Annotated in this window: 58 protein-coding genes (2 of these 58 cut by a window edge); 32 read left to right on the top strand and 26 right to left on the bottom strand. The window is 64.0% G+C overall.

Annotated elements, in window-relative coordinates; all coding sequences use genetic code 11:
* Together B4393_RS07585 and B4393_RS07580 are read left to right on the top strand one after the other, a co-directional pair.
* A protein-coding gene (locus tag B4393_RS07585; RefSeq protein ID WP_078333610.1) for a S9 family peptidase crosses the window boundary here: on the top strand, positions 1-1,483 show its 3' portion. Its footprint begins 386 nt before the window's first position; only the last 1,483 of its 1,869 coding nucleotides appear in the window; its start codon lies off the left edge, out of view; the stop codon is at positions 1,481-1,483.
* Positions 1,480-2,145, top strand: coding sequence for a DUF3159 domain-containing protein (locus B4393_RS07580; protein WP_078333609.1), 666 nt, complete (start codon positions 1,480-1,482; stop codon positions 2,143-2,145). Before B4393_RS07585 ends, B4393_RS07580 begins: the two co-directional genes overlap by 4 nt.
* Here the strand turns inward: B4393_RS07580 and B4393_RS07575 are convergent.
* The 3 genes from B4393_RS07575 to B4393_RS07565 form a co-directional block, all read right to left on the bottom strand.
* On the bottom strand, positions 2,066-2,725 hold the full coding sequence (locus B4393_RS07575) for a restriction endonuclease (RefSeq protein ID WP_078333608.1): 660 nt from the start codon (positions 2,723-2,725) through the stop codon (positions 2,066-2,068). The two genes, B4393_RS07580 and B4393_RS07575, sit on opposite strands and share 80 nt — an antisense overlap.
* Before the next feature lie 73 nt (positions 2,726-2,798).
* The gene (gene nei2 / locus B4393_RS07570; RefSeq protein WP_078333607.1) at positions 2,799-3,563 is read right to left on the bottom strand and encodes an endonuclease VIII Nei2; all 765 of its coding nucleotides are present in this window, start codon (positions 3,561-3,563) and stop codon (positions 2,799-2,801) included.
* A gap of 81 nt (positions 3,564-3,644) precedes the next feature.
* Entirely contained in the window at positions 3,645-4,652 is a 1,008-nt protein-coding gene (locus tag B4393_RS07565) for a bile acid:sodium symporter family protein (RefSeq protein ID WP_078333606.1), read from the bottom strand.
* Positions 4,653-4,723: 71 nt separating this feature from the next.
* On the opposite strand from B4393_RS07565, the gene B4393_RS07560 reads away from it, so the two are divergent.
* Positions 4,724-5,578 (top strand): LysR substrate-binding domain-containing protein, encoded by an 855-nt coding sequence (locus B4393_RS07560; protein WP_070937824.1) that lies wholly within the window; start codon positions 4,724-4,726, stop codon positions 5,576-5,578.
* A 24-nt stretch (positions 5,579-5,602) separates the two neighbouring features.
* Here the strand turns inward: B4393_RS07560 and B4393_RS07555 are convergent, their stop codons facing one another.
* Entirely contained in the window at positions 5,603-5,965 is a 363-nt protein-coding gene (locus B4393_RS07555) for a DoxX family protein (protein WP_078333605.1), read from the bottom strand.
* A 177-nt stretch (positions 5,966-6,142) separates the two neighbouring features.
* Between B4393_RS07555 and B4393_RS07550 the strand changes: the two genes are divergently transcribed.
* The 4 genes from B4393_RS07550 to B4393_RS07535 are packed head-to-tail and all read left to right on the top strand — an operon-like array spanning position 6,143 to position 9,042.
* On the top strand, positions 6,143-7,015 hold the full coding sequence (locus B4393_RS07550; RefSeq protein ID WP_078333604.1) for a sigma-70 family RNA polymerase sigma factor: 873 nt from the start codon (positions 6,143-6,145) through the stop codon (positions 7,013-7,015).
* Positions 7,016-7,032: 17 nt separating this feature from the next.
* Positions 7,033-7,524, top strand: coding sequence for a Dps family protein (locus B4393_RS07545; protein ID WP_078333603.1), 492 nt, complete (start codon positions 7,033-7,035; stop codon positions 7,522-7,524).
* A 22-nt stretch (positions 7,525-7,546) separates the two neighbouring features.
* Positions 7,547-8,197: a DsbA family protein gene (locus B4393_RS07540; protein ID WP_078333602.1), complete on the top strand. Its 651-nt coding sequence runs from the start codon at positions 7,547-7,549 to the stop codon at positions 8,195-8,197.
* Between the two features lie 32 nt (positions 8,198-8,229).
* Positions 8,230-9,042 carry an HpcH/HpaI aldolase/citrate lyase family protein gene (locus B4393_RS07535; protein WP_078333601.1) on the top strand — a complete coding sequence of 271 codons (813 nt, stop codon included), beginning with the start codon at positions 8,230-8,232 and terminating at the stop codon, positions 9,040-9,042.
* Here the strand turns inward: B4393_RS07535 and B4393_RS07530 are convergent.
* Positions 9,032-10,282: a M20 family metallopeptidase gene (locus tag B4393_RS07530; protein ID WP_078333600.1), complete on the bottom strand. Its 1,251-nt coding sequence runs from the start codon at positions 10,280-10,282 to the stop codon at positions 9,032-9,034. The two genes, B4393_RS07535 and B4393_RS07530, sit on opposite strands and share 11 nt — an antisense overlap.
* Positions 10,283-10,392: 110 nt before the next feature.
* On the opposite strand from B4393_RS07530, the gene B4393_RS07520 reads away from it, so the two are divergent.
* Both B4393_RS07520 and B4393_RS07515 read left to right on the top strand, forming a co-directional pair.
* Positions 10,393-11,553 carry an NAD(P)/FAD-dependent oxidoreductase gene (locus B4393_RS07520; protein ID WP_078333599.1) on the top strand — a complete coding sequence of 387 codons (1,161 nt, stop codon included), beginning with the start codon at positions 10,393-10,395 and terminating at the stop codon, positions 11,551-11,553.
* Positions 11,554-11,608: 55 nt separating this feature from the next.
* A complete protein-coding gene (locus B4393_RS07515; protein WP_070937815.1) occupies positions 11,609-12,442 on the top strand; it encodes a glycoside hydrolase family 16 protein in 834 nt (277 codons plus the stop codon).
* Positions 12,443-12,452: 10 nt separating this feature from the next.
* Here the strand turns inward: B4393_RS07515 and B4393_RS07510 are convergent, their stop codons facing one another.
* From B4393_RS07510 to B4393_RS07495, 4 genes are all read right to left on the bottom strand, one after another.
* Complete coding sequence (locus B4393_RS07510; RefSeq protein WP_078333957.1) at positions 12,453-13,487, bottom strand: TQO small subunit DoxD; 1,035 nt, start codon at positions 13,485-13,487, stop codon at positions 12,453-12,455.
* A gap of 119 nt (positions 13,488-13,606) precedes the next feature.
* The gene (locus B4393_RS07505; protein WP_078333598.1) at positions 13,607-13,987 is read right to left on the bottom strand and encodes a hypothetical protein; all 381 of its coding nucleotides are present in this window, start codon (positions 13,985-13,987) and stop codon (positions 13,607-13,609) included.
* 31 nt (positions 13,988-14,018) lie between these two features.
* Complete coding sequence (locus B4393_RS07500) at positions 14,019-15,182, bottom strand: NAD(P)/FAD-dependent oxidoreductase (protein ID WP_078333956.1); 1,164 nt, start codon at positions 15,180-15,182, stop codon at positions 14,019-14,021.
* A gap of 58 nt (positions 15,183-15,240) precedes the next feature.
* A complete protein-coding gene (locus B4393_RS07495; RefSeq protein WP_078333597.1) occupies positions 15,241-15,861 on the bottom strand; it encodes a mycothiol-dependent nitroreductase Rv2466c family protein in 621 nt (206 codons plus the stop codon).
* 271 nt (positions 15,862-16,132) lie between these two features.
* Between B4393_RS07495 and B4393_RS07490 the strand changes: the two genes are divergently transcribed.
* From B4393_RS07490 to B4393_RS07480, 3 genes are read left to right on the top strand one after another with little or no spacing between them, the layout of a single operon-like run.
* Positions 16,133-16,564 carry an MmpS family transport accessory protein gene (locus B4393_RS07490; protein ID WP_078333955.1) on the top strand — a complete coding sequence of 144 codons (432 nt, stop codon included), beginning with the start codon at positions 16,133-16,135 and terminating at the stop codon, positions 16,562-16,564.
* A 29-nt stretch (positions 16,565-16,593) separates the two neighbouring features.
* Entirely contained in the window at positions 16,594-19,428 is a 2,835-nt protein-coding gene (locus B4393_RS07485; RefSeq protein WP_165758445.1) for an MMPL/RND family transporter, read from the top strand.
* Positions 19,429-19,432: 4 nt separating this feature from the next.
* On the top strand, positions 19,433-19,702 hold the full coding sequence (locus B4393_RS07480) for a metal-sensitive transcriptional regulator (RefSeq protein ID WP_070937811.1): 270 nt from the start codon (positions 19,433-19,435) through the stop codon (positions 19,700-19,702).
* A 15-nt stretch (positions 19,703-19,717) separates the two neighbouring features.
* Here the strand turns inward: B4393_RS07480 and B4393_RS07475 are convergent, their stop codons facing one another.
* Both B4393_RS07475 and B4393_RS07470 read right to left on the bottom strand, forming a co-directional pair.
* Entirely contained in the window at positions 19,718-20,149 is a 432-nt protein-coding gene (locus B4393_RS07475; protein ID WP_078333595.1) for a pyridoxamine 5'-phosphate oxidase family protein, read from the bottom strand.
* 44 nt (positions 20,150-20,193) lie between these two features.
* Positions 20,194-20,736: a TetR/AcrR family transcriptional regulator gene (locus B4393_RS07470; protein ID WP_078333594.1), complete on the bottom strand. Its 543-nt coding sequence runs from the start codon at positions 20,734-20,736 to the stop codon at positions 20,194-20,196.
* A gap of 153 nt (positions 20,737-20,889) precedes the next feature.
* Here B4393_RS07470 and B4393_RS07465 point away from each other — a divergent pair, with 153 nt between their 5' ends.
* Together B4393_RS07465 and B4393_RS07460 are read left to right on the top strand one after the other, a co-directional pair.
* On the top strand, positions 20,890-21,657 hold the full coding sequence (locus B4393_RS07465; protein ID WP_078333593.1) for an SDR family oxidoreductase: 768 nt from the start codon (positions 20,890-20,892) through the stop codon (positions 21,655-21,657).
* Positions 21,658-21,714: 57 nt separating this feature from the next.
* Positions 21,715-22,647 (top strand): patatin-like phospholipase family protein, encoded by a 933-nt coding sequence (locus B4393_RS07460; RefSeq protein WP_078333592.1) that lies wholly within the window; start codon positions 21,715-21,717, stop codon positions 22,645-22,647.
* Between the two features lie 48 nt (positions 22,648-22,695).
* Here B4393_RS07460 and B4393_RS07455 read toward each other — a convergent pair whose 3' ends face one another.
* On the bottom strand, positions 22,696-23,814 hold the full coding sequence (locus tag B4393_RS07455) for an NADH:flavin oxidoreductase/NADH oxidase (protein WP_078333954.1): 1,119 nt from the start codon (positions 23,812-23,814) through the stop codon (positions 22,696-22,698).
* A gap of 134 nt (positions 23,815-23,948) precedes the next feature.
* Between B4393_RS07455 and B4393_RS07450 the strand changes: the two genes are divergently transcribed.
* The 7 genes from B4393_RS07450 (at position 23,949) to B4393_RS07420 (ending at position 33,905) form a co-directional block, all read left to right on the top strand.
* On the top strand, positions 23,949-24,956 hold the full coding sequence (locus B4393_RS07450; protein WP_078333591.1) for an amidohydrolase family protein: 1,008 nt from the start codon (positions 23,949-23,951) through the stop codon (positions 24,954-24,956).
* Positions 24,953-26,125, top strand: coding sequence for an FAD binding domain-containing protein (locus B4393_RS28040; protein ID WP_078333590.1), 1,173 nt, complete (start codon positions 24,953-24,955; stop codon positions 26,123-26,125). The genes B4393_RS07450 and B4393_RS28040 overlap by 4 nt, the downstream gene beginning before the upstream one ends.
* Positions 26,122-28,347: a xanthine dehydrogenase family protein molybdopterin-binding subunit gene (locus tag B4393_RS07440; protein WP_078333589.1), complete on the top strand. Its 2,226-nt coding sequence runs from the start codon at positions 26,122-26,124 to the stop codon at positions 28,345-28,347. Before B4393_RS28040 ends, B4393_RS07440 begins: the two co-directional genes overlap by 4 nt.
* Positions 28,347-28,883: a (2Fe-2S)-binding protein gene (locus B4393_RS07435; RefSeq protein ID WP_078333588.1), complete on the top strand. Its 537-nt coding sequence runs from the start codon at positions 28,347-28,349 to the stop codon at positions 28,881-28,883. Before B4393_RS07440 ends, B4393_RS07435 begins: the two co-directional genes overlap by 1 nt.
* Complete coding sequence (locus B4393_RS07430) at positions 28,880-29,866, top strand: FAD binding domain-containing protein (RefSeq protein WP_078333587.1); 987 nt, start codon at positions 28,880-28,882, stop codon at positions 29,864-29,866. The genes B4393_RS07435 and B4393_RS07430 overlap by 4 nt, the downstream gene beginning before the upstream one ends.
* Positions 29,863-30,900 carry an XdhC family protein gene (locus B4393_RS07425; protein WP_165758443.1) on the top strand — a complete coding sequence of 346 codons (1,038 nt, stop codon included), beginning with the start codon at positions 29,863-29,865 and terminating at the stop codon, positions 30,898-30,900. The genes B4393_RS07430 and B4393_RS07425 overlap by 4 nt, the downstream gene beginning before the upstream one ends.
* Positions 30,901-31,109: 209 nt before the next feature.
* Positions 31,110-33,905 carry a helix-turn-helix transcriptional regulator gene (locus tag B4393_RS07420; protein ID WP_078333585.1) on the top strand — a complete coding sequence of 932 codons (2,796 nt, stop codon included), beginning with the start codon at positions 31,110-31,112 and terminating at the stop codon, positions 33,903-33,905.
* On the opposite strand, the gene B4393_RS07415 is transcribed toward B4393_RS07420, so the two are convergent.
* On the bottom strand, positions 33,895-34,338 hold the full coding sequence (locus B4393_RS07415) for a cupin domain-containing protein (RefSeq protein WP_078333584.1): 444 nt from the start codon (positions 34,336-34,338) through the stop codon (positions 33,895-33,897). The two genes, B4393_RS07420 and B4393_RS07415, sit on opposite strands and share 11 nt — an antisense overlap.
* A 26-nt stretch (positions 34,339-34,364) precedes the next feature.
* Complete coding sequence (locus B4393_RS07410) at positions 34,365-35,555, bottom strand: FAD binding domain-containing protein (protein WP_078333583.1); 1,191 nt, start codon at positions 35,553-35,555, stop codon at positions 34,365-34,367.
* A gap of 186 nt (positions 35,556-35,741) precedes the next feature.
* Here B4393_RS07410 and B4393_RS07405 point away from each other — a divergent pair, with 186 nt between their 5' ends.
* The 3 genes from B4393_RS07405 to B4393_RS07395 all read left to right on the top strand — a co-directional run bounded on the left by B4393_RS07405 (position 35,742) and on the right by B4393_RS07395 (position 40,804).
* Positions 35,742-37,370: a glutamate synthase-related protein gene (locus B4393_RS07405; protein WP_078333582.1), complete on the top strand. Its 1,629-nt coding sequence runs from the start codon at positions 35,742-35,744 to the stop codon at positions 37,368-37,370.
* Positions 37,367-39,310, top strand: a complete 1,944-nt coding sequence (locus B4393_RS07400) for a thiamine pyrophosphate-dependent enzyme (RefSeq protein WP_078333581.1) — start codon at positions 37,367-37,369, stop codon at positions 39,308-39,310. The genes B4393_RS07405 and B4393_RS07400 overlap by 4 nt, the downstream gene beginning before the upstream one ends.
* 156 nt (positions 39,311-39,466) lie before the next feature.
* Positions 39,467-40,804 carry an HNH endonuclease signature motif containing protein gene (locus B4393_RS07395; RefSeq protein ID WP_078333580.1) on the top strand — a complete coding sequence of 446 codons (1,338 nt, stop codon included), beginning with the start codon at positions 39,467-39,469 and terminating at the stop codon, positions 40,802-40,804.
* A gap of 11 nt (positions 40,805-40,815) precedes the next feature.
* Here B4393_RS07395 and B4393_RS07390 read toward each other — a convergent pair whose 3' ends face one another.
* On the bottom strand, positions 40,816-41,451 hold the full coding sequence (locus B4393_RS07390) for an HD domain-containing protein (RefSeq protein WP_078333579.1): 636 nt from the start codon (positions 41,449-41,451) through the stop codon (positions 40,816-40,818).
* Positions 41,452-41,600: 149 nt separating this feature from the next.
* On the opposite strand from B4393_RS07390, the gene B4393_RS07385 reads away from it, so the two are divergent.
* The gene (locus tag B4393_RS07385; RefSeq protein ID WP_078333953.1) at positions 41,601-42,560 is read left to right on the top strand and encodes a GlxA family transcriptional regulator; all 960 of its coding nucleotides are present in this window, start codon (positions 41,601-41,603) and stop codon (positions 42,558-42,560) included.
* On the opposite strand, the gene B4393_RS07380 is transcribed toward B4393_RS07385, so the two are convergent.
* The 3 genes from B4393_RS07380 to B4393_RS07370 are packed head-to-tail and all read right to left on the bottom strand — an operon-like array spanning position 42,557 to position 45,556.
* The gene (locus B4393_RS07380) at positions 42,557-43,180 is read right to left on the bottom strand and encodes an MBL fold metallo-hydrolase (RefSeq protein WP_078333578.1); all 624 of its coding nucleotides are present in this window, start codon (positions 43,178-43,180) and stop codon (positions 42,557-42,559) included. The two genes, B4393_RS07385 and B4393_RS07380, sit on opposite strands and share 4 nt — an antisense overlap.
* Before the next feature lie 21 nt (positions 43,181-43,201).
* Entirely contained in the window at positions 43,202-44,257 is a 1,056-nt protein-coding gene (locus B4393_RS07375) for an NAD-dependent epimerase/dehydratase family protein (protein ID WP_236743130.1), read from the bottom strand.
* A 27-nt stretch (positions 44,258-44,284) separates the two neighbouring features.
* Positions 44,285-45,556, bottom strand: a complete 1,272-nt coding sequence (locus B4393_RS07370; protein ID WP_078333577.1) for an FAD-dependent oxidoreductase — start codon at positions 45,554-45,556, stop codon at positions 44,285-44,287.
* A 91-nt stretch (positions 45,557-45,647) separates the two neighbouring features.
* Here B4393_RS07370 and B4393_RS07365 point away from each other — a divergent pair, with 91 nt between their 5' ends.
* Genes B4393_RS07365 through B4393_RS27440 form a run of 3 tightly spaced genes read left to right on the top strand, consistent with a single transcriptional unit; the run spans position 45,648 to position 47,808 of the window.
* On the top strand, positions 45,648-46,481 hold the full coding sequence (locus tag B4393_RS07365) for a TetR/AcrR family transcriptional regulator (RefSeq protein WP_078333576.1): 834 nt from the start codon (positions 45,648-45,650) through the stop codon (positions 46,479-46,481).
* Positions 46,478-47,323: a patatin-like phospholipase family protein gene (locus B4393_RS07360; RefSeq protein ID WP_078333575.1), complete on the top strand. Its 846-nt coding sequence runs from the start codon at positions 46,478-46,480 to the stop codon at positions 47,321-47,323. Before B4393_RS07365 ends, B4393_RS07360 begins: the two co-directional genes overlap by 4 nt.
* 35 nt (positions 47,324-47,358) lie before the next feature.
* The gene (locus B4393_RS27440; protein ID WP_078333574.1) at positions 47,359-47,808 is read left to right on the top strand and encodes an MmyB family transcriptional regulator; all 450 of its coding nucleotides are present in this window, start codon (positions 47,359-47,361) and stop codon (positions 47,806-47,808) included.
* Here B4393_RS27440 and B4393_RS07350 read toward each other — a convergent pair.
* A complete protein-coding gene (locus B4393_RS07350) occupies positions 47,795-48,634 on the bottom strand; it encodes a helix-turn-helix transcriptional regulator (RefSeq protein WP_078333573.1) in 840 nt (279 codons plus the stop codon). The genes B4393_RS27440 and B4393_RS07350 overlap by 14 nt on opposite strands.
* A 101-nt stretch (positions 48,635-48,735) precedes the next feature.
* On the opposite strand from B4393_RS07350, the gene B4393_RS07345 reads away from it, so the two are divergent.
* Positions 48,736-49,722: an aldo/keto reductase gene (locus B4393_RS07345; protein WP_078333572.1), complete on the top strand. Its 987-nt coding sequence runs from the start codon at positions 48,736-48,738 to the stop codon at positions 49,720-49,722.
* Positions 49,723-49,757: 35 nt separating this feature from the next.
* A complete protein-coding gene (locus B4393_RS07340) occupies positions 49,758-50,432 on the top strand; it encodes a nitroreductase family protein (RefSeq protein ID WP_078333571.1) in 675 nt (224 codons plus the stop codon).
* On the opposite strand, the gene B4393_RS07335 is transcribed toward B4393_RS07340, so the two are convergent.
* The 5 genes from B4393_RS07335 to B4393_RS07315 are packed head-to-tail and all read right to left on the bottom strand — an operon-like array spanning position 50,383 to position 53,079.
* On the bottom strand, positions 50,383-50,688 hold the full coding sequence (locus B4393_RS07335; protein WP_078333570.1) for an Ada metal-binding domain-containing protein: 306 nt from the start codon (positions 50,686-50,688) through the stop codon (positions 50,383-50,385). The genes B4393_RS07340 and B4393_RS07335 overlap by 50 nt on opposite strands.
* The gene (locus tag B4393_RS07330) at positions 50,685-51,407 is read right to left on the bottom strand and encodes a 2OG-Fe(II) oxygenase (protein ID WP_078333569.1); all 723 of its coding nucleotides are present in this window, start codon (positions 51,405-51,407) and stop codon (positions 50,685-50,687) included. The genes B4393_RS07335 and B4393_RS07330 overlap by 4 nt, the downstream gene beginning before the upstream one ends.
* Positions 51,404-52,012, bottom strand: a complete 609-nt coding sequence (locus B4393_RS07325) for a methylated-DNA--[protein]-cysteine S-methyltransferase (protein WP_070937793.1) — start codon at positions 52,010-52,012, stop codon at positions 51,404-51,406. Before B4393_RS07325 ends, B4393_RS07330 begins: the two co-directional genes overlap by 4 nt.
* A complete protein-coding gene (locus tag B4393_RS07320) occupies positions 52,009-52,491 on the bottom strand; it encodes an RNA polymerase sigma factor (RefSeq protein WP_078333951.1) in 483 nt (160 codons plus the stop codon). The genes B4393_RS07325 and B4393_RS07320 overlap by 4 nt, the downstream gene beginning before the upstream one ends.
* A gap of 24 nt (positions 52,492-52,515) precedes the next feature.
* Positions 52,516-53,079, bottom strand: a complete 564-nt coding sequence (locus tag B4393_RS07315; protein ID WP_236743129.1) for a methylated-DNA--[protein]-cysteine S-methyltransferase — start codon at positions 53,077-53,079, stop codon at positions 52,516-52,518.
* A 166-nt stretch (positions 53,080-53,245) separates the two neighbouring features.
* On the opposite strand from B4393_RS07315, the gene B4393_RS07310 reads away from it, so the two are divergent.
* Both B4393_RS07310 and B4393_RS07305 read left to right on the top strand, forming a co-directional pair.
* Positions 53,246-53,971, top strand: coding sequence for a hypothetical protein (locus tag B4393_RS07310; protein ID WP_078333950.1), 726 nt, complete (start codon positions 53,246-53,248; stop codon positions 53,969-53,971).
* 3 nt (positions 53,972-53,974) lie between these two features.
* On the top strand, positions 53,975-55,921 hold the full coding sequence (locus B4393_RS07305; protein ID WP_078333567.1) for a YhgE/Pip domain-containing protein: 1,947 nt from the start codon (positions 53,975-53,977) through the stop codon (positions 55,919-55,921).
* Here B4393_RS07305 and B4393_RS07300 read toward each other — a convergent pair.
* Both B4393_RS07300 and B4393_RS07295 read right to left on the bottom strand, forming a co-directional pair.
* Positions 55,911-56,315: a WhiB family transcriptional regulator gene (locus B4393_RS07300; protein WP_078333566.1), complete on the bottom strand. Its 405-nt coding sequence runs from the start codon at positions 56,313-56,315 to the stop codon at positions 55,911-55,913. The genes B4393_RS07305 and B4393_RS07300 overlap by 11 nt on opposite strands.
* A gap of 45 nt (positions 56,316-56,360) precedes the next feature.
* A protein-coding gene (locus tag B4393_RS07295) for a DUF7802 domain-containing protein (protein ID WP_078333565.1) crosses the window boundary here: on the bottom strand, positions 56,361-56,381 show its 3' portion. 1,146 nt of this gene lie beyond the right edge of the window; 21 of the gene's 1,167 nt are visible here — the last part of the coding sequence; its start codon lies off the right edge, out of view; its stop codon occupies positions 56,361-56,363.

The raw sequence follows: 56,381 nt of genomic DNA, 5'->3' as shown, positions 1-56,381 counted from the left end.
CAACCACCGCAGAATCGACCACATCGACCTCTACGAGCTCGATGTCACCTCGGGAGAGCTGACCATGCTCGCCGAAAACCCCGGCGACGTCATGGCGTGGTTCTGCGGCCCGCATCATGAGGTATTCACCCAATCGCTGACGCCCGCAGGCGATATCGAGTTCTCGCGGTACGCGTCCGGGACGCTGCGACCACTCTGCGTATACAACGGCGCGGACTACCCGGTCGGAATGCATCCGACTCAGCTGACACCGGACGGCACCGGATTGTGGATGGGTTCCAGCCGTGACACTGACCGTACGCGTCTGGTCCGGCTCGACCTCGCCACCGGCGAGGAATCCGAAGTCGACAGCCACCCGGTGTTCGACCTTTCCGCCGCGCTGGGCCTGGCGCCGACCCTGATCCGGCATCGGAAGACCGGCGAGCTGCTGGCGGTTCGGTATCTCGGCGAGCGCCAGGAAATTCGTGTCCTCGATCCGGATTTCGCCCCAGTGCTCGACAAGCTCCAGGGGCTCTCGGAGGGCGACCTCAGCGAGATCTCGTCTGATGACGAAGGCCGGCGCTGGGTGGTCAGTTTCACCCACGACCGAGATCCGGGTGTCACGTACTTCTACGACCACGCGACGGGCGAGAGCCGGCAGCTGTTCCGCCCATTTCCACACCTGGATCCGGCGGACCTGGCACCCATGGCTCCGGTCACCATCGCCTCACGCGACGGCTTGGACTTGCACTCGTATCTGACGCTGCCCGTCGGAGTGGAGCCCGCCGGGCTCCCCCTGGTCCTCGTTGTCCATGGCGGGCCGTGGCATCGCGACAGCTGGGGCTTCGATCCGGCGGTGCAGTTCCTGGCGAATCGCGGATACGCGGTGCTGCAGGTCAACTTCCGCGGATCCACCGGCTACGGAAAGGCCTTCACCAAGGCCGCCATCGGGGAATTTGCGGGCAAGATGCACGACGATCTGATCGATGCCGTCGACTGGGCGGTCAAGCTGGGCTATGCGGACCCCAGTCGGGTAGCGATCTTCGGCGGCTCGTATGGCGGGTACTCGGCGCTGGTCGGGGTCACCTTCACCCCCGACGTCTTCGCGGCCGCCATCGACTACGTGGGCATTTCGAATCTGGCGAATTTCATGCGCACCCTTCCGCCGTTTGTGCGGCCGAACCTGGCCAACAACTGGTACCGGTACGTCGGGGATCCCGCCGTACCGGAGCAGGAAGCCGACATGCTCGCCCGATCGCCCATCAGCCGGGTGGACCAGATTCGCACCCCACTACTGGTAGCGCAGGGCGCCAACGATGTTCGTGTGGTCCAGGCCGAATCCGACAACATCGTGGCGGCCCTACGCGCCCGCGGAGTCGAGGTCGAATACATGGTCAAGACGGATGAAGGGCACGGATTCCTGAATCCGGAGAATCAGATAGACCTGTACCGTGCGACAGAACGATTCCTGGCCCAGCATCTAGGTGGACGGCAGGTGCCGTGACCGAGATTTCCGAGCTGCCCGAGAGTTACGAACGCAGACCCACCGTGCTCGAACAGGCCGGAGGCCTAGCCGGGGTCATCTACGCGGGCCTGCCAAGCGTTACTTTTACCTTGGGCAACAGCGCTTTTGGCTTGGCAGGCGCAATCTGGATATCCCTGGCCACCGCGGCGGCCATCGCGGCATGGCGATGGTTACGCAACCAGCCGCTACAACCTGCGATATCCGGGTTGTTCGGGGTCGCCATCTCGGCGGCAATCGCCTACCAGATCGGATCCGCCAAGGGCTTTTTCCTCATGGGCATTTGGACCAATCTTATCGCCGCAGTCGTTTTCGCGACGTCGGTGGTGGTGGGCTGGCCACTCGCGGGTGTGATCTGGCACGGCTTCACCGGCACCGGGCAACGCTGGCGCGACGACAAACCGTCGCGATCCGCCTTCGCGGTGGCGACCCTGATCCTCGCGGCGGTGTTCGCATCCAGATTTGTTGTGCAGGAGTGGTTCTATGCCCAGGATTCGGTCGGCTGGCTGGCAATCGCACGCATCGCTATGGGCTATCCGCTCTTCGGGGTTGCCTTGTTGGTTGTCATCTGGGCGGTGCGGCGTTCGAGGAAGCGGACACCTCACTCTGATTCAGCCAGCGCGGCAGTCGATCCCGACCGATGAGCTCACACCTGCTGCTCGCGGCCAGCGCGTAGGCCTGGCGGGTGAAATCCTGATTGCTGACCACCATGGCGCGGGTGCAGTCATAGTGCCGCGCCCCCGCAACAGCCTCTTGAACAGCCCTGACACCTACCGGTTTCGAGTAGCGCTTGCATTGCACGGCCACGACATCGCGCCGATTCGTGGCTATCAGGTCGACACCGTAATCACTGGATGCCGGCGTGGTTTCGACGTGCCATCCCGCACCGTGCATCCGGGCCGCCACAAATGTCTCGAAATCGGCACCGGACATCTCGTCGATCTCGTCGAGTCCGGACAGTCTTGTATACCTTCGTAACTGGGCGTCGTATCGGCGTCGCGCCATCGTGTCACCAAGTGCCCGCAGAGTCCATCCCAGGCTGCGCAGGATCAGATAGACGGCGTACGGCGCCGCCAGATATGCCACTAGCGCCAACGCCGCAAGCGCTGGGTCTCCCGTATTCCGGTACACCAGAACGCCAGGCCAAACAATCAGTGCGGTGACGGGCCCTGCCAGCACCACGACGATCAGTACGACCAATGCGCGCGACAGGCGTCGCCGCATACGGGCAGCCCTCCGTCGGAAACGCCGCAGCATCATTGGATGAACTTTAAGCCAGCCCTCCGACACCCGGGCGCTACCGCTGGCAACTAGGGCACCAATACGCGACGCGCGGCAGCGCCTGATCGCGTGAGATACGGGTTCCGCAACGGCGGCAAGGCTTTCCATGTCGACCGTAAACCCACAGCTCACGGCCGGGCCGCGGATCGCCGGTCGTGGTCCTGCGGTGGTTGTCCTTGTTCATATGCAACAACGTATGGGCGCGCTCAACGAGACTCGCGGGATCGACGAGGTCTCCCACCGGCGTTGTGGGCAGCAACCCGGCCAAAAAACACAGTTCGTTGCAATACACGTTGCCTATGCCCGCCATGACCCTCTGGTCGAGAAGCGTCGCGCTCAGCTCATCATCGGCCCGCGCCATCAATCGCTCCACAGCGACGACGGGATCCCAATCTGCCCCAAGCAGATCCGGACCTAGGTGACCCACGATGTCATTTTCCCGCTCCCGCGCGACCACATCCAAAGCACCCAAGCTGATACCGAGAGCCACCGAGTGGTCGGTGGTGAGTACCGCTCTGATGCGATGGTCCCAAGCAGGGACGGACCCATGAGTGGGGACGATCCGCCAACTGCCATCCATTTTCAGATGCGAGTGAATGCTGGCCCGGCCCACGCGAATGAATAGATGCTTTCCCCGCGCCACCACGTCGTCAACCCGTTCCCCGCTCAAATCGACAGTTGCGAAACGTGGAACACGGATATCACAGCCAGTGAGTGTCCGGCCTGCCAGTGCATCGGCCAAGCGCCGCGCTGTTCGGAAAACCGTGTCGCCTTCTGGCATTCCACCGCCTTCCTCGCGCTAGCCGTCCCAGGCTACCCAATACCGCACCGAGGCGATAGCGAGCCGGATCATGCGCAAAGGTCAGGCAGCAGAGACGGTCTCGCCTCCGACTGTCGCTGCGTCTGCTTCCGCGGCCCGCCCCCACCGGCCGGCCAGCGCGGCACAGGTGATCAATTGGATCTGGTGGAAGATCATCAGCGGCAGCACGATCAGACCCACCGGATGCCCCGCGAAGAGCACCGTCGCCATCGGCAATCCGGTCGCCAGGCTCTTCTTCGACCCGCAGAAGATCACCACAATGCGGTCTGCCCGGTCGAACCGCAGTAGGCGGGCCACTCCCGCCGTGATACCCAACACCACCGCCAGGAGCACGATGCTGACCGCGAAGACGGCCAGCAGCCGGGAGGGCTGCAGGCCCTGCCAGACGTGTTCGACCATCCCCGCGCTGAACGCCGCATAAACCACCAGGTAGACGGAGCCACGGTCGACAACCTTGGTGAGTGTGGTGTGCGACAACACTCGATACAGCTTGGGCCGCAACAACTGACCGGCAACGAAGGGCAACAACAGCTGCACGACGATCTCCAGGATGGCGGTGGGTGAGACCGTCGCCTCCCCGGTCGTCTGCATGAGCAGCATCACCAGCACGGGAGTCATAAAGACACCCAACATGTTCGACACCGACGCACTCACCACCGCCGCTGCGACATTGCCGCGGGCAATGGACGTGAAGGCAATCGAGGACTGCACCGTCGAGGGCAGCAGGCACAGATACAGCACACCCGTGTAGAGGTCATCGGTCAGCACCGAGGGCACCAACAGCCGCATCGCCAGCCCGAGCAGCGGAAACAGCACATAGGTCGCCGCCAGCACCGTGGTGTGCAGTTTCCAGTGCTTGAGCCCCTCAAGCGCCTCGCGCGGCTCGAGCCGCGTTCCGTAGAGGAAGAACAGCAGTGCGATGGCGATCTTGGTCGCCCAGTCCAGGACATCGGCGGCTTCACCCCGCGCGGGGAGCAGCAGTCCGATCGCCATCGCGGCGAACAGCCCCAGCAGGAACCCATCGATACGGAGTTTGGCCAGCCACTTCACTATGCCACCGTACGAGGACAGACACTGATTATAAAAGCCGATAGAAACGATATCTATGAACGAGTATCGTGATGGCAATGTTAGACCCAGAATTGTTGCGAACTTTTCTGACAGTTGAACGCGCTGGTGGGTTTACGGCCGCCGGGCGGATTCTCGGGCTTCGGCAGTCGACGGTGAGCGGACATATCGCGCGACTGGAACAGACCGTCGGCCGCGAGCTGTTCCGTCGCGATACCCGCAATCTGGCTCTCACCGCCGACGGCGCCGCGATGGTCGGCTTCGCCCGCTCGATTCTCGACGCGCAGGCCCAGGCCGATCGCTACTTTGCGAGCTCGGAGCTGACCGGGTTGATCCGGCTCGGCGCCTCCGATGACCTCGTGGCCCGCGAGCTGCCCGACGTGCTCGTGGAGTTCCAGAACTCCCATCCGGGAGTGGATCTGGAGCTCGTCGTCGGACTGAGCGAATACCTCAAAACACGCATGACCGCAGGCGAACTGGACCTGATGGTGGCCAAACGGCTGCCGGGTGAAACGCATGGTGAACTGCTCTGGCGCGACAAACTCGTCTGGGCGGGACGCCCCAACACCCAAGACGTCCGCGACCCGGTGCCCATCGTCACCTATCCCCCGCCAAGTCTGACGCGGCACGCGGCGCTACGCGCACTCGAGCGAGAGGGCCGCACTTGGCGCATCGCCTGCGTCAGCGATAGCCAATTGGGGCTGCGGGCCGCAGCGCTCGCGGGCATGGGTGTCATCGCCCATGCCGAATCTCTTTTGCCGGCAGGCCTGGTCAAGGTCAGTGACGACAGCCTGCCCGACCTCGGCGAGCTGGAATTCGTACTGCTGCGTCGCCGCACCGTACTGTCCGAGCCCGAGCAGGCACTGTGCGCCGCGATCATCGAGAGCACGCACCGGCTGCACCGGTGATCGTCAGGTACCCAGGGCCCCCAACTAGGCCGGCAACGCGAAATAGGCGACAGACCCCGCGGCAAGCGCCAGAAAGACGGCCGGGAACGCGATGTTGTGCAGCACATTGCTACGGATGTGCGCTCCTACCGCACCAATGAAGAAGGCCACCAACCCGATTGCGGCCGCCAGACCCAACGGCCGCACGCCGGCAAGGCCGATGACAAGACCCACCACCCCAGCGCCTTCGATTGCCGCCAGGTAGGGCAGCCATCGTGGCGCCACTCCCACTTCGCCGGAATTCTGCACCACGAACTGTGCCTTGACCGTCTTGGCGGCTACCTCGAACCCGTTGGCGACGACGCACAGGACAGTTGTTACCAGCAGACCCGTCTCCAGAACCGACATCAGCCCTCGTACCTTCCCAACACGGTGAACAGCGCGGCGATCGCATCCTGCACCTCGTGCACCCGTTCCGCGTACGTACTGAACCGGACCATCTGTACGCTCATATGTGCCTCCTATCTCGTCGGTTTCGTTGACCTCACCCCTATGACGACCGACCTGACGGAAAGGTGACCTCCCGTGGACCTCATCGAAAAATTCGAGTCCGCGCGGCCGCGGCTGTTATCCGTGGCCCACCGAATCGTCGGCACGCACCATGACGCGGAAGACGCCGTGCAAGCCGCGTGGATCCGGGCGCAGTCCGCCGACCTGCACGCGGTGGACAATCTCGATGGGTGGCTCACCACCGTCACAGCGAGACTCTGCCTCGATCAGCTGCGAGCCCGCCAGCGGCGAGGTGAAATTCCACTGACTGCCGATCACATCCCCGGCATCCAGCTTGCCGCCGACGAGGATTTCCTTCAGCGCGAGCAGGTCTCACGCGCCATGCTGGTGGTGCTCGACGAACTCTCACCCAAGCAGCGCGTGGCGTACGTCCTGCATGACCTGTTCTCGGTGCCGTTCGAGGACATCGCGGCGGTGCTGGACATGACGACAGCCTCCGCGAAAAAGCTGGCCAGCCGGGCCCGATTGCGGCTCAGTACTGCCGCCCCCACCGCTCCGCAGCGCCGGAACATCACCGACCAACTGGACATAGTCGAGGCCTTCCTGTCCGCCGCCCGCGGGGGCGATATTGAACGGTTGATAACGCTGATGGCGCCCGATGCCGTCCGCACGGTCGACCCGACGCTCATCCCCAGCGGCGCGGCGACACTGGTACGCGGCGCGCGGGCGGTGGCCGCGGAGACACGTTCCTTTGTCGACCGAATCGTACTGGCAACAACACTTCTCGTCGACGGACGAGCCGGTGCCGTCATCGCACCGGGCGGTCATCCCTTCGCGATCATCCGGATGGGCGTCCGCGACGGGCTGGTCGCACACATCGATATCGCCCCCTATGCGGCCGGCACTGTCGAACTCCCTCCCGCCTTTTCTGGAATAGTTCCAAACTAGAGCAGGTTGCACCTGACATGACGAACACAGCCCGTCTCTCAGAAACCGATGTCAAGCACTTCAGCGCCTCGCCGGCGCTGTCAAACAACCTGCAACGCGTCCTGGTCGACCTGATCGAACTTCACCTGCAGGGCAAGCAGGCGCATTGGAATGTCGTGGGAAGCAACTTCCGCGATCTGCATCTGCAACTCGACGAAGTGGTGGACTTCGCCCGTGAGGGCAGCGACACCATCGCCGAACGCATGCGTGCCCTGTACGCCGTACCCGACGGCCGGTCGGACACGGTCGCGGCCAGCACCACACTGCCCCAGTTCCCGCCGTATGAACGCAGCACCGGCGATGTGGTGGACCTCATCACCGTGCGCATCCAGGCCGCGGTCAATACATTGCGCGCCGTGCACGACGAGGTCGACGACGAAGATCCCACCACCGCCGACATCCTGCACCAGCTCATCGACGGGCTGGAGAAGCTGGCCTGGCTGATCGCCTCCGAGAACCGCAAGGTGTAACAGCCTGCGCGATGATGGACCGATGCACGTAGTGAAACGTCTCGCGACGATCATCGGTCTACTCACCGCGGTCCTGGTGTGGGGTCCCAATGTCGGACTCGCCCACGCGGCCGATGCCGCGCCCGCTGGCGATGTCTTGTCTATCGGTAACCCCGATGCGCCGGGCCAGATCGATCTTTACCTGGATCCGCTGTGCCCCTACAGCGGGAAGATGGTGCAAAACCAGGGCGACGAGATCGGCCGGCGCATCGAGTCCGGCGAGCTGCACATCAACCTTCGATTCGTGGACTTCCTCGATAAGTACTCCGCCAGTGGCACATACGACAGTCGTGCCATCTATGCCGGCTTTGTCGTCGCCGACCAGTCACGGTCCAGCGAGACCACCTGGCGCTTCATCCAGCAGATCTATGCCAAGGACCATCAGCCCAAGGAAGAGGGCGACACGGACCTGAGTAACGAGCAGCTGGCAGCGCTGGCGGAGCAAGTCAACGCACCCCAGGGCGCACAGGATCTGATCCGGCTCGGCTTGCCGGTGCCCTTTGATGCCCGCGCCATCGCGGCGAACAACCTGCCGCTGCTGCGCGCGTTCCCCAAGTCCGGGGTACCCATGGTCGTCCTGGACGGCAAGCAGGTTGACGGCGAATCCGACTGGCTGAGCCGAATCCCCCGATAACAACAACCCTGCGAAATACTGGCGCGGTGACAGTGAATTCGAAGGTCTCACGCTCATGGCTGCTGGTGAATCCCTCCCGGGAGCCCGATCTCGACGCGGCCGTCACCTCCACGAAGGCCGACGAGGTGATCCTGGACTTGGAGGACGCCGTCGCGCCGAATGAGAAAGAACCGGCGCGCGAACGCGTGCTTGACTACCTCAACTCCGGCGGGCAGGCCTGGGTGCGCGTCAACGACGCATCCAGTGATTTCTGGTCAGCCGACTGCCGAGCCCTCGCGGACGCTCACGGTCTCAAGGGTGTCGTACTTGCCAAGACCGAGGGCGGAAATCACATGTGGGACACCGCAAACCGCCTCGGCGGCGAAGCTCCGGTAATCGCGCTGATCGAGACGGCGCGCGGCCTTTCCCGCGTGCACGACATCGCGGCCGCTCGTCCCTGCTTTCGTATTGCCTTCGGCGTCAATGACTACACGCTTGATATCGGTGTCGAGCAAGACCCATTGGCCCTGGCGTACAGCCGCTCTCAGCTTGTGGTGGCTTCGCGGGCTGCGCACATTCCTGGCCCGATCGACGGGCCGACACGTGATCCGGCCGAACTGGCCGAGGGGGTTGCGTTGACCCGCCGCATGGGCATGACCGGAAAGCTGGCCCTGCGTTCATCCGACGCGGACACCATCAACAAGGGCCTGAGCCCCTCCGACGAGGATGTGTCGTGGGCGCGCGACTTCGTGGAGCGCTTCAATAGCCAAGGCGGGAAACCCAAGGACGGCAGCGACCTGCCCCGGCTCAACCGCGCCCGGATCATTCTGGAACGGGCCCGGATGCTGGGACTGATCACGCCGTAGCGGTCAGCCGTGACAACGCCGCCACGGTAAGCGCCTCGATCCCCGTGCTCAGCGTGGGTTCCAGCACCGGCGCGAACTGCGGAGAATGGTTGGACGGCACCGGCTTTCCCGCCGCCGCGGCATCTTCGAAGCGCTGCAGCTCATATCCGCCCCAGAACCAGAACGCGGTGGGAACCCCCGCGGCGGTCCCGAAGAATCCGACATCCTCGCTGCCCGCGAGCGGGCTCGGAGACTCTACCACTCGGTCGGCACCGAAATGTCCACGGAACACGGCGGCTATCGCCTGCATCGCCGCGTCGTCGACAACGGTGATGGGGAAGGTGTGCAGCGAGGTCACCGCCGGTTCCTTATCGGCGCCGGAGGCCGTCGACTCGGCCTGAGCGATCCGCGTGATCGAAGCCAGCGTCTTCTTCCGGACTTCCTCATTGAAAGTGCGGATGTTGATACCGAGCTCCGCGTCGTCGGGAATGATGTTGTCCTTCGCGCCCGCGTGCAGGTAGCCGACGGTGACCACGGCAGGCTCGAACGGCGACAGCTCACGCGAGACGATGGTCTGCAGGCGCTGCACCACATTGGACGCCATGACCACCGGGTCGATCGTCGATTCCGGTTGCGAGCCATGGCCACCGCGCCCGAACAGCTGCATCTTGAGCGAATCCGAGGCTGCCAGTGCCGTGCCGGTCTTGTACGCGATCATCCCCGCAGGCAGCGGACCGACGTGCTGGCCCAGGACGACCTCGGGCTTGGGGAACCGCTCGAGGATTCCGTCGTCGATCATCGCCTTCGCTCCCCCGCCGATCTCCTCGGCAGGCTGAAACACCGCGACCACGGTTCCCGACCACGTCTCCTTGAGATCGGTCAGCAGCCGAAGTGTCCCGACCAAGGCCGTCACGTGCATATCGTGACCGCACGCGTGCATGACGGGAACATCCTTACCGTCGGAGTTGGTGGCACGGGCAGTGCTCGCGTACGGAAGACCGGTCTGCTCCTGCACCGGAAGCGCGTCGAAGTCGGCCCGCAACCACACCACGGGGCCGGATCCGTTGCGCAGCACGGCGACAACCCCGGTACCGCCGACACCCGGTGTCACCTCCACCCCGAGCGGTGCGATGACCTCCTCGATCTTCTGCGCAGTCCGGTGCTCCTGGAAGGACAATTCCGGATGCTCATGCAGATCGCGGTAGAAGTCGGCCAAATCCTCCAAGTTGTCAGCCCAGTTGTCGGGCAACGTGATCGGCATTCAGCCTCCCAGTCTGTGTGCTGCTGTTACCACTCAGTGACGACAATACGGCGGTTTCACGACCTACCCTCGAACTCAAGAGACCATCACCTCACCGAGACGGAGTTCACGTGAGCCACCTCATCGAGACCGAACTCTCCGTCGATGTCATCGTCGTCGGCGGCGGGATGTCGGGAGCCTCGATCGCCTACGAATTGGCCCAACACCGAACCGTCGCTCTGCTCGAGCGTGAGCCGACGCTCGCGTTCCACACCACCGGCCGGTCGGCGGCGACCTTCATCGAGAACTACGGAAATCCCGTGATTCGAATGTTGACGGCGGCCAGCCGTGATTTCTTCACCGATCCGCGTGAGGGCTTCGACGCACCACTGGCCACATCCCTGCCGCTGCTGATCATCGCCGATGCCGCGCACCGGGATGCGCTGCGGGAAGCACACCAGCAGGCCTGGCTGCTCGGGTGTCACACAGAGTTGGTCGACGGCGCCGTCGCCCAGGAGATCAACCCGTATCTGCGTTCCGGGTACACCCAGCTGGCGACTGTCGATCTGACACCGATGGAACTGGACGTCCACGGGCTGCACCAGGGCTACGTGCGCGGCCTACGGCGGCGCGGGGGAATCATCGAGAAGTCGGCCGCAATCGTCAGCGCAGTGCGACAGCAGGGCCGGTGGGTGCTGCACGACTCCTCCGGACGGACATTCGAAGCAGCGACCGTCGTCAACGCGGCCGGTGCGTGGTGCGATGAGCTCGCACAGCTCATGGGTGCGCGAGCGGTGGGAATCCAGCCCCTGCGGCGCACGGCGTTCATGGCCTCCGCGCCGCAGGGCAGCACCATCGGCTCACTTCCGATGACGCTGGACGCGTCGGAGGCCTTCTATTTCAAACCCGATGGCGCGCAGTTCCTCTGCTCTCCCGCCGACGAGACACTTCAGCCACCCGGTGACCCGCGGCCGGACGAGCTGGAGATGGCGCGCGCTATCGGGATGATCAACGAGGCGACCACCCTGGGCATCCGGAGCGTGAATTCGGCCTGGGCGGGCCTGCGATCCTTCACCTCCGATCGCACGCCCGTCGTGGGTGACGATCCGGATATCGAGGGCTTCTTCTGGTACGCGGCCCAGGGCGGATACGGCATTCAGATGGCTCCAGCCCTGGCCCGGGTGGGCGCCGCGCTGGCCACCGGCGGCCCCCTGCCGGATGATGTGGCCGCACGCGGACTCACCGCGGCAATGCTGGCTCCCGGCCGAGACTCGCTACGCATGCAGCACTAGCGGCCGTCCCGCGCACCCGGACCCGTTCGGGCGAATCCTGTTAGGGTCGGCCACGATGGTGAACATGGATCGGCGCCGCATGATGGCGTTCTCAGGGCTTGGCATGTTGGCAGCAGCGGTTTCCATGCCGGAGGCGTGGGCGCAACCGTCTCCGCAGAACCCGCCCAACCGCCCGCCCGCGGCACCCCCCACCGGTAAGTACGTCTTCGTCGACGAGTTCGACGGCCCGGCCGGATCGGCACCGGACGGGTCCAAGTGGGCGATATCGAAGGCTCGTGAGTCCATGAAGGACCCGACGTTCTGGGAGCTGCCCGAGAATGTCGGCCAGTACCGTGACGATCGCAAGAATGTCTACCTCGACGGCAACTCGAACCTGGTCATCAAGGCCGCGAAAGACGGCAACACGTACTACGGCGGCAAGATCTACAGCACGACCGAACTCGGTATCGGCTACACCTGGGAAGCGCGCATCAAGTTCAACTGCCTGACCCCGGGCGCATGGCCGGCGTTCTGGCTCGGCAGCGACCAAGACGGTGAGATCGACATCGTCGAGTGGTACGGCAACGGCAGCTGGCCGGCCGCGACCACCGTGCACGCCAAGGCAAACGGCTCGGAATGGAAAACCCACAATCTGTCCCTGGACAGCGGCTGGCACACCTGGCGCACCCAGTGGGATGACAAGGGCATCCGCTTCTGGCGCGACTACACCGACGGCGCCGCCCCATACTTCGAGGTCGCGGCCAACTCCCTGGCGGACTGGCCGTTCAACAATCCGGGTCACAAGGCCTTCGCCGTGCTGAACCTGGCCGTCGCGGGATCAGGCGGCGGCGATCCGCGCGGTGGCACCTACCCCGCGGAAATGCTCGTCGACTGGATCCGCGTCTGGTAGCTCGCGCGCTCTAATCGCCGATCTGCAACCTCTGCACCCACACGGCGCCGCTGACGTCGGCAAGCGACAGCGTGTAGTGATGTCGCGGATCGATTGGTACGTGCGGGCCCTCGATGTTCAGCTCCGCCTTGGCCCCCAACGGCACAATCACACCGTGCGCACCGGTTTTCACCGCTGCGATGTAGTGATTGGTGATGGCGTGCGCGGGCAGCCTGCTCAGCTGATCCGCGCGCAGATCCACAACGGCCCGTCCGGTCTCGCTTTCGGTGACGGTGACACCCACCAGGAACGATCCGTAAACATCCACGCCCTCGGTCCGGTACACGGTGAACCGCAGGTCCCGATCGGAGATGTGTGCGTCCGATATCTCGATGACCGGCGCCACCGACTTGTTGTGCAGGGGCCCATACAGTCCACCGTGGAAGTACTGGTTGGTGAACAATGCGATCGCCAGCACCGCGGCCGCGCCGCCGAGAACCAGGTGGCGGGAAACATCGACAGGTCCCGACGCCAGCCGGGTGAACCAGTTCCGCTTGGTGAACATGTCATGACGTTCCGCCACATAGTGATCCACTGAGTAGCGGCCTCCGCCGGACAGAAACAGTGTCAGTCCCGAGGCGATGCCGAGAATGCCGATCTGCCATTCGTCCAGGCAGGTTGTGCCCAGCCAGCCCGACCCCAGCAGGATCCCCAGTGCAAGCAGGAAGACACTGACACTCATTGCCCTGGTGAGAATCCCCGCCATCAGGCACAACCCTGTAATGCCCTCCACCACGGTGAAGATGATCATCGACCACTTCAGCAGGTCCGGGTGTTCGATCAGGAAGCCGATGATCGGTTTGATGCCGAGGGCGTGGGGCAGAAAGTGGTTGAACTTCTCCCCCACGTAGCCCGAAACATCCGGGTCCAACTTGTTCTCGAGTGCGACTCTTCGCCAAAAGGCTGAGAAGTAGGTCCATCCGACCACCAGCCGGAGGGGAAGTGCGAGCAGCCCGGCAATATCGGGCCGGCTGTTTTCGGTGCTTACAGAAACGTTGTTGTTCATGGTGTCGACCTCAAAGTCTTGGGATTGAACTAGCGGGAACAGCACGCTCGCGCCCACCCTTGATGAGGGCAGCACGCAGCGGCAGCCAATGTTGACGAGTGCAATGAGGACGACGCGGATCAGCGCCGAATCACGCCGATCCGACATAAGAGTGATCGACCATCCGGTGCTGCAAGGGGATTCACGTTTCCGGGTGAGCCGCGCGAGAAGGTGATGACGCTGTGGGCTGGTAGGCCATTGAACGCGATGACAACCGTCGGCATCGCCAGTGACGGAAGGACAGTGTGTGCCGCATTGTCGACCAGAATGGCATCGGCGGTGGCGCACGCATCCGCGCCGACAATATCCGCACTGGAACTCGATGCGGCCGTATGAGTCAGTGCGGCAATACCTTTAGGGCAGTGTACGAGTGCCAGCGAAAACAGGACGCCGACTAGCAATAGGGGGATCAGCCACCGACGGCGCGCTACCGCGTTCGGCTTGCGTTGTGCCAGCGGCATATCCCGGATACTAGCAGCGCCGACGACACCGTCAGGTTGTCTTCTCCCACATGTCACGCCACTGGGATTCCTCATCCTGCTTGTCGTCATGCTGGCCCGTGGATGGTTCGGTGAGGGTGATCGCGGGGTGGGGCAGGGTGAAGAAGTCGCCCTTACCCTGAGCCGCGTGGTGCTGGCCAGTGTCGATGTAGCAATACCCCAACCCCGAGAGGGCGGCGCCGCTATCTGACTCACCGAGATAGTGCAATACGTTGCGGGCCGCGGCCTTCGCGCCATTCTTGGCGAAGATGGCGGCCTTCGGCAGCGGCCGCCCGGAGGGCGAGGTCACCGTCGCGGTGTCACCGATTGCCCAGATCCCCTCGTACGGGGTTTGCATGGTCTGAGCATCGACGCCGATCCATCCCGCGGCGTCGATGGTGACCGACGGCTCGTGCGGCGGCACGAAAACCAGCAAGTCAAAACTCACGGTGGTCCCGTCACCGAATACGACAACCTTGTTGTCCGGGTCGATGCGTTCGGTGGAGTGTTCACCGTGGAAGGCAATGCCGTTGTCCTTGAGCAGCTGCACCAGCTGCGGTCCCGCATAGGGACCCGCCGAGGGCATGGGGTGTGTTTCCGGGGTGTACACGCTGATTTCTACGCCTGATCGTATGTCCTTCTCACGCAGGAGATCCGACGCCAGCAGGGCGCCCTCGTAGGGAGCCACCGGACAGCGATACGGCTGCGAGGTCACCAGGAAGACAAGCTTGCCTCCCGAGAAATTCGCCAACGCGCGCCGCGCATCACCTGCTGCCGCGACTCCGTAGTAGTGCACCGCGTCACCCCGGTCGGCTGCTTCACTCAGACCCGGCACCTTGTCGAGCGCATTGCGGGCACCGGTGGCGATCACCAGGGCATCGAAGTGCAGGATCGACGAGTCGGCCAGGGTTACCGTGTGCGCGTCGGGGTCGATGCCGGCAACGGAACCCGTGATGGTGGTTATCCCCGACAACGCCTCGGTGCTGGGCCGAATCGGCACGCTCGTCGCGTCACGCCAGCCCCGCATAACCCAGGGCAAGGTAAAACCGAGGAAATGCGAAAAATCCTCGTCCACGACCGTGATGTCCACGTCGTCGAGTGATACGCCGGATTGGCGGATTTCGTTGATCACGCTCAGGCCGCCGATTCCGGCACCCAGGATGACGATCTTCTTCATGATCTGCACTCCTTTTTCCTAGAAAAGCCACTGGCTTCGTGGACTTGATTGCCCGCTCTTAGTGGGCTGGGCGCGGGCGCTGCAGCTGAGTGAACTCCGAAACCCTGGCGAGCCCGCTGATCGCGTCGAACAGCGTCTGCGCGGTGTCACGATCCGGCACGGACGTCAGGACCGGGCCGAAGAACGTGCGTCCTTGCAGCTGCACGAGCGGACTGCCGCCGACATCGCCCAGCGCGCACTGCCCCGCCTCATGGGAGCTGCGGACGAGCTCATCCAATGTGGTGTCCGACAATGATTCGCTTGTCGTCGTCAGAGGCGTCACCGCCGCCAACACACCATCCGCAAGCTTCTCCCCGACGGGGAGCGACTCGTCGAAATACAGCCTGCCGAAGGCGAAATACGCCCTATGCAGGCCGCGCTGCCCCAGCTCACGATGAATGCCGGCCATGAGGCGTCCCACCTGGCGTGAGTCGCGCATGCGTGCCTGCTGCGCGGGCGGCAACTCCCTGCCCTCGTTCAATACCGCAAGGTTCATCAGCTGCCAGTCGACCAGCAGACCGGACTGGGCCGCCACCGTATCCAGCCACCGCGCGGTGTTCCAGGAGAACGGGCACACCGGATCGAGCCAGATTCTTACGTCAAATGTATTGCCTTGTGCTGCAACGCTACCTGTTGACATGCGGCATCTCCGATCACTGTGAAAACATGACTGACACCAGGAACCACGACAGCAAGAGCGTCAGCGCGCAGGTTCATTTCGCTTCATTCATACCATACCCCCCGAGGTATCCGCCAGGACAGGTCCGAGATGGATCCGTGAGAGGAATATACCGTAGGGGGTATAGTATTTGTATTTACAGGCCACGAGCGACCCTGCCTGAGCAGCCTTCGGCATCGTGCGAAAACACTTGATATACAGCAGAAAGGCGGTCGGGAGCGTGCACATAGCAATAGTTACCGTGTTGAAGCGAACGTGGGTTCCGGTGGTTATCGCGTCCGCGGTTGGTCTCGGTGCAATCTCCGTGAATCACCTGCGTGGCGCATTCGGGTCAGAGCCGATCTTTTCCGCCACCGGCAGCAGCGCGGAACCATTGGTGTCTTCCACGATCAAGCGAGTGCGATACGAGATCTACGGTCCCAGCGGCACCACCGGTGCGGTGAACTACCTGGATGAGAACGCTGTGCCTCGACAGGAGCACTTCGTCACTCTGCCCTGGGCGTACACGATCGAAACCACCGTTCCGGCCGTGATCGCCAGCGTTGTGGCACAAGGCGATAGCTCTGTTCTCGGATGCCGGATCACGGTGAACGGCGTGCTCGAAGACGAGCGGTCCGCGGACGGACATCACGCCCAGACCTCCTGTCTGGTGAAAGCCGCATGAGCACCGATCACGAGAAGCGTCCCGCATTTATGCGGTTCGTGCGCCGGTTCGCGGTGCCGATACTGCTGGGGTGGCTGCTGCTGACTATCGCAGTGAATGTGCTTGTGCCTCCGATTGAATCGGTCGCAAGAGATCACGCCGTGACGATGTCGCCGCACGATGCGCCGGCCATGATCGCGGCCAAACACATCGGCCAGAAGTATCACGAGTCCGACTCCGACAGCATCGCGATGATCGTGCTCGAGAGCGACGGAGAGCTCGGCGAGCAGGCACACCGCTACTACGACACCTTGGTGCGCGAGCTGCAGGCCGACTCCGAGCATGTGCAGCATGTGCAGAACGTGTGGGGAGACCCACTGACCGCTGCCGGTGCGCAGAGCCGCGACGGCAAGGCCGCATACGTGCAGCTCAATCTCGCCGGCGATCAAGGCAGCACGCTGGGAAACAAATCCGTCGACGCAGTCCGCGAGATCGTGGACCGGTCAGCACCGCCGGCAGGCTTGGCGGTGTATGTCACTGGTCCTGCGGCGCTGACCACGGACATGAACGAAGCCGCCGACAAGAGCATGCTCATCATGATGGGTGTCACGGGCGCGGTCATCATGCTCATGCTGCTCATCACGTACCGCTCCATCAGCACGATGTTGCTGGTCTTGGTGATGGTTGGTTTCGAGATGGGCACCGCCAGAGGCGTTGTCGCGATTCTCGGAAACTACGACCTATTGGGGTTCTCGACATTCGTGGTGGCCATGTTGTCGTCATTGGCTATCGCGGCCGGCACCGACTACGCCATATTTCTCATCGGCCGCTATCAGGAAGCACGCCAAGCCGGCCAAGACCGAGAAGCTGCGTACTACACGATGTTCCGCGGCACTTTCCACATCATTCTGGGCTCGGGATTGACCATCGCCGGAGCGACCCTGTGCCTGCATCTTGCCCGGCTGTCCTACTTCAAAGCACTCGGTATCCCGTCCGCACTGGGACTGCTTGTCGTCGTGGCGGGTGCACTCACCGCCGCGCCCGCGGTGGTCGTGGTCGCGAGCCGGTTCGGACTCCTCGATCCCCAGCGGGCTGTGAAGGTTCGGCGCTGGCGGCGCATCGGCACCGCCACGGTGCGCTGGCCCGGCGCGGTGTTTGCCGCCTCACTGGCCATAGCGCTCATCGGTATCGCCATCGTGCCAACCATGAAGGTCAGCTACAACGACCGGTTCTACATACCGGCCGACCTACCGTCGAACATCGGCTATGCGGCCGCCGAACGCCATTTCACGGCCGCCACAATGAATCCCGATATTCTGATGGTCGAAAGCGACCACGACATGCGCAACGCCGGCGACATGATCATCCTGGACAAGATCGCCAAGGATGTGTTCCGAGCCCCGGGGATCGCGATGGTGCAAAGCATCACCCGCCCCTTGGGTGGCCCGATTGAACACACGTCGATACCGTTCCAGATCAGCGCCCAGTCCATACCCATCCAGCAGAACCTGCAATTCATGAAGGACCGCACAGCGGACATGCTCACCATGGGTGACGATCTGGGAGCGATGGTCGGCTCCATGGAGCGCATGCAATCCCTGCTTGCCCAGATGAGCGATGCCGCCCACCGAACGACCGCCGATATGACGGACGCGAAGACGACCCTGGACGAGATACGGGACCACCTCGCCGACTTTGATGACGTAATTCGGCCTTTGCGAAACTATTTCTATTGGGAGCAACACTGTTTCGATATCCAGGCGTGCTCGGCGATACGTTCGGTGTTCGACGCGATCGACGGCGTCGACACGTTCAGCGACAAGATGCGCGCACTGACAACAGACATCGGAAGTATCGACTCGATCATCCCGCACATGGTCGCGCAGTTCCCGCCGATCATTGCCATGGCCAAATCCATGCGCGCGGCGCTGTTGACCATGCACAGCAGCTTCTCCGGCCTGGTGACACAGATAGCTAAGATGACCGACACCGCTAGCGCAATGGGACAAGCCTTCGACGCATCCCGCAGCGGCGACTACTTCTACCTACCGCCAGAAGCATTCCAGAATCCTGACTTTCAGCGAGGACTGAAGCTGTTCCTGTCTCCCGACGGCACGGCCGCGCGCTTCATCATCACACACGACAAGGACCCGGCCACCCCCGCGGGCATCTCCTCGGTCATCACCGAGCTGGAGGCCGCCCATCAAGCCGTCAAGGGAAGCGCCCTGACGGGGGCGAAGTTCTACCTCACCGGAACGGCTGCGATCTATCGCGACATCCAATCCGGCTCTCGCTACGACCTCCTGATCGTCGGAATCGCAGCCCTGACACTGATTTTCGCCGTGATGATGCTCCTCACCCGAGCCCTCGTCGCCTCACTCGTCATCGTCGGCACCGTGCTGCTCTCCCTCGGCGCCGCATTCGGGCTCTCGGTACTGGTGTGGCAATACATCTTTGGCCTTGAGCTCAGCTGGATCGCACCAGTCTTCGGTCTGATCATCCTCCTGGCCGTCGGCTCGGACTACAACCTGCTGCTCGTGTCACGATTCCAGGAAGAGATCGGCGCGGGACTCAAGACTGGCATCATCCGCTCCATGGGCGGCACCGGCGGAGTCGTCACCGCTGCCGGACTGGTGTTCGCCTTTACCATGATGTCCATGGCCGCAAGCGATTTGAGCTCAATCGGCCAAGCGGGAAGCACAATCGGCTTAGGCCTGCTGTTCGACACACTGATCGTGCGCTCACTGATGACCCCATCCATAGCCGGGCTACTAGGTCCATGGTTCTGGTGGCCACTGAAAGTCCGCACGCGACCCGCTCGAGAATCGAGCAGGCCCTATACCCAGGAGGGTATACTGTCAGTAGCTAGACCCCTCGAAAGGTAGACACATGATCGACGATCAAGACAGCATCACCGCGATCCTCGGCAGACTGCGCCGGGCACAGGGGCAGCTCAATGGAGTGATCAACATGATCGAAACCGGGCGCGACTGCAAAGACGTCGTGACGCAGCTGGCTGCCGTGTCACGAGCGCTCGATCGCGCCGGGTTCAAGATCGTGGCCACGGGCCTCCGTGAATGCATCGCCGCCGATAAGAATGGCGAGACGGCACCCATGACCGAGGCCGAACTCGAGAAACTGTTCCTCGCCCTGGCGTAACGCCGCGGCTCGGGCTTACAGCTCGCCCGAGAAGTCCGCGGTGAACCAGCGATCGGGACGGACGGTGAACAGGACGGTATCGGCGTTGTCGTAACCACGCGCGAACTCCCGCCCGGCTTCCTCACCGAGATAGCGGATGGCGATTGTCTCCCGCGGCTCGGCCGGCGCCGGCCGCTCCGTATCGACGACCGTCCCCTCTACGATGACGTACTGGTACGGCGGCTCCTCGTGCTGCACCGTCAGCGTTATCGCGCCCGCCTGCTCTATCAGCCGAGCCTTTCGATTGCCCGCGCTGGTGTTGATCCGAATGTTTCCGCCGGGCGTGTAGTCGTACCAGATCGGCACGCTGGCGGGCGGGCGTCCGTTATCGGCCGCAACCGACAACACGGCGATGTGCTTCGCCTCGAGGAACTCCTGGCGTTCTGCTTCGGTGAACTGACGTGGCATATGGCGTCAAACCGACAGATCTGCCGGACTTATTCCCGTATTCCTCACACTCTGATTCCGCCGAGCAGATTGTCCAACAAGGCATCCACGAAGCCCTCCGTCAGCGGTTGGTCAGGGATCAGTAGCCGGTGGTAACAGGCACCCCACAACTGATCCACGACAACCTCCGGGTCCGCACCGGCACTGAGCTGATCTCGTTCCTGTGCCCGGCGTATCGCCGCAACAGCAAGAGCTCGACGCGGCCCCGAATACCTTTGCAAGAAGGCATCTTTGAGCTCGGGATCGATCTGGGCCTGCCCAATGAGTTCGCCGATGATCCGGCCACCGGCCGAATCCCGAATGATGCCGAGAAAGGCCCGCATCTGCGTGCGCAGGTCGCGCTCGATGTCTCCACTGTCCGGGAAGCTCAGTTCCGGTTCGACCTTCCGGAAGTAGCCGTCGAGCGCGAGAGCCCCCTTGGACGGCCACCACTTGTAGATCGTCATCTTGCTGGCACCGGAGAGGGCAGCGACCTTATCGATGGTGAACCCGCTGATCCCTTCGTCAAATAACAGGTCGCCCGCCGCCTGAAGCACCTCGTCGCGCACTTCATCCGCAGGCCGACGCCCCCGACGAGGCCGTTTCGCCGTGCCGCGTGCCGCAGTGGTCACCGCCGCCTCCCCTTCTTGCCAACTATGTGTACGTACCGTACATTACTTATATGTACGGTACGTACACATAATCGAAGTGGGAGGCCGACGATGAAGATCTCGGGCAACACAGTGTTCATCCCCGGAGCCACCAGCGGGATCGGCTTGGAACTGGCCTTGGCCTTGCAGAGCAAGGGCAACACCGTGATAGTCGGCGGCCGCCGTACCGAACTACTGGATCAGATCCGCGCCGAACACCCCGACATCTCGGCGGTGCAGATCGACGTGGCCGATCCGGTGAGTATTCGCACCGCGACACAACAAGTGCTTGCCGACCACCCCACCCTGAATGTCCTCGTCGCGATGGCCGGGATCATGCGCGTCGAAGATTGGCATCATCCCGAGTCGTTCCTGCAGTCGGCCGAGGACATCGTCACAACGAACGTGCTCGGACCTATTCGCTTGATCGCCAACTTCATCGAGCACCTACAGAATCAGCCTCACTCCACCATTGTCACCGTGTCATCCGGATTGGCCTTCGCGCCGCTCAGGGTCACCCCCAGCTACAACGCGTCCAAGGCCGCCATCCACATGCTCAGCGAATCGATCCGGCTACAGCTCGCAGACACCCGCGTCGAGGTCAAGGAACTGCAACCCCCCGCAGTTCGCACCGATCTCACGCCGGGGCAACAAGACAGCGACTTCGCAATGCCCTTGAAGGATTTCATCGACGAGGTCATCAGCCTGCTGGAGACTCAGCCGGATGCCACCGAGATCCAGGTGGAGCAGGTCAAGTTCCTGCGCTATGGGGAGGCGCGCGGCGACTACGCCCAAGTCGTCGCGACACTCAACGCCTCGGACCCCCACGCACGCCCATAGCCAGGTGTCACAGACCTCACCTGGATACATTGCCGTGGTCTTGCCAAGATTGAGGTGATGACTGACGAGGCGAGCACAGGCGAGTCCGGCACCAAGATCGCGCTGGCGCTGGGTGCGGGCGGTGCCCGCGGCTATGCGCATATCGGTGTGATCCAGGAACTGCGTGAACGTGGCTTCGAGATCTCCGGGATCTCGGGATCCTCGATGGGTGCGCTGGTGGGTGGCCTGGAAGCGGCCGGGGCGCTCGACGGATTCACCTCGTGGGCAACGTCGTTGACGCAGCGGGCGGTGCTCAGGCTCCTGGACCCGACGTGGACCAGTCCCGGCTTCTTCCGCGCGGAGAAGATTCTGGACGTGGTGCGTGAGCTACTCGGCGATGTCGCCATCGAAGACCTGCCGATCCCGTTTACCGCGGTCGCGACCGACTTGATCGCCGGCAAGTCGGTATGGCTGCAGCGCGGCTCATTGGCCGCCGCCATCCGCGCATCCATCGCGATCCCCGGAATGATCTCTCCGCACGTGCTCGACGGCCGGGTGCTGGCTGACGGCGGCGTTCTCGATCTGATGGCGGTTGCGCCGCTGGCCGGGGTGCACGCCGAGCTGCGAGTGGCGGTAAGCCTCAGCGGCGGCGAAGAAGTACGTGCCCCGGCGCCGCCCTTGGACCCCGAGCCTCGTGAACCGCGCGTGACGACGGAGTGGTTGAACCGGCTGCTGCGCAGCACCTCGGCGCTGTTCGAAACCGACGGCACCGAGGCGGCCGGCCAACCAGATCCCGCCGCGAAACTGACGAGCTTCGAAGTGATGAACCGGACCATCGAGGTCATGCAGTCACAACTTGCCCGCATGCAACTCGCCTCGCATCCGCCGGATGTTCTCATCGAGGTTCCGCGCAGCGTCAGCCGCAGTCTCGACTTTCATCGCGCCACCGAGGTGATCGAGGTCGGGCGCCGTTGCGCCGCAGAGGCTCTCGACGAATACTCGGGCATCTGAGAGGCTGCAACGAGCAGACGCCTGCTGGCCGCACATCACTTCCCGCAGCTACGGGCGTCCGGCAGGATAGCCGCGCTCGTATTGCCGGGGAACTGCCGGATTGATCACTCCCCCAAGCTCTCTGGCGGCACGACGCGGCCAGTACGGGTCGCGCAGTAGCTCGCGCGCGAGGAACACCGCGACAGCGTCACCCTCGGTCAAAATCGCCTCGGCCTGTGCCGGAGCACTGATGAGGCCCACGGCCGCCGCCGGGAGTTCGGTCTCCTGCTGCACCCGCCGCGCGAACGGCACCTGGTATCCGGGCCCGACGGGGATACGCACGCCGGGCACATTGCCGCCCGTGGAGACGTCCAGCAGATCGACACCGCGCGCACTGAGCAGCTTCGCCAATTCGACCGTCTGATCTGCCGTCCAGCTACCGACCTCCAGCCCGGGCTGATCGGTGGCCCAATCGGTGGCAGAAACCCGCACGATCAGGGGCAGATGCTCCGGCCACGCGCTGCGCACCGCCTCCACCGTGTCGAGGGTGAGCCTGACCCGTCGAGTGAAATCGCCGCCGTATTCGTCGTCACGCGTATTACTTGCTGCTGAAAGGAACTGGTGCTGTATGTAGCCGTGAGCGGCGTGAATCTCCAACACGCGGAATCCGGCACGCAGCGCCCGCTCGCTGGCCGCGACATAGTCATCGATGATTTTGCCGATGTCCTCGGTCGTCGCGGCGCGGGGCGGCTCGAAGTCCCCATACGGCTGGTCGGTGGGCCCGATCGTCTTCCAGGCCAAGGGATCCGAGGGGTCTACCGATCGGTGCCCATCCCATGGGGCCACGGTCGATGCCTTACGTCCGGCGTGCCCGAGCTGTATGCCCGGCACGACACCGCATCCCGCGATGGCGGTGACGATCCCCGCCCACGCCTCCTCCTGAGCAGAATTCCAGATCCCGGTGTCATAGGGCGATAACCGGCCCTCGGAACTCACCGATGTCGCCTCGGTGATGATCAGTCCCGAGCCTCCAACGGCTCGGCTCACCAGATGCGTCTTGTGCCAGCTCGTCGGAACACCTATGTCAGGGCCTGTCGCGGCTGCAGAGTACTGACACATCGGCGACATCCACGCCCGATTCGGAATCGTCACATCACGCAGCCGCAGCGGCTCGAAGAGGAGAGGCACTTGCCGATTGTGCACCGGCTGGCTGCCGCGACCATCAGTCAGATGACTGATGCCTGAACACCCGACCATGAGCGAAAACAGAGGGGGCATCGCAGCAGCGGTGACCTCACCACCCGATCTGAGCTGGGAGACCAATGACACTCACGGTGCGATCCTCGCCGGCGAGCAGCCATGAGCTCACCGTCCGGGTCATTACCCTCGAAGAGCATTTCACCACCCCCGAGCACTGGGATGCCGTAGGGCCGTTCATGCCCGCTGCGGCCAAGGCACCAGCATTGCGAGCCGCACTGCTAGACCTCGACGAACAACGCATCGCGGCCATGGATGCGGGTGGCGTGGACGTCCAGGTGCTCTCGCTGGCCTCGGGCGCACAACACCGGTTGGCGCCCGCCGACGCCACCTCCCTAGTGCGTGACGCCAATGACGCAGCGTTCGCGGCGACCCGACGTCACCCGGACCGGTTTTGCATGTTCGCCAACCTAGCGCTCAGGGATCCGGAAGGGGCCGCCTCCGAGTTGCACCGCGGGGTGACCCAATTAGGTTGTGTGGGCGGGTTTCTCAACGGTACCGAGGGCGGTTCCTTCTTAGACGACCGGCGGTACACACCCATCTTCGAAGCGGCCTCCGAACTGGACGTACCGCTCTACCTGCACCCGACGCCACCGCCCCGGGTTGTGCGTGACGTCTACACCGCCGGACTTGCCGAAGGCAGCGGCTATTTCCTATCCACTGCGGCGTGGGCATGGCATGCCGAACTAGGATTGCACTGTCTGCGCATCATCGTCTCGGGAGTCTTCGATCGGCACCCCGCGCTGCGCTTAATCGTTGGCCACCTTGGAGAGTTCCTGCCCTTCGGCCTGTTTCGTGCGGAGGACGGGCTTCAGCAGAAGGTCACCGGGCTGGCACGTCCGGTCAGTGAGTACTTCCTGGACCACTTCGTGCTGACAACGAGCGGTTACTTCACCACCGCACCGTTCATGTGTGCACGCGATGTCGTCGGTATCGATCGGCTGATGTACTCGGTGGACCACCCCTATCGCTCCAGCACCGCAGGAGCCGAGTTCCTGCGGTGCCTCCCGATTCCCGGTGACGAGCTGGCAAGTCTCACTTCGGGCAACGCGGAAAGGTACCTGAAACTATGACGACGGGTTACGGGAAAGTTGCGGTGGTGGGCGGCTCCTTGGCTGGGCTCGCGGCAGCCGCGGAGTTCAACCGCGTCACCTCAGCCGAGGTGACAGTGTTCGAGCGATCCACCGGACAACTCGAGGGGCGCGGGGCGGGCATCGTGATGCAGCCCGAGACCGAAGCACTGTTGACCCTCTCGGAGATCGACCCGAACTCTGTCGTGGTAGGTCTGCGGGAACGGCGGATGCTGCACCGCTTCAGCCCGCCCCGAACGTTCGCCCAACCGCAGACCATGACGGCCTGGGACACCCTGTACCGAGCACTGCGCATCGCCACACCGAACGCCGAATATCTCCAGGGCATATCGGTGGCCAAGGTGGTGCCGGGCGATAGTCAGGCGGAGCTGACATTCGAGGACGGCAGCACGTCGGAGTGGGACGTAGTCATCGGCGCGGACGGGATCGATTCGGTGACAAGAGGTTCCATATTCGACGCGGCCCCGAGCTACAGCGGATACGTGGCCTGGCGCGGCCTGGAGCGCGAACAGGACCTCCCCGGCGACATCAGCGCCGACCTAACCGACAGATTCACCTTCTTCAGCTCCAACGGCATCCAGTTCCTGTGCTACCTGGTTCCTGGCCCCGGAGGAGAGACCGAACCGGGACACCGGCGCGTCAACTGGGTTTGGTATGTCAACACTTCTGAGTCGGCGTTCCATAGCGTCATGCTGGGCACGACGGGCCGGCGTTACGACTACTTCCTGCCACCACACGATGTCACCACGGACAACCTGCGGATCCTGCATGAGCTCGCGGAAAAGTCATTGCCGCCACTGTTCACCCGGCTGGTCCGGCATTCGAACCCCTTCCTGCAACCGGTGATGGACGTCGCAGCAGGACGGATGCGACGCGGCTCGGTGTTCCTCATCGGTGATGCCGCCGGAACGGTGCGCCCGCATACCGCCTCCGGGACCTCGAAATCCATCGCCGACGCCGCCCTGCTGGCCCAGGTGTTTCGTGGATGGTCCGCCGACGATCCGCTGCCGGAGTCCCCGCTACGTACCTGGGAGAGTCGGCGATTGCGCTCCCTTTACGAGATTGCCTCCGTGGGGGTGGCCCGCGCCATAGGCTCTCAGCTGGGCACCACGGACAGCACACCAGTGTGGGATCGGGAGTTGGACAAGTGACCGCACAGATCGGCCGGCCGGTGAATCGAGTCGAGGGCCTCGAGAAGGTCACCGGGGCAGCGCACTACACCGCTGACACGCCAATTCCCGGTGTGCGGCATGCGGTGCTGGTGCAATCCGAGGTATCACACGGTCACGTCGCCGCGGCCTCGCTCGAGATGGCTGCGCGGCAAGTGGCCGCGGCCCCCGGAGTGGAGTACGTGCTCACATCCCTCAACTGCACTCCGCTGAACCCTATCCCGCGCGACCTGACCTGGGACTTGCCGTTCGAGCGGCGCCCGCCGCTGTCGGACCTCACCGTCCAGTACCGCGGGCAGCACATGGCGGTCGTGGTGGCTGACACGCTGGAAGGCGCGACGCAAGCGGCCTCACTGATGCGGTTGGAATACCAGTTGTGCCCAGCAGTATTGACCGCGCGAGATGCGTCGGATACCTACCAACCTGACCACTTCGTGAAGCTCACCGAGGAAAAGCTGCAGGACCGCCGGGGGCCGCACGACGAACCCGACGGCGAGATCGTTTCAGCGCGGTTCACCACTCCTCAAAACGCGCACTATTCCATCGAGCTCTCGGCCACGATCGCACAGTGGGACGGTGATCATCTCACCGTCCACGACAGCACCCGCTGGATATCCGGTGAACGCCGGGTCCTGGCAGCGTATTTCGGGATCCCCGTCGAGAAGATCCGCATCATCGCTCCGCTCGTGGGAGGTGCATTCGGCTCCAAGAGCTTCATGTGGATGCACGTCGCGCTGTGCGCAGTGGCCGCGCGAGCTATCGGGGCGCCCGTCAAACTTGTGCTCACCCGCGACCAGATGTTCACCTCTACGGGGCATCGCCCACCCACTGAGCAGACCCTGCGACTGGTCGCCGACGACACCGGCCGCTTGACTAGCATTGAGCATCACACCACCAGCGCCACTTCCATGGTGGCACATTTCTGCGAACCGGCAGGACTGTCCACCCGGTTCCTATACCAAACCCCGCGCCTGGTCGTCTCGCATACCGTCGCGCGGACCCACACCCCTACACCGTGTTTCATGCGCGGTCCGGGCGAGGCGCCCGGGCTCTTCGCGCTGGAAGTAGCGATGGACGAGCTGTCCTACGCCATCGGGGTCGACCCTGTCCAGCTGCGTATCACGAACGACACACGCGAGGATCAGACGAACGGCAGCCCTTGGTCGGCGCGGCACCTGCTGGACTGCTATCGACAGGGTGCCCAACGGTTCGGCTGGAACGAGCGGCCCATAGCGCCGCGAAGCCTGCACCGCAACGGTGTTCAGGTCGGCTGGGGAATGGCGACCGCGACCTATCCCGGTCGCCGGATGCCTGCTGGCTGTCGGGTGACCACCGCCAACGACGGACACCTCACGTTCGCCTCGGCCACTCACGAGGTAGGCAACGGGGTGCGGACCGTCATGTGCCAGGTCGCCGCGGACTCCTCGGGCATGCCACTGGACCGAGTGTCCTTCGCTTCCGGCGACTCATCCTTTCCCGAGGCACCGTACAGCGGCGCCTCGCAGACGACGGCTGCGGTCGGCTCGGCGGTGCATCTGGCGGCACAACAGTGGAAGCTACGTCTACTCACGCTCGCCGCGCACGAGCTGCACTGCGCTACAACCACACTGGATATCCGCGACGGAATGATCGTCGGCCCCGATCTCACTCGGGCCGGCATCGAAGTGGGCGAGATTCTCGCCAGTGTCACAACGGATCTCCGAGAGCACCTGAACTTCGCCTGCGAAAGCACCGGCGCCCCCGATTCGGGCCCGGTGTCCCAGTCCTTCGGCGCCCACTTCTGCGAGGTCGAAGTCGACGAGGAGATCGGTCGCGCGACGGTTACCCGATGGGTCGCAGTGATGGACTGCGGCAAGGTGATCAACCCCAAGCTGGCCCGCAGCCAAGTGATCGGTGGTATCACGTTCGGGTTGGGTATGGCGCTACTAGAACAGGTTCCGTACCATCCCGGTACCGGTCACCTGTTGGGTGAGTACTACGTACCCACGCACGCCGACGTCCCCGAATTCGACATCACCTTCGTCGACAGCTCCGACACCCACCTCACCCCCGTGGGCGCCCGGGGTATCGGCGAGATCGGCGTCTGCGGCGTTCCCGCCGCCGTCGCGAACGCCATCTTCCACGCGACCGGACGTAGGCTGCGCGACCTGCCGATAACGCTCGAAGCGCTGATGACCCCCTTCGATCTCGAGGAGATTGGGTAGTGACCGATCACACGATTACCCTGACCATCAACGGGATTGAGCGGTCGGTGGAGATCGATGTCCGCTCCACACTGCTTGACCTGCTCCGCGAACGCCTGCAACTCACGGGCACTAAAAAGGGTTGCGATCACGGGTTGTGCGGGGCCTGCACCGTGACGGTCGACGGCGAACGTGTGCTGAGCTGCCTGACATTGGCCGTGTCGATCGACGGATCGAGCGTCTTGACCATCGAGGGCATTGCCGAGGATGACCGACTGCACCCTCTTCAGCAGGCCTTCTTGGACTGTGACGGTTTCCAGTGCGGCTACTGCACATCTGGACAGATCAGCTCGGCGCACGCGCTGCTGTACGAGCATGCCCGCGGCGATCTGTCCGCCGCATCATTCGAGCCGGCGGGTGGCAATGTCGTCGGCGGACCGGACATATTGTCGGACAACGAGATCCGAGAACGCATGGCCGGGAACATCTGCCGATGCGGCGCCTACCCGAATATCGTGGACGCTGTCGCGTCGTGCCTGAGGGATGGACGTCCATGAAGCGATTCACCTTTCAGCGGGCCACGACCATCCGTGAGGCGGTGCAGCTCGCATCGACCGACGGCGCCAGTTACTACGCCGGCGGCACCAATCTGCTCGACCTGATGAAGCGCGGTGTGGTCGAACCCGGCACCGTCGTCGACGTACGCAGGATAGGCACCCGTGAGATCTTCCGCACCGATGCCGGCGGCGTGTTCATCGGCGGCGCCGCTACCAATAGCGCTATCGCGAATCATCACCTGGTCCGGTCGCACTATCCCGTGCTGTCACATGCCATCCTCTCCGGCGCGACAACCCAGCTGCGCAACATGGCCACCGCCGGCGGAAACCTCTTGCAGCGCACTCGCTGCCCCTACTACATGGATGCCTCGTTCCCGGCGTGCAACAAGCGAACGCCGGGTTCCGGGTGCGCGGCACGCGACGGCTTCAATCGGGAACACGCAATCTTCGGCGCGAGCGACAGTTGCGTGGCTGTACATCCCTCCGATATGGCGGTAGCACTGGCTATTCTCGACGCACTCGTCCATGTCGAGTCCGCCGCCGGCGCCCGCAGGATCCCTCTCGCCCACTTCTACTGCCTGCCCGACAATGACCCGCAGCGCGACAACTCGATGCGCCCCGGCGAACTGATTACCGGGGTCGAGCTGTCCCCATACCGCCACTACACCAACGGCTGGTACCTGAAGGTCCGCGACCGGCACAGCTACGCATTCGCGTTGGTGTCGGTAGCGGTGGGGCTCACCCTCAGCGATGGTGTCATCACCTCGGCGGCAATGGCACTCGGTGGTGTCGCCGCCATGCCGTGGCGGGTACCCGATGCGGAGTCGGCGTTAATCGGTACCCGTGGCGACCCAGCGAGCCTGCGCGCGTCCGCCGAAATGGCACTCGACGGCGCCATACCGCTGCGCCAGAATGGGTTCAAGATCGACCTTGCCAAGCACGCTATGGTTCGCGCTCTGGAATGCGCCCTCGTCGCGACATGATGATCAACCATGCAGTTCTCCAATGGATTTGGGATCGATATTGCCAGCATGGCGACGTCATCACGGCGAGCGCCATCGACGCGCCCGCGCGTTCGCCCTATCCGGCGGGATCCATGATGGCCTTCGATCGAAAGGGCGGAGTCGCTGGCAGTGTGTCACCGGGATGTGTCGAGGCCGACCTCTACGCCCGTGTGCAGCAGATCTTCCTCGATCACCGCGACGGGCTTTCCGGAATGAGCTGCTACACAGTGCACTTCGAGGCCGGAACGGAGGTGCGTGATGTTATCTCACCTCCGCACGCCTGCGGGGGCACGCTCATGGTCGCTATCCACCCCGTCACACCCACGCACTTCCCCGAATTACCCGACCTCCTGGCCGCATGTGCTGCCGGGCGACCGATATACACCGAGTTGGACCTCCGCAACGGTTGCACCACATTGGCATCAGGCCAGCGCCCACCGGCACCCGGCATGTTCCGCACACGGTACGAGGCCCCCAAGCGCCTATTGGCGTTCGGCATCAGCGATATTGCCGTCGAACTCGCGAACCTCGCGCCCCGGCTGGGCTATGCCGTCACGGTGTGTGACCCTCGGTCCACCTTTTTGCGCCCTGATCGCTTTCCGGCCGAAGCCGAGTTGGTGGCAGACTGGCCGGACCGCTACCTGCGACAACAACGCGCGGAAAGCCTGGTCGCTGCCGACACCGCCGTGGTAGACCTCAGCCACGAGGAGCGTTTTTCGATCCCGCTGCTGCTGGAGGCGCTTGACTCACGCCGGTGGCCTAACGGTGACCAGCCCGGATACGTGGGAGCTTTGGGATCCCGAGCGAGATGCGCGCAAAGGAGGCGTGCCCTGCGGGAATGGGGTTTACCGGCCGACGAAGAGGCCCGGCTGCACGCACCCATCGGATTGGATCTGGGCGGCCGCCTGGCACCGCACATCGCCCTGTCGATCGCCGCAGAGCTCATCGCAGAAGCTGCGGGCGGCAGCGCGATGCCCCTAACGGCCAGATACGCCACCAGAACGGCGCGATGATGTCACGGCCGCGCCGTATTCACGCCATCGCGGCGCCGACGTACACTTCAGCCCCACAATATGATTCGGCGATAGTCTAGGTGCAGCCGAGCCAATTCGTCGCAGCCGTCTCCAAGGCAGGGGTCGCCGAGGTGCACACCGCATGGCCCGGCATACAGAGCACTAAAAAATGAATCGAGCCGTACTGATGGCGCTACCATCGCAACGCCATGACCGCTGCTCCCACTCACCCTTCTCGGTTCATCGGACGCGATGACCTGCGAAACACAGTCGCGCGCGTGGCCACCCGTGCGGACAACCCACCCCATGTGGTGCTCCTGGTCGGCGAAGCCGGTATCGGAAAGTCGACATTGCTACTACATGCGACCACAGCCGCCGCCCAGCGTGGGGTCCGGGTGCTGCTCACCGCCGGTGGCGAGCCCGAGCTGCAGCATGCCTACACGTCAATGACCGAACTCATCTGGCCCCTGCATGACCACATCGAAGAGCTGCCCACCCCCCTGCGTGACACCCTGAACGACATCCTGGGGGTGAGTACGCAACCGACACCGCGCGGTCCGGTCGTCATTCGGCAGGCGCTGCTCGCGCTGCTGAAATCAGCCTCCCGTGAACGCCCGTTGCTGCTCGCGCTCGATGATGTCGATCTCCTCGACCGCGACACCCGAGAAGTGGTGACCTCGATATCTCGGCGCCTCATCGGCACACCGGTGTCGGTGATCATGACGGCCCGCCGACGGGAGAGCCTGTCCGGGTTCGACTCGGTCATCACTGTCCTGGACGTGCCCCCGCTGACCGATCGGGAGGCGAGCGATCTCCTCGACGCTCAATCGCCTCCCCCCGAACGGGGTGTCCGCGGTGAGATGGTCCGTTGGGCAGGCGGAAACCCATTGGCACTGATCGAGGGGGCGCGCTTCTATAGACTTTCCGGTGCCACGGTGTTCCGGTCCAACAGCATGCCCGGATTCCGTGGCGCGCATTCCATCTTCTCTATGGAACTGGCGGCACTCGACGCCGATTCCCGAAAACTTCTGCTGTACAGCGCTTCCGGATCGGGCTATGAAACCGTCGACGTCATCACCCAAGTCGCCGGCTACGGCTCTGACCTGTCCCTCTGGAAGCCTGCCGAGGAGGCAGGGCTGGTGAGCATCACCTCGGACAAGCGGGTCAAGTTCTGTCATCCGTTACTTCGCACACTCGCCTACACCGATTCGAGTCTTATCGATCAACGTGCCGCCCACCTATCCTTCGGGGCGTCGACTTCACTCGAGGATTCCTGCCGCTCTTGGCATCTGGCGGCAGCAGCCACTGAACCCGATGAATCCATCGCATGCGCCCTCGAACGATCCGCGCGACAGGCCCAACGACGCGGCGGCTACCTGGAAATCGCGCGCGCCATGCGGCGTGCCGGTGAGCTGAGCGTTGCCGGGGATGATGGCGCACGCCGCTACGCCCTGGCGGCTGCGGCTGCGAACTTCGGCGGTGATCCCGCATGGGCACTCACGCTCTGCGACAAAGCATCTCAGTTGACATCCGATCCCGATGTTCTCGGCTACGCCTCGCTCACGCGAGGTTCCATACGGCTGCAGGCGGCGCAGGCTACCGAGGCCTTTGAACTGGTCCGTCGCTGCATGGACGGGGTAACGCCGCCCGAGGGCAGGCTGGCTCTGACGCTTACCTATCTCGGCGCGTCTTGCTCCTACTACTCCGGTGACATCACCCATCGGGAGGCGCTCCAGAAGTGGCTGCCCCGGCTTCCATTCGACGATTCCGAGCCTCAGGGCAGCCAAGTCGAGTTCTTCACGTTCCCGGTCGGATCGGCTGCCCTGCAGCGCAGTTACATCGGCATGTACGCCGATACCGTCATCCCCGGCCACCTCAGGCCTGCTCCTTTCGACCGGTACTGGCTGACACCACAAGCCAACGATCTGGAACCCTTCCGACAGTTGGTGGTCGGTGTGATGGCTTCTGTGAGCGAGGAATCGGCGCTTGCTGCTTGCCATCTCACCGAGGCAGTGGAGTCGCTTAAGAGCACCGGCGGCATGCGCGGCTTCACCTACGCGATGGCACCGCTGGCCTGGGCTCTGCTGGACACCGGCCGCTGGGATCAACTCGATGAGCTTCTTGCCACCACCGCGGACCTATGCGAGATCAACGATCTCGCACTGCTTCACAACGAGACGACCGTGTGCCGTGCGCACTTGCTCGCATATCGCGGTGCCCCGGACGATGCTGCCGCGACACTGCGGAGCGTCGAAACGTCCTCGCTGGGTGCGATGTCGGGCCCGACGTGCGCGGCGCTAGTGCGGGCGCACGGCTGGACCGCGCTAGCCCAAGGCGACTTCGACAGCGCCTACCTGCACTTTCGTGAGCAGTTTCATGCCGACGGGACGCCGACGCACTTCGTGGTATCGCACCGCGGAATGGCCGAGCTAGCCTGGGCGGCCGCGCGAAGCGGTCGCGCCGAAGAAGTGCGTCCACTGATCGATGCCATGGGGCAACAGCTGCACTCCGAATCACCCGTACGGATTCAGCTCCTGCATCATCAGGCGACGGCGCTGGTGTCGACGACGGCGGACGCGGAGAACCATTTTCGGCTCGCTGTACAGGATCCCGTCGGAGACCAGTGGCCATTGGAACGTGCCCGGGCGCGTTTCCACTACGGGGAGTGGCTGCGTCGGGCGCGCCGACCGGCAGAGGCCCGTCCACTTCTGACGGCGGCCCTGACGGTGTTCGAACGTCATGGCGCTGAGACCCTGGTCGCACTCGTGCGGGCCGAGCTGCGCGCGGCGGGAGTCGTGTCAAAATCGGCCAGGACCACAGCGGGTTTCGACTCGCTGACGGCACAAGAGCGGCAGATCGTCAGACTCGCCGCCTCCGGCCTGACCAACCGGCAAATCGGCGACCAGCTCAACCTTTCGCCTCGCACCATCGCCTCCCACCTCTATCACGTCTACCCCAAGCTCGGTGTCAGTCGACGGCACGAGCTGCGCGACGTCATCGAATAGCTCTGACGTCCAGGGGAGCGTTGTTGCTGTCGAGATGCTCGACAGTCGTGAACACCAGCTCGGCATCGCCGATGTTCTCGATGTCGTGGAGCAGGAACTCGCCCGGCCCGAAGTCGTAGTGGCGGGTCTCCCCCGCCTCGTACGACACCTCTCGGGTGGTCCCGTCGAAGGTGTGCTGACGGCTATTTCCCGCCGTCACCGCGGTCCAGAAATAGTCGAGCACGTGGCGGTGGGCGTGCCAGCGTTCGCCGGGGGCGAGCCTAATTTCCCATACTCGGACGCGATCGTTCTGGCTCAGCAGACGCGATCCGACGCGGCCATCCTGGGCGTGTTCAGTGAACTCGGCCTTGAGTTCCCCAGACCATCCCTCGAAATCCGTACCGACCACTTCACCCGCAAGCGGGAGGTCTCGAAGAAAGCTGCTGTCTGACATGGTTTTCCCTTTCCTGAACGAGCCAACTAACGACCGGGTCCGTACAGTCCGAAGCGGAGGTCAGGGTCCCCGGGCGTCCACGTGTTGTCGAACTGCGAACGCTCGCCCAGGTCTCTGACTCGCTTGAGCAGACCCTCCCCTAACCGCAGCTGCTCCGGCTCCCACTTGCCAAGCGCGGCCTGAATGTCCCCGGCCGAATCCTGCAGCGCGGCAGCCAATGTCCAGGCGTCGGCAGCCGCCTTCGCTGTCCCTGCAGCGGCATGCGGCCGCGAGGCGCTCGCGGCGTCACCGATCAGAGCCACCCGTCCTACCGCCATCCGCGCGGACCGCACATCGGAAAGGATCTGCAGGTACGGCGCCTTGGTGGACACCACGGCCTCGCCCACCGCCGGACCGAGCACATCGACTGCAGTACTGCGCATCTCCTCCACGTAGCGGTCCTGGACCTGGCCCGGATGCACCGATACCGGGCTGGTGAATCCGCGCTTATCGATGAGCATCTCGGTGAGATCGGGCCCGGCGAGTACGTTGCGATACCAAACGTAGTTGATCAGCGCATGTTCCGGGCCGAGGCCCTCCTCACCGGGGATGGGGTACATCAGGATGTGTGAGTTAGGGATGACGACATAGGTCACGGCGTCGTCGATCACGGCTCGGGTTTCCGGGCTCAGGTCCGCCTGTCTGACGGTGCCCCGCCACCCGACGTATCCGGCGTACTCGAGCCTAGCTTCGGGATCGAAGCGCTCACGGGTCACTGAGGTGATGCCGTCTGCGAACACCAGCAGATCGGCCGAGGCGGTCTTGCCGCTGACAAACCGAACGGTTGCCTGGTCGTCGTCTTGGCTGAACCCACAAGCGAATTCACCGCAGTAGTAACGCTCGGTGCCGAAGTCGGCGAGCAGCGCCCGGTAGAAGGTGCCCCAGGACGTGTAGGTCCAAATAGCTTCCTCGCGGTGCACGACTGCGCCATTGCCATCAAGATGCTGTACGTAGGACGTCGAGGTTCGCAGGTCGTCGATGCTTTGTTCACTGCGTTCGACGAACCAGCGGGCCGTGTCCGGCTGTAGGACGATCCCGCTGCCCCGGCCGTCAAGCGCTGTCGAGGTGCGCTCATAAACGTCAACGCTGAATCCCAGGTCGCGCAACAACAGCGCCGTCGTCAGCCCGCCGATGGATCCGCCGACAACGATGGCGGATGCGGTGGAGTATTCACTCATGTTGATCCCTTTTCGGTCTCGCGAGCTTTTCAGTCTGTTATCGCGCCGGCGCTTGAACAGCCTCGGGCGTAGGCCCGTTCCAGACATCAGTCATGTGACTGATGTGCGTATGCCTTCGGCCACGCACAGTTCACCCATGAGTTCACCCCGGCCTGCTGCCGCATGCCCCGACTCCGCCGACCGCTCATGACTACCGTTCCCGCAACCGCACAACAGGTGGCGGAACTGTCGGCGCTACCTGACGGCGCGCCCCACACCACCCGGGTGGGCGGGGTGGACATTGTGCTGATCCGCCGGGGCTCAGACGTCTCGGCACTGTACGGACGCTGCGCACATCGCGGTGCGCTGATGGCCGACGGCTACCTCGAAGGCGACATTCTGGTCTGCGGCGTACACGGCTGGCGCTATGAGGTGGACACCGGTGTGTCCCCGGTGAACCCCGCGGTCGCGTTGACGAAATTTCCCACTTGGATATCCAATGATGCTGTCTACGTAGATAAGTCGGCTGTGTCCGCATTCGCTAAGGCATACCCCGTGTCGTATGAGGACGACGGCTACCAGGGCAGCTGGATCAAGCCCTCTGATACCGCCGAGGAGCCCTTCGTCACGCAGATCCATGAGCTCGCGGCGCACGGGCTCGACAGAGTCGGACATCACGGCACGATGGCGGCGATGGGCGTCCCGCGCGATAAACTGCCGTCCTGGGATTCGATTCAGTTGGTGACCGCTCAACTGGCACGTCTACCTCTGCTGGACGACGAGCCCGTCGATACCCGCACAGTCATCGGGCCGGGTGCACGACGACCGTTGACCCTCGACATCCCGCTGTTCATCAGCGACATGAGTTTCGGGGCGCTCTCACAGGAGGCCAAGACGGCGCTCGCGGCGGGCGCTGAACTCGCCGGGACGGGTATCTGCTCCGGCGAGGGCGGCATGCTCCCCGAAGAACAGCAACACAATTCTCGATATTTCTACGAGCTTGCCTCCGCCAGGTTCGGGTGGAGCTTCGACCACGTGAAGAAGGTGCAGGCCTTACACTTCAAGGGCGGGCAGGGCGCCAAGACCGGCACCGGTGGGCATCTGCCAGGCAACAAGGTTGTCGGCAAGATCGCCGAAGTCCGGGGCCTCGCACCGGGAACTCCCGCCATCTCCCCGGCCCGCTTCCCCGACTGGACCTCCCTGGACCAGTTCCGTGAGTGTGCGGACGAGGTCCGCGATTTGTCGGGTGGGATCCCGATCGGCTACAAGATGAGCGCGCAGCACATCGAGCGTGATATCGACGCCGCGCTAACGATCGGCGTCGACTACATCATTCTCGATGGCCGTGGCGGCGGCACCGGAGCGGCACCGATTCTGTTCCGCGACAACATCTCCGTACCGACCATTCCGGCCACGGCCCGCGCACGCCGACATCTGGATCGTTCCGGTGCGGACCACATCACGCTCGCAATCACCGGTGGTATCCGTACCGCCGCCGATATGGTCAAGGCGCTGGCATTGGGAGCCGACGCCATCGGGCTGTCCAACGCTGCGCTCCAGGCCATCGGCTGTGTCGGCATGCGCGCCTGCAACACCAACACCTGCCCCGTCGGTATCGCCACCCAGGACCCCCATCTGCGGAACCGGTTGCCTATCGAGCTCGCCGCCGCGCGATTGCAGCGATTCCTGGAGTCCACTGTCGAGCTGATGACGATACTGGCCAGGGCGTGCGGGCATCGCCGCCTCAGCGACTTACAGCTCGACGACCTTGTCACTTTCGACCGCAACTTCGCCTATCTCAGCGCGGTCCCCTACGCAGGAGCGATACCACTGTGAGTGAACATGAACTGGTCTGGCACAAGGCAGTCGATCGGGATGCGCTTGACGAGGGTGAAGTGACCGTCTGCCCCGTAGGACTCAAGTCCGTAGCGCTGACCAGACTGCATGGCCGCTTCGGCGCCATCGACAACCGTTGTCCGCATCAAGGCGGGCCGCTCGGACAGGGCACCCTGGAGAACGACAAGATTCGTTGTCCCTGGCACGGATTCGACTTCGATCCGTTCACCGGAGAGGCCGCGGGCGGTCCCGATTTTAATGTCCGCACATATCCGGTCGAGGTACGGGAGGATGGCGTTTACGTTGGCACCGCGCCGCCGGCGCCACATGTCCGCACCGTCAGTGACGTGCTCGTCGAAACCATGACCAATTGGGGTGTGGACACCGTTTTTGGGATGGTCGGACATTCCAATCTGGGGGTCGCCGAAGCCATGCACCGCGCCGAAAGTGAAGGGAAGCTGCGGTACTTCGGCATCCGTCATGAGGGCGCAGCAGCATTTGCGGCCTCCGCCTACGGAAAGCTGACCGGGCGCCCCGCCGCGTGTTTCGGCATCGCAGGCCCCGGTTCGACCAACCTGTTGACCGGGCTTTACGACGCCAAGGCCGATCGCGCACCGGTGCTGGCTATTTCAGGCAACGTGGATTCCTCGGTCGCCGGTAAGGGCGCCTTCCAAGACATCGACTTGTTGGCTGCTTTTTCCGACGTGTCCGTCTATTCGGCGATGGTGCGGGCGGGCTCCGATCACGCCGAGCTGATGACGATGGCGCTCAAACACGCCATCCTGGAACGGGGTGTCGGCCATCTCGTACTGCCTGATGAGGTCCAGGTGCTCCCCAATCCCGATGCCCCGGCCTCCGGACCGCATGGCCGCATGCCGGACCCGCGGGTTGGCCCACCCGCGGCGGCCCTGGCCGAGGCCCTCGATCTGATCGAATCAGCCACGCGCCCGGTGATTGTGGTGGGTGCCGGCGCGAAGTTCGATATGCCCTCCATCATCGCGCTGGGCGAGCGATTGAACGCCCCCATCCTCACCACCTTCAAGGCCAAGGGCCAGATTTCTGAACGCCATCCGCTGGCCGCCGGGGTATTGGGGCGTTCGGGTACACCCGTGGCGTCGTGGATGATGAACAAGGCAGATCTGCTGTTGGTGTTCGGCGCCTCATTCTCGAATCACACCGGGATATCACCGTACAAACCGACGGTGCAGGTCGACACCGATCCGCTGGCCCTCGGCCGATTTCGGCCGGTCACCGTCCCCGTGCTCGGCGACGTAGGGGTCACGGCCGCCGCCCTGTCCGACGGGCTCCGCCCCAATTCGTCGTTGGCCGACCAAGGTCCCGAACTAGCGCAGCGCTGGACGGTGTGGCGCGCGGAGAAGGCCCGCCGCGCCGCCTCACCCGCATACAGACGGGTACCCGCCGCGGCCATCTTCCATGAACTCAATGAGTTGACTCCCGAAAACGCCGTACTGACAGTCGATGTGGGTAACCACGCGTACTCGTTCGGCCGCTACTTCGAGCCTACCGGGCAGTCGGTGCTCATGTCCGGATATCTGGGTTCCATCGGCTTCGGCTTCCCCGCCGCCATGGGTGCTTGGGCCGCGGCCCCCGATAGGCCCATCATCGCGGTCACCGGCGACGGTGGCTTCGGGCAGTATCTCGCGGACTTCACTACGGCGGTGAAGTACGACATGAACATCACCCATATCTTGCTCAATAACGGTGAGCTGGCCAAGATCAGCGAGGAGCAACGCAGCTCCGAATACACAGTGTGGCAGACCTCGCTGCACAACCCCGATTTCGCAGCATTCGCCCGGGACTGCGGGGCCTACGGCAAGCGTGTCACCGATACCGCCGAGCTGAATTCGGTTATCGGAGAGGCCCTCAGCCACCCTGGTCCCGCGCTGGTGGAGATCCTGACCGATCCGCGCTCGCATTAGTTGGGTGGTCGTCGCCGCCAGCACGACCTCACCGTGAAGTATCAGGCCCAGGGTCGTCCGAGGTGCCCAGGTTGCATTTATCCACAACTCACGATTCATCCACAAGGATGATCCCGCACGGGGCCGGGCCCAACAGGTTCCACTAAAATCAAACATATGTTCGATATATTGCCTGATGCAGACCTGATCGATGTGATCACGTCGGCGCAGCGTGCCGAGGCGCAGGCGTGTGCCCAGAAGCTGTCGGCGATCGGGCTACTGGTGGACCGGCGCGCGGACCTCGGCAAGCCCGATGAACGCGACCGTCACCCACTGGATCGCTGGGACAGGGTCGCCGCTGAAATTGCTGCGGCTCAGGGTGTCACGCAGGCGTTGGCCTCTAGTCAGATGCGCTACGCCCAGGTTCTGCGGCATCGACTCAGGGCGGTCGCCGAACGCTTCGCCACCGGCGATCTTGACTTTCGAACCGTCGCGCTGATCGTCAATCGCACCGAACTCCTCGATGACGACACCGTGGTAACCCAGGTGGATGCCGCCATCGTGCAGGCACTGCCCCGCTGGACACGCTGGTCACAGCGACGCATTACCGCCGCACTCGATGCACTGGTGCTTCGTTTCGATCAGGACGCGCTGCGGCGCAACAGGTCCGCCAATGAGGGCCGCCATATCGAGATCCGTCCACTCGGCAACGGAGAACCGGTCGCCGAAATCTGGGGCACACTGCAGGCCACCCATGCTGTGGCGCTGGACAAGCGCCTCGATCTGTTGGCGGCCAGCGTGTGCCCGGCAGATCCGCGCACCAAGGCCCAGCGCCGCGCCGATGCGGTCGGCGCCCTGACCCGCGGTCTGGATCGGATGCGCTGCACCTGTGGGCATCCCAATTGCTCCGGCCGTGATGTGGCAGACGTCTCGGTGGTCGTCAACGTGGTCCTCAACCAATCCACGCTCGACGGCCGTGACGATCTCCCGGCCTATGTGCCGGGCTTCGGGGTGCTCGCCGCCGAGCAGGCCCGCACCGCCACCGCCGGTGCCCGCACTCGGACATTGAGCGACTCCCGCAGCACGGGATACCGACCATCCCCCGGGCTTGCCGCATTTGTGCGCTCCCGCGATCAGCTGTGCCGATTCCCCGGCTGCGAAGCCATCGCGGACCGTGCTGATATCGATCACACCGTGCCCTGGGCCACGGCTGGTCCCACCACGGGCATCAATCTGAAAGCGTTGTGCCGCAAGCACCATCTCCTGAAGACCTTCGGCGGTTGGACCGAGATCCAGGAGTCCGACGGCACCGTGGTCTGGAAGGCACCCACCGGGCACGCCTATGCGACCACTCCCGCCAGCCGGTTCCTCTTCCCGGCACTCACACGACCACGCACGCGCAAACAGGAACGCGACCAGCGCCGCCGCGCCGAACGAAACCTCAACCGCCAAGAACGATTACAACGAGAAGCGGCCCTGGCCACGCTCGCGGCGAAGGATCCCCCACCGTTCTAATGTGCGTCGACCTACTCCGGCCAGCTGTTGGCGCGGATGATCTCCACGAAATCGTCGCGGACAAACATGGGGTCATAGTGCGCGAGCACGTCAGCGTTCACGTTGCCGAAAGTGCTACGCGGGCGATGCCGGTTGCCCTCGAAGAAGGCATGCAGAATCCTGCTCTTGAAATCGGGCCGCGGATGAACCGCGACGACCGCATCTAAATCCCTGCTGGACAGCGCATCCCGCTCGATGCCGACCACATCGGTCTCGACACCGGCGGTGACCAGCGCCACCTCCGGGCTGAGGAACTCGGGAATCCCCGGCGTGGTGTGCAGCGCAATGGCCAGCCAGACGTTCTGGGCATCCTCAGCGCTTACCCCGCGCTCGATCAAGAAGTCCCGGGCGGCGTTTGCACCGTCCACCTCGAACCGCAGTTGCGAGGTCCGGTAGCCCTCGGTGAGCCCGATGTCGTGGAACATCGCACCGGCGTACAACAGCTCCAGGTCCGGTTTCACGCCACGGCGCTGGCCCTGCAGCGCACCGAACAAGTACACCCGACGGGAGTGGTGGAACAGCAGGTCATCCTCGGTGTCGCGGATGTACTCGGTGATCTCGCGGACCAGCGGGGTATCAGGGATCTCGACTCCGGCAATCTCGGTCATAGCGTCTCCTTCATCTGGCGCAACTCATGGGTGGAACTCTCTTGCGTACGAGTCTCTGGCCCCGAAGCCCACCGGTGAGAGGTGCACAACAGCCGTCGATCCCACAGATCCGGCCATGTGCACGAGTGCGCATCTGCGATCCTGAGGGCATGCCCGATGAGCGGCTCGTCATCATCGTCGTGTTCGACGGCATGAAGCTGCTGGATCTAGCCGGGCCGGCCGAGGTCTTCGCCGAGGCCAACCGATTCGGCGCCAACTATCGGCTAGTGGTCGCCTCGGTCGATGGCCACGATGTGGCGACGTCCATCGGCTCGCCCTTCGCGGTGGCCGAGACTGTCAATTCCATCGAGTCCCCCGACACCGTGTTGGTCACGGGCGGCGATGTGCTGATCGGCCGTCCACTCGACCCCGCCTTGGTAGACGCCCTGGCCCAGATATACCCCCGCTGTCGCCGCATCGCATCGATCTGTACTGGCGCTTTCCTGCTCGCGCAGGCGGGCGTGCTCGATCATCGCCGGGCCACCACACATTGGCGGCACACCGGCCTGCTGCAACGCGCGTTCCCAAACATCAGCGTTGACCCGGACGCGATATTCGTCAGGGACGCAAATGTTTTCACCTCGGCCGGAGTATCCGCGGGCATCGATTTGGCATTGGCTCTGGTCGAGGACGACTACGGATCCGACGTGGTGCGGGAGGTCGCGCGATCTCTCGTCGTCTACCTCAAACGCGCGGGCGGGCAATCCCAGTTCTCGGTGCTCGTGGAGTCGGCACCGCCCGCGGGTTCCGCACTCCGTCCGGCGACCGATGCGATAGCGGCAGACCCTGGCGCCGATCACAGTGTTGCCAGGCTTGCCACCCGGGCGGCGCTGAGCACCCGCCAGCTCACGCGGCTCTTCCACACCGAATTGGGCACTACCCCAGCACGATACGTGGAGATTGTCCGCATCGACGCGGCACGTGGCGCGTTGGATGCGGGCAGTACGGTCAGCGAGGCGGCGCGGATTGCGGGCTTCGGCAGCGACGAGACGCTGCGGCGGGTGTTCGTCAGCGAGCTGGGAGTTTCGCCGAAGGCCTACCGCGACCGGTTCCGCACGGCCACACGCTAGTGGCCGCGCGCCACCCAATCGTCGTAGTGCACGATCTCGTCGCCAATGGTGGTGGTGTCGCCGTGGCCGGTGTAGACCACCGTGTCTTCGGGCAGTGGGCCGAGTCGGCCCGAAATGGATTGCAGGATTGTCGGGAAATCGGAGAAAGACCTGCCGGTGGCGCCCGGCCCACCCTGGAACAGGGTGTCCCCCGAGAACACCGAGCGCAGTTCGGGCGCGTACCAACACACCGAACCCGGCGAGTGTCCCGGCGTATGCAGGGCATGCAGCTCCAGACCACCCACCGACAGCACCATGTCGTCCTCGACGACATGGAATTCCTTGTCCGGATGAGTCATTCGCCACAGCATGTCGTCCGCAGGATGCAGTAGCACCGGCGCGTCCAGGGCTTGACTCAGTTCCGGAGCGACGGTGATGTGGTCGTTGTGGCCGTGGGTGCACACCACTGCGACCACATTGCGTCCGGCGACAGCCTCGATGATCGGCTCAGCGGAATGGGCGGCGTCGAACACCACCACATCGTCACCCTCTCCGACGATCCAGATGTTGTTATCGACTTCCCAACTGCCGCCGTCGAGTTCAAAGGTTCCGCGGGTCACCACCCGCTCAATGCCACTCATCCATCGACCTTTCGCATCGTCTCAGTATTGCGGATCGCCCCAACACCGTTGGACCGCGCGCCATGGATCCGCGAACCGCCCACCGTGCCCACGATACGGCGACCGGGTCTTCAATACGGCACGCACAATGGGTGCCGCCAAGCGCAAGGGCACGCGTCTCCACCCCACTGTGGCGCTGGTCTCGGCGTGCATCGCGCCCAATGAATGCCTCTGGAAAGCAAGGACTTCCTGTGAACGTTCGGTATCCATCCAGTCGGTGACGAACCAGGTGCCGTCATCGTCAGGATCACCCCGGCGCCCGGGCGGAACCCCGCCGACGAGCCCCATTGCCGCAGCCGTTTCGGATGCGACCGCTGACTGCGTCGTGCGATGCGAGTCGTCGCCGCCGATGAGAAACACCTCGCTGACGTGGCTTGTCCTGATCGCGGCGCAGAAGGCGCTGGCGACATCGCGCACGTCGACGGTCTGGATGCGACCGTCTGACGGAAGTACCGCCTCGAACCGCAGCAGATGGGGATCGATGCTCCAGCGCGGCGCTGCCGTCAACACGCCGCCAAGTCGCAGCACCACCCATTCGAGTGTCGAGGACCTCACGAGTTCTTCGGCCGCCACCTTATTGGCGCCGTAGAGGTCACTCGGATTGACGGGCGTGTCCGCCGTGAGCAATCCCTTGTCGCGATGGGGATTACGGGTGCCATACACGGCAACGCTGGAGGCAAGGATGAATCGCGGCGGCGATGCCAGCTGGGAAGCTGCGGCTACCAAGTGTGCGGTGGCGTCGACGTTGACCTTCTGTGCCAGGGATCGATTCATGTAACAGAACGGCGGGATCAGGGCAGCCAGGTGAATGATCGCCCGGGGTGCGGTAGATCCAAGTAAAGACGCGGCTTCCGCGGCGGACGTGAGATCCGCCCAGCGCACCTCAACACCAGTGGGCAGACGTTCCGCGCTGCGTAGGTTCGCCGATGTGCGCAGGTCGGTGGCGACCACCGCGTAACCCTGGGCGGCAAGTGCCGCCACGACCTGCGACCCAACCAATCCGAACGCGCCGGTCACCAGGATTTGATCGCCGGCCACTTCAACCTCCAGATAGACAGGTGGCCACTATCGCTCAAACCCGGACACCTGTCCAGAACGACTACGCCCTAACCACCGTGCCCGGCGGGCGAAGGCCGGCGCGTGTTCCGGCCGCACACCGATGCCGATGAAGTAGGCGGGAATCACGGTGAGCCACCCGAAGCGCTCGATGATCGGCAGCAGCCAACCGGGGCCGCTGAGCTTTCCGCCCGTGAACACCGGGTCTACCAGGTGTCGGTGCGCCAAGATCTGCGCGGCCTGGGTAACCACCGCGGGGAACATGCGCCGGCGCTGCACCGCAGCGAGGTCTTCACGGGCAACACGCTTTTCGCGCAGCGGTGCCGCGAGGATGCGCGCGGCCGCGACCGCGTCCTGCACCGCGAGATTGATCCCGACACCACCCAGGCCCGACATCGCATGGGCCGCGTCTCCGATGCACAGCAGCCCGTCGGTGTACCAACGGGACAACCGGTTGATCCGCACATCCAGGAGTTTGACCTCGTCCATGGATTCGATCTCGTCGACCACGCCGGACAGTTCGGGCACCACGTCGGCGAGATCATCGCGGAATGCCTCCACCCCCCGTGCCCGCAGGCGCGCGTCATCTCCCTTGCGAATGAATTGGGGTATCTGCAAGTAGCCCTGCCGCGGGATGATCCCCAAGAGTTTTCCGTCCTTGAAGCGCGGAACCAGCTCCTCACCGATCCCCGGCACCCGCGGCGCGCGGAACCACCAAATGTCAGTGCCGACGGGGAATCCGCGGGGAACGAGTCCGGCCTCCTGGCGGCACAGGGACCAGCGTCCGTCGCAGACGAGCGTCAGATCGGCATGCAGCTCACCGATTCCCGTCGGGCTCTTGTACCGAACCCCACTGACCCGGCCGGACTCATCCCACAGCAACCCGGTTACCTCATGGTTCATCCGCAGGTCGAAATCCGGTTCCTCGCTGCCGACCTCGGCCAGCATGTCCAGCAGATCCCACTGCGGCACCATCGCGATGTACGGGTGCGGGGTGCGCAGCCGAGTGAGATCGGCCATCACCACTTGCTGGCCGTCCGGTTTGGTCACCCTCATCCGCTGAAGCTTCGTGTGCGGCAGCTTGTCGAATCGTTCGAAAAGACCTAGCTCATCGAGTAACCGCAGCGTGGACGGGTGCACCGTGTCACCTCGGAAGTCCCGCAGAAAGTCGCCGTGCTTCTCCAGCACCACGACCTCTACCCCGGCCCGGGCGAGGAGCAGACCCGCGAAGATCCCCGCCGGACCACCACCTACCACGACACATGTCGTCTTCTCGCTCATTTTCTCGCCCCTCTCAGATATTCACTAGGTGTTGAAATTCAAATACAGGTTACATTTAGCAGAGTTCCATGTCTAGCAGTATCATCGGGATGTGACCGCAGCAAAGGCAGGTATCCCCGTCTCCGAGGACCTGGTGAATGCCGCGCTACAGGCAGCGCACACACTGGGCAAGGACGTCGCGGACGTCCCGCTGGTCGAGGTCGCCCGCGCCGCGGGAATGTCCCGGAGTACGTTGTTGCGCCGTCTCGGCGGCACGCGGCACGCCTTGGACGCCGCGGTTCGCGACTCAGGCGTTGACCCGGGTGGGCGGGCGCCCGTTCGTGACCGCGCCACTTTCGCCGCGGCCGAGCTGATCGACGAACGCGGTTTGGCAGCTGTGACATTGGAGGCCGTGGCCACCGCAGCGGACTGCTCGGTACACAGCCTCTACGCGGCGTTCGGTGGCCGCGACGAACTGATGCGGGCCACCTTCGACCGATTCGGACCGATCGTCGACATTGAGGACACGGTGGCGGACCCGTCCGTCGGCACGGAGGAGAAACTCCACCGCATTTACCAACGCCTCGCCACGGCCTTCAGCCAAAAGCCCCGGGTGATGCCCGCCATGTACGCCGAAATCATCTCCCGCCCCTCCGACCCTTCAGTGCGGGCGCTCGTCGAACACAACGCGCCGCGCATGCTCGCCAGCGTCGGAGAGTGGCTGTCCGGGGAGATTGCCGCGGGGCGTATTCGGGACCTACCGGTGACCGTGCTGACACAGCAGCTGATCGCGCCCGTCGTCATGCACTTCGCCTTTCGGCCCGCGGCCGAGGGAGTGCTCGGACTGGAATTCCCGGACATACACGAGGTGTGCAAGATTTTCGCCGAGGCGTTCCTCCACGGCGTCGGTGTGACGGCGCCAGACGTGGCTGGTGTTGTTTCATGACAACGGCGTTCGTGCTCTCCGGTGGCGCCAGCCTGGGATCGATCCAGGTGGGTATGCTGCTCGCCATCGCGGAGACCGGGGCCGTTCCCGACCTCATCGTAGGAACGTCGGTGGGTGCGCTGAACGGGGGCTGGATCTCCTCACGGCCCGATGTCGACGGCATCAAAGGTCTCGCCGATCTGTGGCGATCCTTGTCGCGCAAGGACGTGTTTCCCACCAATCTGTCGGTGGGATTCCTGGGTTTCATAGGCCAACGGCAGAGCCTGGTGTCGGACTCGGGTCTACGACGCCTCCTCAGGGAAAACTTGCTGTTCCGCAGGCTTGAAGACGCCCCGATTCCGCTGCATGTCGTCGCCACGGACGTGCTGACCGGAATCGACGTCCTGCTCTCACAGGGCGATGCCATCGACGCGATCACCGCCAGCGCGGCCGTTCCCGCGGTGTTGCCGCCGGTACGGATTCAGGGACGCGATCTGATGGACGGTGGCGTGGTCAACAACACTCCGCTCTCGCATGCGGTAGCGCTCGGCGCCACGGATATCTGGGTGCTGCCCACCGGCTATGCCTGCGCACTGACCGAAACGCCAAGAGGCGCAGTGGCTATGGCGCTACATGCGATGACCCTTGCCATCAACCAGCGGCTGGTGGCCGACGTAAAACGCTTCGAGAGCAGTGTCGATTTGCGGGTGGTTCCGGCATTGTGCCCCGTCCGCACATCGCCGGCGGACTTCTCCCACGCGGACGAGCTGATCGGTCGCGCACGCGAGCAGACCCGCCGATGGCTGACCATGCCGCGATTCAAGATCAATCAGGCAGATCTGCTGGAACATCACCACGAGTGAGCGTCCTAGGCCGCGCGGCCTCGAGAAGTTCGGCAGTGGCGGGCCACTCCCCCTCGGCACAGGTCGCCGAGGCCCTGGCTCGGACGCTGCGCGTCTCCGATAGCGAGCGCGATCTGCTGTTCTGGCTCGCCGGGCACGCGACACCCGGCCGCGACATGGTCTCGACGCGCATCACCGCCAGCGTGCAATGCCTGCTCGACCGCCTCTCGCACACACCGGTCGCGGTGTTCGACGCGACGTGGACACTTGTGGTGGCCAATGCACCATACGACGCACTGATGGGACCGATCACAACCTGGCGGGGAATTGAGCGAAACAGTGTTTGGCGCAACGTGATTGGTCCCGAAACTCGGGTAATACACACTCCCCGGGAACACGCGGACTTCCAGGCGCAGATCGTCGCGGACCTGCGCCGAGCGGCTCGCGCTGGCGATAGTGCTCGGCACCCAAAGCCTCGTCGAGTAGGAGTGCCTACCCCTGACTGAGTGTCTGCTCGCCCACCACGCCAAGCAGTCGCAGGCTCTCCAGCGCAGACGATCCGACCGGCGGAGTCAGCACCACAAGCTGTTGACCATCGGTGGTCGCGAGCACCTCACAGTCCAACGTGATGGCGCCCACCCGCGTCAGAAAGGTCTTGCGTTGCATTCGGCGGGTGGCCACTTCGTGACGCTCCCACAGCCGTGCGAACTCGGGGCTGCGTTGCAAGAGCCCGTCGACCAGTTCACGCATATCGGCATCGGAGCGCCGACGTCCCCAGGCGGCGCGTAAGTCGGCCACCATCGTGCGCGCATGCTCTTCGTGATCCTCTTCGGGCGCCGCCTCACGCGCTCGGGGATCGGTGAACCACTGCCACAGCAGACTGGACTGCAGCCCGATTTCATCCACAACAAGGTCGCCGGACAACAGTTTCGAAAGCTCGTTCTGGGCCAGCATGATTCCCGTGTCGGAGCAGACGAAGGCGGCCGCGTCGCGCAGCTGATCGAGCACGAATAGGAGCGCCGGGCGCACATGCGTAGCGCGCGGAGGACGGTCGGGAGCGGTGTGTCCGGCAAGCCGATAGAGATGGTCAGCCTCGTCATCGGTCAGACGTAGGGTGCGTGCGAGGGCGCGCAGCATCTGCTCGGATGGCTGGGTGCTGCGAGCCTGTTCCAGCCTGCCGTAGTAGTCCACCGACATCCCCGTGAGCTGTGCAACTTCTTCACGCCGCAGGCCGGCGGTGCGCCGACGGGAGCCCACGGGCAGCCCGACATCGGCTGGTTGCACTATCTCGCGGCGGCGGCGTAGAAAGTCTGCCAGCGACTCTCGATCCATCGCACCATTGTTGCCGCCACGCGCGCGCCCAGCCAGGGACTGGCGGTCCCAGGTTCGACGCGCCGTGGTTATGCCGCCCGATCCAGCCAAGACTGATCGGCATGAAGACCACGACAATCGGCTCACTGACCACCTCGGCCCTCGGCCTCGGCTGCATGGCGATGTCGGGCGCGTACGGCGCCTCGGATCGCAGCGAAGCCATCGCCACCGTGCATTCCGCACTCGACGCGGGAATCACGCTGCTGGACACCGCGGACTTCTACGGCATGGGGCACAACGAATTGCTCCTCGCCGAGGCATTGCGGCATATACCGCGGGAGCGCTACCAGCTCAGCGTGAAGTTCGGCGGCCAGCTTGGCCCCGACACATCCTGGGTAGGGTTCGACGCTCGCCCTTGTGCGGTGAAGGCGGCTGCCGCCTACTCACTACAGCGTCTTGGCACCGATCACATCGACATCTACCGTCCGGCCCGGCTGGATCCGGCGGTTCCGATCGAGGACACCATCGGGGCGATCGGCGAACTCGTCGACGCGGGATATGTGCGGCGAATCGGACTGTCGGAGGTCGGATCGGAAACCATTCGCCGTGCGGCGGCCGTCCGACCGATCAACGACCTGCAGATCGAATACTCGTTGGTGTCCCGCGGCATCGAGAACGACATCCTGGATACCTGCCGCGAGTTGGGGGTCGGCGTGACCGCCTACGGCGTATTGGCCCGGGGGCTGATCAGCGGCCATTGGACGAAATCCAGTGGCGGACCGGGAGATTTCCGGACCGCGAGCCCCAGATTCGCCGATGACAATCTGAACCGCAACTTGGCCCTGGTCGAGACATTGCGCGGCGTGGCGCAGGAACTCGATGTCACGGTGGCCCAGGCGGCGATCGCTTGGGTGGCGGCCCGCGGCACCGACATCGTGCCGCTGGTGGGAGCACGCACCCGCACGCGACTGGCCGAGGCGGTGGTCGCGGCAGACCTAGCACTGACCGCCGATCAACTGAGCTGGATCGAGGCCGCTGTACCCGCGGAACAGGTGGCCGGCGATCGCTACTCCGCCGCCCAGATGGCGGCCCTGGACTCCGAACGATGAACATCAGGTCCGCTGCGCCTGACTAGAGTGACAACATGGAGCTCTACGACGTCATGCGCAGCACGTTCGCGGCGCGCGAGTTCACCGGGGAACCGCTGCCCGACAACGTGTTAGACCGAATCCTGGATAACGCCCGATTCGCACCCAGCGGCGGTAACCGGCAAGCCGGCCACATCATCGTGGTCACGGCCCCGGAGACGCGCGAGGGTCTCATCGAGGCGACCACACCCGGCGCACGCCGCTACTTCGCACAGATCGTGGCCGGCGAGTCACCCTGGAATCCGGTGAGCCCCACCACGGCCACCGCGGAAACCATCGCCGCGACGACCGTTCCTGAGTCGGTATTCACACCACTGCGTACCGCCTCTGTTGTTCTCGTCGTGTGCGTAGACCTGCGATTGATCGCCGCGACAGATCAGGATCTGGACCGCGTTGGAGTCATCGGCGGAGCCTCGATCTATCCGCTGGTGTGGAACATCCTGTTGGCCGCGCGAGCGGAAGGGTACGGCGGCACCCTCACCACCATGGCCGTGGCACAGGAGCCGAAAGTCCTTGAACTGCTGGGAATTCCCGATACGCATGCGGTGGCTGCGGTATTGCCCATAGGCAAGCCGGTCAAACAGCTGACGAAGCTACGGCGCAATGGTGTCGAGGAGTTCGTCACCCGTGAACGGTTCGACGGGGACCCGTATCTCTCCGGGAACCTCTGACCTTCCAGGTGCGGTAGGCCTGGGGAAGGCATACCGCACAGGGCCGAAATCCCGCAGCGATCGCGGTGGGCTCGTCGGCGAAGAAGACTCGGTTGCGCGCGTAGCCACCGGCGGCGAGGGCGCGTAAAGCCGTGGGGCAGTCGAGCCGACCGTACAGCTTGTTGCGGCGATGTCCACCGAAAGTGCCCGGTGCCGAACTGGTGTACGGCCGTCCGTCGACGCCGATCAGACTGTAGCGCTCAGCCGACGCCGTCATGCCGCATCATGGAAGACCAGACCGAGCGTGTACCGGGTACCGCTGCGGATCATCGAAACCCCATGGCGCACCGGTGCCGCCGACCAGCCGCGCACCGATCGCACCGGGCGATCCCGGGTGGTGAAGACAAGCCCATGTCCGTACGGGATCGTCAGGGCTGTGCCGCGTGACTGAGCGCGCGGCCGCTGCTCGTAGAGCAGGAACTCCCCGCCGGTGTGATCGACACCCGGGTCACTCAGGTTGATAACCACTTGAAGCGGAAAAACCAATTCCCCGTATAGATCTCGGTGCAGGGCGTTCCAGTCCCCCGCCCCGTACTTGAGCAGGGTCACTGTCGATTTGGTCTGTCCGGCGGCATGACACATGCGCAACCACTGGTCCAGTTCGTCGGGCCATGGGGTCGGTCGGCCGAGCCGGGTCCACCAATCTCGGGCGATGGGAAGCAGCCTGGGGTACAGCGCCCGCTTCAGTGCAACGACCGCCTCGGGATAGGGCTGGGCGAAATACCGGTACTCGCCCTCTCCGAAGCGGTGCCGGCTCATGTTGACCGTCGAGCGGAACCAGGCCGCATCGGAATACAGTCCCGCGATCGCGCCTGCTTCCTCCGGTGTCAGCAGCTGCCCAGTCACCGCGCAGCCGATGGCATCCAACTCACTTCCGACGCTGCACCAGTCGGTGCCGTCGACCCTTTCCTGCCAGGGGTCCCTTGCCTGGCTCACGCCGCGGCCTCCAGATCCAGCAGCAGTCGCTTGGCCTCCACCCCGCCCAGGTAGCCGCCCATCGCGCCATCGCTGCGCACCACCCGATGACACGGCACCACAACCGGTAGCGGATTGGTGGCGCAGGCAGTGCCCACCGCGCGAACAGCTTTCGGGCTACCCGCGAGCTTGGCGACCGCGGCATAACTCGCGGTGCGCCCATAGCCGATCTCGTGCAGATGGTGCAGCACGGTGCTACGGAACCCGGCCGACAGGCGCCAGTCCAAGGGGATGTCGAAGTCCTGCCGGGTACCGGCGAAGTATTCGTCGAGTTCGCGAGCCGCGAGGTCGAGGCGGCGGGGTGCGTGCAGGATGCGGGGGCTGACCTTGTCGGCTAGCTGCTGCAGGACGGCATCGTGATCCTCGCGGGCATATGCCACCCGGATCAAGCCCTGCGTGGTGGCCGCCACCAACAGGGGGCCGACCGGTGCGTCGAGTACCCGGTAGGCAACATCGAGGATGCCCTCACGCTCGGCCGCGACAGCCAACCGGGCCCGCAGCCCGGACAGCTTGTCGGCATCGTCAGCGACCCGTACCAGGTCGTGAATGAATTCTGTGTCGTTCATCGTGATCTCCCATGCTGGGCGTACGTGCGTCTGAGCGCCGCGATACCATCAGCCGCGGCGCGACGCGAGGCATCCACGCTGCCGCCGAGAATCGCAGCGACATCGGCGTAGGGCAGGCCGGCAAGATAGTGGTAGGTAACCGCGTGTTTCTGTTTGTCCGGCAAGCGATCTAGGGCTTCCACCAGATCATCGTCACGTTCGGCCGCAGAGGCCGCCGGCGTCTCGGGCACGGTATCGGTCGGGATCGCTCGCCGTGCCCGCGCTCGCGTGATGTCGATTGCTTTGCGGTGCGCGATCGTCACCAACCAGGCCTCGACGTTCGCGTCAACCGGAAGGTCCGGGTAGGCCTTCATCGCCGCCAAGAAGGTGTCCGACCACGCGTCGTCGGCATCGATCGGTCCGACCACCGCTCGGCACACGCGCCAGACCGCGGGACCGTGGTCACTGACCACCGTCTCGAAGGGTTGTTTGGCTTTCAGCACGGCACTCACTGGGCACTCACACTATGCAGACGCTCGTCCGCGTGGTTTCGTGAGATCGCAATGCCGCGGATCCTGCGGTGACAGCCCCGATAACAACGCGCACTGAAACGGTGCACCGCTGGCACGGCTCGCATAATCACGTTCAAGGCCCAACAGATACTGCTTCCGCGCGATGCCACCGGCGTAGCCGGTGAGCTTTCCGTAACGGCCGATCACACGATGACATGGCACCACGATCGACAACGGGTTGCGGCCTACCGCCGCGCCGACCTGCTGGGCCGTGACATCATTTCCGATCTGAGCTGCCAGCTCGCCGTAGGCCATGGTTTGCCCGTAGGGAATCTGGTCGAGCAGAGACCACACCTTCATCTGGAGCGCGTCACCGTGCAGTACTACGTCCAGATCGAACTCGAGGCGGTCACCGTTCAGATACTCGGTCAGCTGGCGAGCGACATCGTCGAACCGCTCGCCGCGGTACGGGCCAAACGTCGCGGGATGCGGCCGGCACCAGTGGTGCGGGAAATAGATTCCGCGGAGGCCCTCGACATCGCGGACCAGCGTGAGCGTGCCCAGTGTGGTCTCCATCGTGGAATGCCATATCGATGTCGTCATACCGGGAAGACGCTCAGGCACGCGAGAACGTGAGATCGGCGCGGACATCCGAGATCACCCCGAGATCACACTGATTACCCCGGGCAGCCTGATGTTTGATCGAATGGACGTCTCAGTCCGCGATCTGAAACGAGCAACCGTGAACGCACAGGACGAACCGGACACCACTCCGGACGAAACGGATATCGCCGTACCCGAGGAGCCCAGCGAAACAGCTCCGGCGCTGATCACCGCGACCGACCTCGGTGTGGATGGCGAGCACGGTCCGCTCTTCTCGGGCATCAACCTGGAACTGACCTCCGGATTTCACGCCATCCAAATGCCGGGCGGTCCGGGACAGCATTGCTTACTACTCACGCTGGCAGGCCGGCTGAAGGCGAGCCACGGCACCGTCAGCGTGATGGGTGATACCGAGCCGCGTGCGATCCGCCGGCACTGCGCCATCGCCGCATTCGCCGATATCGATGAGCTCGAAGAGACGGTGACGGTCCGGACGGTGCTCGCCGAACAACGCAACTGGCTGGCACCGTGGTTCTCCCGTGTTTCGACCGATACGGGGCGCGACAAGCTGGACGAGGTGTTCGGTGCGCTCCCGCCGCCGAAGAACGAAACATTCATCGTCGAACTGTCCGACCTGGATCTGTTTCTGTTGCGCATCACGCTGGCGCTGCTCTCGGATCGGCCCATTCTGGTGGTCGGTGACCTGGAGCAGGTCCGCGATAACGCGCGCCGAACCCTGGCAGCCGAACGGCTCGGTGTGATCGCCGAGAACCGCACCGTCATCGTCGGTGTGACCAACCCCCTAGGTGCCGACGCACCCGTTCACGACTTGCACGACCACCGCATCCTCACTGGGAGGGACTAACCCATGCTCGCTGGGCTCGCATTTGGTTCAGAAATAAAGCGATTCGGCCGCAGCCGGATGACCCGCGCCGCGATCGTGGTCCTCATGCTGCTACCGCTGGTGTACGGCGCGCTGTATCTGTGGGCGTACTGGGACCCGTTCGGCCACGTCAACAAGATGCCCGTCGCTCTGGTCAACGCCGACAAGGGTGCCACCGTCTCGGGCCAGCACGTCAACATCGGCGAAGAGATCTCCAAGAGTCTGACCGCCGACGGCAGCATGGACTGGCACGTCCTCAGTCTCGACGAGGCTCGCACCGGGGTCGATCACGGCAACTACTACTTCATGCTGGAATTGCCTCCGGACTTCAGCGAGGCCATCGCCTCACCACTGACCGGAGAACCGAAGCAAGCCAACCTGGTTGCCGTCTACAACGACGCCAACAACTACATCTCGTCCAGCATCGGTCGCACCGCCATCGACCAGGTGCTCAATGCCGTGTCAACACGCATCTCCGGCCAAGCCGTGAATCAGGTTCTGTCCGTGGTGGTTTCCTCGGGTGCGGGCATCCAGCAGGCCGCCGATGGTGCTCGGCAGCTCGCCGACGGCGCCGCCAAGGTCGATGATGGCGCGGGTCAGCTCGCCGCCGGGCTACACACCGCCCGGCCCGGGTCGGCGCAATTGGCCACCGGAGCCAAACAACTTTCCGACGGCTTCAACCAGGCCACCGACCCCCTGTTGACCGTGACCAAGGCAGTGTCGAACATCGGCGGTAGCACCGACAAACTGCAGCAGGGTACCGACGCGCTCCGGCAGGCCAACGATCAGATCGACGGTATCGCCAAGGCGCAGGACGGCGCCGCCAACGCGCTCACCGCGGTGATCGATCAGCTTGCCGGGCGCCAGGATCCAGCCGCCAACACGTTGCGCGGGATACAGGATCAGCTGCGCGAGCATCAGTTCACGCCTCAGGTCCGCCAGCAGCTGACCGATGCCGAGAACGCTTCCATCGCGATGACCGAGACGCTGCGCGGTCCGGGCAGTCCATTGAAGTCCGCGCTCGATCAGGTCGGCGGCAAGGGACAGGAGCTCACCAACAAGCTCAACCAGATGCGCAACGGCGCTCAGCAGCTCGCCACCGGAAACGCACAGTTGGCCAGTGGCATTGCCCAAATGGATGACGGTGCGCAACAACTGAGGTCGGGAACCGCGCAGCTGCGCTCCGGTTCAGCGGAATTAGCGACCAAGCTCGCCGATGGCGCCAAGCAGGTGCCCAACTGGAACACTCAGCAGAAAGATGCCATCGCCGATACCATCGGCGGTCCGGTTCATCTGGAGACCTCACACGAGAACGCCGCGCCCAACTTCGGCACCGGCATGGCACCGTTCTTTGTCACGCTCGCATTGTTCTTCGGCGCCTTGGTCTTGTGGATGATATTGCGCCCCTTGCAGACCCGCGCCATTGCGGCGGAGGTCCTCCCCATCCGGGTGGCGCTGTCCAGCTATCTGCCCGCGGCCACCATCGGGATCTTCCAGGCAGTCATTCTGTATTGCGTGGTGCGGTTCGCGCTCGGCATGCACGCCGCACACCCGGCCGCGATGCTCGCCTTCATGGTGCTGGTGTCCTTCGCGTTCGTCGCCGCAACCCAGGCAATCAATGCGCTGGTGGGACCGGCCGTTGGGCGCGTCCTGCTCATGGCGCTACTGATGCTGCAACTGGTCAGCGCCGGCGGTATGTATCCGGTAGAGACGACATCGAGACCATTCCAGGTGCTCCACAAATACGATCCGATGACGTACGGCGTCGACGGATTACGTCAGCTGATCCTGGGCGGCATCGACGGCAGATTATGGCAGGCGGTGATCACGCTGCTGTTCATTCTCATTGGCGGGTTGCTCATCACCAGCCTGTCCGCCCGGCGCAATCAGCTCTGGAATCTGACGCGGCTGCTGCCGTCGATCAAGATGTGAGCTGATCCGCTGCGACGGACTTGCGCTGTGATCGCGTCATAGCTATTCGGCGCTCGCGCGTTGTCATCGCACCCCAAACGCCATGCGGTTCATCAGTTCTTATCGCATAGGCCGCGCAGGGCATTCGCACCGGGCACTCGTTGCAGATCTTTTTCGCCTGTATCTCGTACTGCTTCCGCACGGTGCCGCGTTGCGTTTCGGCGAAGTAGAAGATATCCGTCGACATTCCGCGACAGACCGCATTGACCTGCCACTCCAGCTCGTCCAACCGCGCTTCCGCGCCGCGAAATTTTGGCCGTGTCACGGCCTTACCCCAGACCACCAGCAAGCATTCGGGTGCGTCGATGCCATCCGCATTCACCGAGTGTCTAGCCGAAAGCAACCGGTACGCCATAGCCGGTTTGGACAATCTGGACCCGCCAGATTGACCAGGCTGGCTCTAGAATTCGCCGGTGCTGAC

The organism is Mycobacteroides franklinii (genome assembly GCF_002013895.1).
GTDB classification, from domain to species: domain Bacteria; phylum Actinomycetota; class Actinomycetes; order Mycobacteriales; family Mycobacteriaceae; genus Mycobacterium; species Mycobacterium franklinii.
Note: the sequence above shows the minus strand (reverse complement) of the source record. Positions and strands in the feature narration are given on the sequence as shown.

What these genes read in the sequence shown, in the direction of transcription:
- B4393_RS07575 (WP_078333608.1), bottom strand. Translation starts at nt 2,725, where the DNA reads ATGCGGCGACGCCTGTCGCGCGCATTGGTCGTACTGATCGTCGTGGTG.
- nei2 (WP_078333607.1), bottom strand. Translation starts at nt 3,563, where the DNA reads ATGCCAGAAGGCGACACGGTTTTCCGAACAGCGCGGCGCTTGGCCGAT.
- B4393_RS07560 (WP_070937824.1), top strand. Translation starts at nt 4,724, where the DNA reads ATGGCAATGTTAGACCCAGAATTGTTGCGAACTTTTCTGACAGTTGAA.
- B4393_RS07555 (WP_078333605.1), bottom strand. Translation starts at nt 5,965, where the DNA reads ATGTCGGTTCTGGAGACGGGTCTGCTGGTAACAACTGTCCTGTGCGTC.
- B4393_RS07545 (WP_078333603.1), top strand. Translation starts at nt 7,033, where the DNA reads ATGACGAACACAGCCCGTCTCTCAGAAACCGATGTCAAGCACTTCAGC.
- B4393_RS07540 (WP_078333602.1), top strand. Translation starts at nt 7,547, where the DNA reads ATGCACGTAGTGAAACGTCTCGCGACGATCATCGGTCTACTCACCGCG.
- B4393_RS07530 (WP_078333600.1), bottom strand. Translation starts at nt 10,282, where the DNA reads ATGCCGATCACGTTGCCCGACAACTGGGCTGACAACTTGGAGGATTTG.
- B4393_RS07515 (WP_070937815.1), top strand. Translation starts at nt 11,609, where the DNA reads ATGGTGAACATGGATCGGCGCCGCATGATGGCGTTCTCAGGGCTTGGC.
- B4393_RS07510 (WP_078333957.1), bottom strand. Translation starts at nt 13,487, where the DNA reads ATGAACAACAACGTTTCTGTAAGCACCGAAAACAGCCGGCCCGATATT.
- B4393_RS07505 (WP_078333598.1), bottom strand. Translation starts at nt 13,987, where the DNA reads ATGCCGCTGGCACAACGCAAGCCGAACGCGGTAGCGCGCCGTCGGTGG.
- B4393_RS07500 (WP_078333956.1), bottom strand. Translation starts at nt 15,182, where the DNA reads ATGAAGAAGATCGTCATCCTGGGTGCCGGAATCGGCGGCCTGAGCGTG.
- B4393_RS07495 (WP_078333597.1), bottom strand. Translation starts at nt 15,861, where the DNA reads ATGTCAACAGGTAGCGTTGCAGCACAAGGCAATACATTTGACGTAAGA.
- B4393_RS07485 (WP_165758445.1), top strand. Translation starts at nt 16,594, where the DNA reads ATGCGGTTCGTGCGCCGGTTCGCGGTGCCGATACTGCTGGGGTGGCTG.
- B4393_RS07480 (WP_070937811.1), top strand. Translation starts at nt 19,433, where the DNA reads ATGATCGACGATCAAGACAGCATCACCGCGATCCTCGGCAGACTGCGC.
- B4393_RS07475 (WP_078333595.1), bottom strand. Translation starts at nt 20,149, where the DNA reads ATGCCACGTCAGTTCACCGAAGCAGAACGCCAGGAGTTCCTCGAGGCG.
- B4393_RS07465 (WP_078333593.1), top strand. Translation starts at nt 20,890, where the DNA reads ATGAAGATCTCGGGCAACACAGTGTTCATCCCCGGAGCCACCAGCGGG.
- B4393_RS07460 (WP_078333592.1), top strand. Translation starts at nt 21,715, where the DNA reads ATGACTGACGAGGCGAGCACAGGCGAGTCCGGCACCAAGATCGCGCTG.
- B4393_RS07450 (WP_078333591.1), top strand. Translation starts at nt 23,949, where the DNA reads ATGACACTCACGGTGCGATCCTCGCCGGCGAGCAGCCATGAGCTCACC.
- B4393_RS28040 (WP_078333590.1), top strand. Translation starts at nt 24,953, where the DNA reads ATGACGACGGGTTACGGGAAAGTTGCGGTGGTGGGCGGCTCCTTGGCT.
- B4393_RS07430 (WP_078333587.1), top strand. Translation starts at nt 28,880, where the DNA reads ATGAAGCGATTCACCTTTCAGCGGGCCACGACCATCCGTGAGGCGGTG.
- B4393_RS07425 (WP_165758443.1), top strand. Translation starts at nt 29,863, where the DNA reads ATGATGATCAACCATGCAGTTCTCCAATGGATTTGGGATCGATATTGC.
- B4393_RS07420 (WP_078333585.1), top strand. Translation starts at nt 31,110, where the DNA reads ATGACCGCTGCTCCCACTCACCCTTCTCGGTTCATCGGACGCGATGAC.
- B4393_RS07415 (WP_078333584.1), bottom strand. Translation starts at nt 34,338, where the DNA reads ATGTCAGACAGCAGCTTTCTTCGAGACCTCCCGCTTGCGGGTGAAGTG.
- B4393_RS07410 (WP_078333583.1), bottom strand. Translation starts at nt 35,555, where the DNA reads ATGAGTGAATACTCCACCGCATCCGCCATCGTTGTCGGCGGATCCATC.
- B4393_RS07405 (WP_078333582.1), top strand. Translation starts at nt 35,742, where the DNA reads ATGACTACCGTTCCCGCAACCGCACAACAGGTGGCGGAACTGTCGGCG.
- B4393_RS07395 (WP_078333580.1), top strand. Translation starts at nt 39,467, where the DNA reads ATGTTCGATATATTGCCTGATGCAGACCTGATCGATGTGATCACGTCG.
- B4393_RS07390 (WP_078333579.1), bottom strand. Translation starts at nt 41,451, where the DNA reads ATGACCGAGATTGCCGGAGTCGAGATCCCTGATACCCCGCTGGTCCGC.
- B4393_RS07385 (WP_078333953.1), top strand. Translation starts at nt 41,601, where the DNA reads ATGCCCGATGAGCGGCTCGTCATCATCGTCGTGTTCGACGGCATGAAG.
- B4393_RS07380 (WP_078333578.1), bottom strand. Translation starts at nt 43,180, where the DNA reads ATGAGTGGCATTGAGCGGGTGGTGACCCGCGGAACCTTTGAACTCGAC.
- B4393_RS07370 (WP_078333577.1), bottom strand. Translation starts at nt 45,556, where the DNA reads ATGAGCGAGAAGACGACATGTGTCGTGGTAGGTGGTGGTCCGGCGGGG.
- B4393_RS07360 (WP_078333575.1), top strand. Translation starts at nt 46,478, where the DNA reads ATGACAACGGCGTTCGTGCTCTCCGGTGGCGCCAGCCTGGGATCGATC.
- B4393_RS07350 (WP_078333573.1), bottom strand. Translation starts at nt 48,634, where the DNA reads ATGGATCGAGAGTCGCTGGCAGACTTTCTACGCCGCCGCCGCGAGATA.
- B4393_RS07345 (WP_078333572.1), top strand. Translation starts at nt 48,736, where the DNA reads ATGAAGACCACGACAATCGGCTCACTGACCACCTCGGCCCTCGGCCTC.
- B4393_RS07340 (WP_078333571.1), top strand. Translation starts at nt 49,758, where the DNA reads ATGGAGCTCTACGACGTCATGCGCAGCACGTTCGCGGCGCGCGAGTTC.
- B4393_RS07335 (WP_078333570.1), bottom strand. Translation starts at nt 50,688, where the DNA reads ATGACGGCGTCGGCTGAGCGCTACAGTCTGATCGGCGTCGACGGACGG.
- B4393_RS07325 (WP_070937793.1), bottom strand. Translation starts at nt 52,012, where the DNA reads ATGAACGACACAGAATTCATTCACGACCTGGTACGGGTCGCTGACGAT.
- B4393_RS07315 (WP_236743129.1), bottom strand. Translation starts at nt 53,079, where the DNA reads ATGGAGACCACACTGGGCACGCTCACGCTGGTCCGCGATGTCGAGGGC.
- B4393_RS07305 (WP_078333567.1), top strand. Translation starts at nt 53,975, where the DNA reads ATGCTCGCTGGGCTCGCATTTGGTTCAGAAATAAAGCGATTCGGCCGC.
- B4393_RS07300 (WP_078333566.1), bottom strand. Translation starts at nt 56,315, where the DNA reads ATGGCGTACCGGTTGCTTTCGGCTAGACACTCGGTGAATGCGGATGGC.